Source organism: Blautia sp. AM23-13AC, assembly GCF_003435675.1.
GTDB lineage: Bacteria > Bacillota > Clostridia > Lachnospirales > Lachnospiraceae > Fusicatenibacter > Fusicatenibacter saccharivorans.
In genome coordinates, this window is sequence record NZ_QTUL01000008.1 from 1 (window position 1) to 57671 (window position 57671).

The 57671-nt window shown below is 49.4% G+C and carries 44 protein-coding genes, 1 tRNA gene and 1 riboswitch (1 of these 46 running past the window's edge); of the genes, 5 read left to right on the plus strand and 40 right to left on the minus strand.

What is annotated here, in order from left to right:
- Nucleotides 1-121: 121 nt before the first annotated feature.
- From DW642_RS09985 to DW642_RS10105, 24 genes are all read right to left on the minus strand, one after another.
- Entirely contained in the window at nucleotides 122-2398 is a 2277-nt protein-coding gene (locus DW642_RS09985; RefSeq protein ID WP_117510087.1) for a hypothetical protein, read from the minus strand.
- 212 nt (nucleotides 2399-2610) lie between these two features.
- Nucleotides 2611-4251, minus strand: a complete 1641-nt coding sequence (locus tag DW642_RS09990; RefSeq protein ID WP_158555011.1) for a TIM barrel protein — start codon at nucleotides 4249-4251, stop codon at nucleotides 2611-2613.
- Nucleotides 4252-4457: 206 nt separating this feature from the next.
- Entirely contained in the window at nucleotides 4458-4631 is a 174-nt protein-coding gene (locus tag DW642_RS09995; RefSeq protein ID WP_022461670.1) for a DUF4250 domain-containing protein, read from the minus strand.
- Nucleotides 4628-7234, minus strand: a complete 2607-nt coding sequence (gene clpB / locus DW642_RS10000) for an ATP-dependent chaperone ClpB (RefSeq protein ID WP_117510089.1) — start codon at nucleotides 7232-7234, stop codon at nucleotides 4628-4630. The genes DW642_RS09995 and clpB overlap by 4 nt, the downstream gene beginning before the upstream one ends.
- A gap of 190 nt (nucleotides 7235-7424) precedes the next feature.
- Nucleotides 7425-8507: a hypothetical protein gene (locus tag DW642_RS10005; protein ID WP_117510090.1), complete on the minus strand. Its 1083-nt coding sequence runs from the start codon at nucleotides 8505-8507 to the stop codon at nucleotides 7425-7427.
- 171 nt (nucleotides 8508-8678) lie between these two features.
- Nucleotides 8679-9623 carry a CobW family GTP-binding protein gene (locus DW642_RS10010; protein WP_117510091.1) on the minus strand — a complete coding sequence of 315 codons (945 nt, stop codon included), beginning with the start codon at nucleotides 9621-9623 and terminating at the stop codon, nucleotides 8679-8681.
- Nucleotides 9624-9655: 32 nt separating this feature from the next.
- Nucleotides 9656-10717 (minus strand): NAD(P)-dependent alcohol dehydrogenase, encoded by a 1062-nt coding sequence (locus DW642_RS10015; RefSeq protein ID WP_022461674.1) that lies wholly within the window; start codon nucleotides 10715-10717, stop codon nucleotides 9656-9658.
- Nucleotides 10718-10860: 143 nt separating this feature from the next.
- A complete protein-coding gene (gene deoC, locus DW642_RS10020; RefSeq protein WP_055220244.1) occupies nucleotides 10861-11547 on the minus strand; it encodes a deoxyribose-phosphate aldolase in 687 nt (228 codons plus the stop codon).
- Entirely contained in the window at nucleotides 11544-12263 is a 720-nt protein-coding gene (locus DW642_RS10025) for a GntR family transcriptional regulator (protein WP_055220242.1), read from the minus strand. The genes deoC and DW642_RS10025 overlap by 4 nt, the downstream gene beginning before the upstream one ends.
- A 294-nt stretch (nucleotides 12264-12557) precedes the next feature.
- Nucleotides 12558-13259 (minus strand): hypothetical protein, encoded by a 702-nt coding sequence (locus tag DW642_RS10035; RefSeq protein ID WP_173816457.1) that lies wholly within the window; start codon nucleotides 13257-13259, stop codon nucleotides 12558-12560.
- A gap of 240 nt (nucleotides 13260-13499) precedes the next feature.
- Nucleotides 13500-14855, minus strand: coding sequence for a C40 family peptidase (locus DW642_RS10040; protein ID WP_117510092.1), 1356 nt, complete (start codon nucleotides 14853-14855; stop codon nucleotides 13500-13502).
- A gap of 197 nt (nucleotides 14856-15052) precedes the next feature.
- Nucleotides 15053-16123 carry a BMP family ABC transporter substrate-binding protein gene (locus DW642_RS10045; protein WP_147326117.1) on the minus strand — a complete coding sequence of 357 codons (1071 nt, stop codon included), beginning with the start codon at nucleotides 16121-16123 and terminating at the stop codon, nucleotides 15053-15055.
- A gap of 165 nt (nucleotides 16124-16288) precedes the next feature.
- Complete coding sequence (locus DW642_RS10050) at nucleotides 16289-19030, minus strand: hypothetical protein (protein WP_117510094.1); 2742 nt, start codon at nucleotides 19028-19030, stop codon at nucleotides 16289-16291.
- A gap of 187 nt (nucleotides 19031-19217) precedes the next feature.
- Nucleotides 19218-20903, minus strand: coding sequence for a formate--tetrahydrofolate ligase (locus DW642_RS10055; protein ID WP_117510095.1), 1686 nt, complete (start codon nucleotides 20901-20903; stop codon nucleotides 19218-19220).
- Between the two features lie 228 nt (nucleotides 20904-21131).
- Nucleotides 21132-22898: a sulfatase-like hydrolase/transferase gene (locus DW642_RS10060; RefSeq protein WP_117510096.1), complete on the minus strand. Its 1767-nt coding sequence runs from the start codon at nucleotides 22896-22898 to the stop codon at nucleotides 21132-21134.
- A 231-nt stretch (nucleotides 22899-23129) separates the two neighbouring features.
- The gene (locus tag DW642_RS10065; protein ID WP_022461683.1) at nucleotides 23130-23753 is read right to left on the minus strand and encodes a V-type ATP synthase subunit D; all 624 of its coding nucleotides are present in this window, start codon (nucleotides 23751-23753) and stop codon (nucleotides 23130-23132) included.
- A 20-nt stretch (nucleotides 23754-23773) separates the two neighbouring features.
- Entirely contained in the window at nucleotides 23774-25198 is a 1425-nt protein-coding gene (locus DW642_RS10070; RefSeq protein ID WP_022461684.1) for a V-type ATP synthase subunit B, read from the minus strand.
- Nucleotides 25199-25212: 14 nt separating this feature from the next.
- Nucleotides 25213-26979: a V-type ATP synthase subunit A gene (locus DW642_RS10075; protein WP_022461685.1), complete on the minus strand. Its 1767-nt coding sequence runs from the start codon at nucleotides 26977-26979 to the stop codon at nucleotides 25213-25215.
- Entirely contained in the window at nucleotides 26972-27559 is a 588-nt protein-coding gene (locus DW642_RS10080; RefSeq protein WP_158555012.1) for a V-type ATP synthase subunit E, read from the minus strand. Before DW642_RS10080 ends, DW642_RS10075 begins: the two co-directional genes overlap by 8 nt.
- 22 nt (nucleotides 27560-27581) lie before the next feature.
- Nucleotides 27582-27890: a V-type ATP synthase subunit F gene (locus DW642_RS10085; protein WP_055220228.1), complete on the minus strand. Its 309-nt coding sequence runs from the start codon at nucleotides 27888-27890 to the stop codon at nucleotides 27582-27584.
- 50 nt (nucleotides 27891-27940) lie between these two features.
- Nucleotides 27941-28375 (minus strand): ATP synthase subunit C, encoded by a 435-nt coding sequence (locus DW642_RS10090; RefSeq protein WP_022461688.1) that lies wholly within the window; start codon nucleotides 28373-28375, stop codon nucleotides 27941-27943.
- A gap of 127 nt (nucleotides 28376-28502) precedes the next feature.
- The gene (locus DW642_RS10095; RefSeq protein WP_308054128.1) at nucleotides 28503-30449 is read right to left on the minus strand and encodes a V-type ATP synthase subunit I; all 1947 of its coding nucleotides are present in this window, start codon (nucleotides 30447-30449) and stop codon (nucleotides 28503-28505) included.
- 11 nt (nucleotides 30450-30460) lie between these two features.
- The gene (locus DW642_RS10100) at nucleotides 30461-31501 is read right to left on the minus strand and encodes a V0D/AC39 family V-type ATPase subunit (protein WP_022461690.1); all 1041 of its coding nucleotides are present in this window, start codon (nucleotides 31499-31501) and stop codon (nucleotides 30461-30463) included.
- Nucleotides 31502-31505: 4 nt separating this feature from the next.
- On the minus strand, nucleotides 31506-31817 hold the full coding sequence (locus DW642_RS10105) for a hypothetical protein (RefSeq protein WP_022461691.1): 312 nt from the start codon (nucleotides 31815-31817) through the stop codon (nucleotides 31506-31508).
- A gap of 414 nt (nucleotides 31818-32231) precedes the next feature.
- On the opposite strand from DW642_RS10105, the gene trmB reads away from it, so the two are divergent.
- On the plus strand, nucleotides 32232-32882 hold the full coding sequence (trmB, locus tag DW642_RS10110) for a tRNA (guanosine(46)-N7)-methyltransferase TrmB (RefSeq protein ID WP_117510098.1): 651 nt from the start codon (nucleotides 32232-32234) through the stop codon (nucleotides 32880-32882).
- Nucleotides 32883-33093: 211 nt separating this feature from the next.
- Here trmB and DW642_RS10115 read toward each other — a convergent pair.
- Nucleotides 33094-33166, minus strand: a tRNA-Lys gene (locus DW642_RS10115).
- Between the two features lie 210 nt (nucleotides 33167-33376).
- Nucleotides 33377-33526, minus strand: a complete 150-nt coding sequence (locus tag DW642_RS15865) for a hypothetical protein (protein WP_158555013.1) — start codon at nucleotides 33524-33526, stop codon at nucleotides 33377-33379.
- Nucleotides 33527-33711: 185 nt separating this feature from the next.
- Here DW642_RS15865 and DW642_RS10120 point away from each other — a divergent pair, with 185 nt between their 5' ends.
- Complete coding sequence (locus tag DW642_RS10120) at nucleotides 33712-35079, plus strand: MATE family efflux transporter (RefSeq protein WP_117510099.1); 1368 nt, start codon at nucleotides 33712-33714, stop codon at nucleotides 35077-35079.
- A gap of 97 nt (nucleotides 35080-35176) precedes the next feature.
- On the opposite strand, the gene nrdD is transcribed toward DW642_RS10120, so the two are convergent.
- Both nrdD and dapF read right to left on the minus strand, forming a co-directional pair.
- Nucleotides 35177-37312: an anaerobic ribonucleoside-triphosphate reductase gene (gene nrdD / locus DW642_RS10125; RefSeq protein WP_117510100.1), complete on the minus strand. Its 2136-nt coding sequence runs from the start codon at nucleotides 37310-37312 to the stop codon at nucleotides 35177-35179.
- A gap of 171 nt (nucleotides 37313-37483) precedes the next feature.
- Entirely contained in the window at nucleotides 37484-38332 is an 849-nt protein-coding gene (gene dapF, locus DW642_RS10130) for a diaminopimelate epimerase (RefSeq protein ID WP_117510101.1), read from the minus strand.
- 205 nt (nucleotides 38333-38537) lie between these two features.
- Here dapF and DW642_RS10135 point away from each other — a divergent pair, with 205 nt between their 5' ends.
- Nucleotides 38538-39863, plus strand: coding sequence for a hypothetical protein (locus DW642_RS10135; protein ID WP_117510102.1), 1326 nt, complete (start codon nucleotides 38538-38540; stop codon nucleotides 39861-39863).
- Nucleotides 39864-39922: 59 nt separating this feature from the next.
- On the plus strand, nucleotides 39923-40843 hold the full coding sequence (gene trxB / locus DW642_RS10140; protein WP_117510103.1) for a thioredoxin-disulfide reductase: 921 nt from the start codon (nucleotides 39923-39925) through the stop codon (nucleotides 40841-40843).
- 573 nt (nucleotides 40844-41416) lie between these two features.
- Here the strand turns inward: trxB and DW642_RS10145 are convergent.
- The 4 genes from DW642_RS10145 to DW642_RS10160 form a co-directional block, all read right to left on the minus strand.
- Nucleotides 41417-42514 (minus strand): ABC transporter ATP-binding protein, encoded by a 1098-nt coding sequence (locus DW642_RS10145; RefSeq protein ID WP_117510104.1) that lies wholly within the window; start codon nucleotides 42512-42514, stop codon nucleotides 41417-41419.
- A gap of 6 nt (nucleotides 42515-42520) precedes the next feature.
- Nucleotides 42521-43582, minus strand: coding sequence for a FecCD family ABC transporter permease (locus DW642_RS10150; RefSeq protein ID WP_242991167.1), 1062 nt, complete (start codon nucleotides 43580-43582; stop codon nucleotides 42521-42523).
- Nucleotides 43583-43593: 11 nt separating this feature from the next.
- Nucleotides 43594-44958, minus strand: coding sequence for an ABC transporter substrate-binding protein (locus DW642_RS10155; protein ID WP_242991168.1), 1365 nt, complete (start codon nucleotides 44956-44958; stop codon nucleotides 43594-43596).
- 79 nt (nucleotides 44959-45037) lie between these two features.
- The gene (locus DW642_RS10160) at nucleotides 45038-48826 is read right to left on the minus strand and encodes a hypothetical protein (protein WP_117510105.1); all 3789 of its coding nucleotides are present in this window, start codon (nucleotides 48824-48826) and stop codon (nucleotides 45038-45040) included.
- A 279-nt stretch (nucleotides 48827-49105) separates the two neighbouring features.
- Nucleotides 49106-49309, minus strand: a riboswitch (cobalamin riboswitch).
- A gap of 119 nt (nucleotides 49310-49428) precedes the next feature.
- Here DW642_RS10160 and DW642_RS10165 point away from each other — a divergent pair.
- The gene (locus DW642_RS10165; RefSeq protein WP_158555014.1) at nucleotides 49429-51195 is read left to right on the plus strand and encodes a DUF885 domain-containing protein; all 1767 of its coding nucleotides are present in this window, start codon (nucleotides 49429-49431) and stop codon (nucleotides 51193-51195) included.
- 90 nt (nucleotides 51196-51285) lie between these two features.
- On the opposite strand, the gene DW642_RS10170 is transcribed toward DW642_RS10165, so the two are convergent.
- The 8 genes from DW642_RS10170 to DW642_RS10200 all read right to left on the minus strand — a co-directional run.
- Nucleotides 51286-52755, minus strand: a complete 1470-nt coding sequence (locus tag DW642_RS10170; RefSeq protein WP_022461704.1) for a hypothetical protein — start codon at nucleotides 52753-52755, stop codon at nucleotides 51286-51288.
- Nucleotides 52756-52930: 175 nt separating this feature from the next.
- Entirely contained in the window at nucleotides 52931-53701 is a 771-nt protein-coding gene (locus DW642_RS10175) for a TrmH family RNA methyltransferase (RefSeq protein ID WP_117510107.1), read from the minus strand.
- Between the two features lie 11 nt (nucleotides 53702-53712).
- Nucleotides 53713-54369, minus strand: coding sequence for a potassium channel family protein (locus DW642_RS10180; RefSeq protein ID WP_055228547.1), 657 nt, complete (start codon nucleotides 54367-54369; stop codon nucleotides 53713-53715).
- Nucleotides 54370-54416: 47 nt separating this feature from the next.
- Entirely contained in the window at nucleotides 54417-55802 is a 1386-nt protein-coding gene (locus DW642_RS10185; RefSeq protein ID WP_055228548.1) for a TrkH family potassium uptake protein, read from the minus strand.
- Between the two features lie 8 nt (nucleotides 55803-55810).
- Nucleotides 55811-56350, minus strand: a complete 540-nt coding sequence (locus DW642_RS10190; RefSeq protein WP_117510108.1) for a hypothetical protein — start codon at nucleotides 56348-56350, stop codon at nucleotides 55811-55813.
- Nucleotides 56350-56502, minus strand: a complete 153-nt coding sequence (locus tag DW642_RS15870; RefSeq protein WP_158555015.1) for a hypothetical protein — start codon at nucleotides 56500-56502, stop codon at nucleotides 56350-56352. The genes DW642_RS10190 and DW642_RS15870 overlap by 1 nt, the downstream gene beginning before the upstream one ends.
- A gap of 106 nt (nucleotides 56503-56608) precedes the next feature.
- Nucleotides 56609-56863, minus strand: coding sequence for a helix-turn-helix domain-containing protein (locus DW642_RS10195; RefSeq protein ID WP_117510109.1), 255 nt, complete (start codon nucleotides 56861-56863; stop codon nucleotides 56609-56611).
- Between the two features lie 49 nt (nucleotides 56864-56912).
- On the minus strand, nucleotides 56913-57671 hold the 3' portion of the coding sequence (locus DW642_RS10200; protein ID WP_117510110.1) for an RtcB family protein. Its footprint extends 450 nt past the window's final position; the window shows 759 of its 1209 coding nt (coding positions 451-1209); its start codon lies beyond the right edge, outside the window — the gene reads right to left on this strand; its stop codon occupies nucleotides 56913-56915.

Sequence of the window (57671 nt, forward strand, 5' to 3'; positions counted from 1 at the left end):
TTCTTATTTTTAGAAAAATATAGTTAATTCTGCATATTTTGTATTTTATCTGACTATTTACAATCTATCCGAAACCGTCCAAAAGAAAAGGCGCCTTCCGGCGCCCTTTCCCTTTCAACTCTTATTTCTCACGTTTACGATAAACAACTGCTCCGACCACTGCTGCTGCAGAAACGCCGAGCAGGATCACCCACAGCATCACCTGTGTGCGGTCTCCCGTGTCCGGACTCTTTGTTGCTTTCTTCAGATAGAATACGGTATCCGCCTGGCCCTTGCTTGAAACGATCGAAATCGTATGCTTGCCTTCTGCCAGACTCTTTGTATACTCTGCCTTCAGCGTAACCTGCGTATTCTCTTTTCCAGCCGTCACATAATTCTTCGCATCAATCTCTTTCTGGTCGATGAGAACCTTTTTGAGATCCTTTGCTTCAAAATCTGCGGTGAAGGAAAGCTCCTTGCCCTGCATACCTGACTGATTGACTCCTTTGGTAATCTTCGGAAGATTCTGCGCAGTCATCGGTTTCTGTTTCAGGCCGGCAATCGCTTTTTCCAGCGCTGCCGCATAACCATCCACCGTCTTCTGCTCCGTGATATTCTTTCCGCGTACAATCGCTGCTTTTGCATCATTGACTGCTTTTACGCTCTCGTCCGTGTATTTCTTCAGATCGTTTGGAATCTTCTTCACTGCGGCATCTACTTTGCTGTAGTCCGCATCTTTATACGTAAGGCCGGCAATCGCTGCCTCGATCTTTTTTGCGTAACCGTCTACGCTCTCCTGCTCTGTGACCGGCCGCTCGGTTACGACGCTGTTCTTTGCATCTTCCAGTGCTTTTACAGACGCATCGGTATACAGACGGAGGTCCGCCGGAATCTTTTTGATGGCTTCCTCTACTTTGGAATAATCTGCTTTCCGAACCTGCAGTCCTGCCAGTGCATTTTCAATTGCTGCTGCCCAGCCGTCTACTTCTGCCTGATCCAGAATGGTTTTTCCACTTTCTACGCTGTTGATCGCTGTCTGAAGCGGCTGAATGCTTTCTTCCGTATAAATACTCAGATCATTCGAAACTTTGGCAAGAGCCGCGTCTACGGCGCTGTAGTCCGCCGGTTTCAGGGTCAGTCCGTCAAGAGCTGCTTTCAGGTTCTCTGCAAACTGATCGACTTCCTCCTGCCTGCTGTCATCCAGATCCCATACAATGGCTTCTTTTGCCGCATTCAGTGCTTTTACACTCTTTTCGGTATAAATGGATAAGTCTTTCGGAATCTTTCCCAGGAGTTCTTCCACTCCCTGATAATCTGCCGGAACCGGTTTGCGTACCAGTGCTGCAATTGCATTCTCCAGTGCTTCCGCATAAGCATCAACTGCCTGCTGCTCTTCTATCGTTTTGGTGCGGTCGATGGATGCAATGACTGCATTCAGTGCTTCCACGCTCTCTTCCGTATAGATAGAAAGATCTCCCGGAACTTTGGCAAGTACTGCATCAACTTCTGTGTAATCTGCGCCAAGAAGCGTCAGTGTGTTTACTGCTGTCTGAATGGCTGCCGCATAACCATTTACGGTTTCCTGTTCAGCTGATGGCAGGTTCTCTTTTACCGCATCTTTTGCTTTCTGAACAGCTGCCGCGCTTTCTTCTGTATACCGGCCCATGTCCTCCGGTATCAGCGCCAGCGCTTCTGTTACTTTGGTGTAATCTGCGGCTTTTACAATCACAGTGAATTCCTGTGTGAAGTCAACGCCGGTTTTCTTTCCGTCTTTGATTGTCGCCAGAAGTTTTACGGTTCCGGCATTCGTTACTTTCAGGTTTGTGCCGTCTAAAACAGCACCTGTCATTCCGGCATCCGTGATTTCCCATGTGATCTGTTTCTGATCTGCATTTTCTGGAACTGCTTTGCCCGTCAGTGCGGTGGTTCCCGGGATTTCTTTCGGTATGCCCTGGATTTCTGTTACAGCTGCGTACTCATAGGTTCTTATCTGGATTTCAATGGCATCTTTTGTTTCCGTTTCTGCGATCTTTGTTACAATCCAGCTTCCGTTCCAGCTGTCTGCCTTTTTAAGCAGATAATCTGCCGGAGCCTTTTTGGCCTTTTCCGTAAGATCCTTCAGATTCCAGGAAGCCGCCGCTGCGATCACAGCCTCTTTTTCTGTTTTTATTCTTTCTTTGTCATCTTTCTGATCTTCCTTTTCATCCGGATTTGTTTTTTCTGAAAGTATTCGGATTTCTCTGTTCTCTGCATCATTTTTAATCTCCGTATCTTTGCCGAGAACGTCGCCTGCTTTCAGCGAAAGCTCTCCGAACTTCCACGTTTTGGCTTCCTCTTTTGCAAATGCCATGGTTGGGAACATCGTCACGATCAGAAGCATGGACAGTACAAACGAAAGCATTTTTTTCGTTTTCTTCATAACACAAATCCTCCTTTCCTTTTGATTGTTTTGCAGCCGCCAGGGGCCGCAGTTTCTCTTGTTACTTTCATTATACGTGTGTCAGAAAAAGAGTCAACGGGCCGTAAAAATTCGTAAGAATTCTTGTGCATTTCCGCTAAAATACTTTCAACGTTTTTTCACAATACTTCCATGAATTTTTACGGCCCGTCAGATTTTCTTAAGATATTCCTTTATTTGTGATGAAGCACATATTTCACATACGCAATTCTGCGGCTGTCCGGTGCCCAGGAGTTGACGTTGATACTGCCCTGGCCGCCGAAAAGATCCAGCACTTTTTTCTTATTCTGTCCGTCATAATCCATCATTCCAAGCGATACATACATGTTCGGCAGATGCTCATTCGGTTCCAGCTCACCTTTAGCGAAGGTCAGGTAAATGACGTGTTTTCCATCCGGCGAAACGTGGCCGAACCAGTTGTTGGCATCGAAATCGGTCATCTGGGTGAGACCGCTGCCGTCACGGTTCATCCGCCATACCTGCATCAGACCGCTTCTGGTGCTGTTGAACCAGATGTGCTTTCCGTCCGGTGAATACTCCGGACCGTCGTTGTAGCCTTTGCCGTCCGTCAGGCAGGTTTCCTCGCCGCCGTCTGATGGAATCGTACAGATCTCAATGCGCATAGTCTCCTCCTCCGGCTTTTTGCGGAAGGCACAGTACGCAAGCTCTTTTCCGTCCGGCGACCAGCCGTGCAGATAGCTGAGACCCGGTCCGGTGAGGTCTTTTGGTTCACCGCCTGTCATCGGGAGCACGTAGATGTGGGATTCATACGTTCCATCTGTGAGTTCCGGCGGCATGCAGCTTACCGCCAGCAGCTGGTTGTCCGGTGACGGAATGTGGTCATTGTTGCACTGCACGCAGAAACCGGTATCAACCTGCTCCACATGGTCTTTGTCGATCTCATAGCGGTAGATTTTTCCATCCGCATTATAAAGCAGGGTGTTTCCATCGTTCAGCCAGTTCGGTGCCTCGATGATTCCCGGAAACTCATGCAGCACGGTTTCTTCTCCGGTCTCCACATCCATCGTGCAGAGAATGCTGTCGGTGTTGTCTCTGTCCCCTGTCCATCCGGAGAGCATTTTTCCGGCGCGGCAGGTATCCTCCAGTGTTGCCGCATCCATATCCACAATCTGCAGTGCACCGTTTGCACGGGCGAACTGGAAGCAGGCTTTCAGATCAACCATGCCTTTTCCAAGCGGCGCTTCCTGGCCGGTGATTTTCATATCTTTATAATGAACGGCTTTGACTCGGTCCGCATGCGCCCAGAGGAACTCTTCCGGGTCGACGCCGCCGCAGTACATCCAGCCGACATCTACTTCTGCTCCGACTTTTTCACCGCAGGCTTCCAGGAGATATTCGTACGCTGTTTTTCCATTCACGCGGATACAGATATCTTCTTTTTCGTTGTGAATCAGAAGACCTGCTCCGGCTTTTTCCAGTTCTTCTGCCAGTTCGCGGTATCTTGCAGCGGTTTCGTCCAGAACATCTTTTGTCAGGCGTGCCGGGCTCTTTACGACAAACCAGGAAATGTGGTATTTCTGCGCCAGTTCTGTAAGAATGGCAAGTTCTCTTTCATAGTGGTATTCATCCAGGAAAATGTGGACCGCATGAACCTCAATGTGGTATTTTGCAAGCAACGGCATTGCCTGCTCCAGATCCTCCGGGATCCAGAAACCGTAGTCCCTGGCATCAACACGGAATCCGAGACACGGCTCGATCTGGCGGTAGCCTGCCTCATAGATTTTCTTTAAAAATCCTTCGGGATCCTGTTTCCATTCTTTGGATACCCCATACATCTGTACACCAAAATACATATTGGTTTCCTCCTTCTCCAGATCCGCTGTTTCCCCATTTTCAGCGGATTTTCTTTTCCTCCATTTTACCACATTTCTTCTATTATAAATATGATTTTTCCTGTCAGTTATAAGAAACACGCTTTGCGTAAAAAAGGCGCCCCGTATGTGTTTTTTCCACATACGGAACGCCTTTTTCCGCCATTTTTTTCAGGGCCTGGTTATTCTTATACAAACTGGTTCGTTTTCTCATCGTACTCATAGTCGATGAGCGCCAGTTTTTCCCGCAGATCGGATTCCTCTGTCTGCATGGCCGCGCAGAATTCTGCGAGCGACGGGTAAAAATCTCTTAACTGCGTATTGACATAGCTCAGCAGCATTACGGGATCTTTCGGCATCATTCGTCTACTACCTCCACACCTGGTTTGATCATTGCCTTCAGGCCGCCGTTTTCCACATCCAGAAGGATCGTATCGCCCTCGCTGACCTGACCGCCAAGGATCAGTTTTGCGGTGCTGGTTTCTACCTCTTTCTGTACGAAACGTTTCAATGGACGGGCGCCGTAAACAGGGTCGTAGCCGCCCTCAATGACAAACTGTTTTGCAGCCGGGCTCAGTTCGACGGTAAGCTCCTGGTCTGCCAGACGTTTGTTCAGTCCTTTCAGCAACAGATCTACGATATGACCAATGTTGTCTTTTGTCAATGGTTTGAACATAATTGTTTCATCCAGACGGTTCAGGAACTCCGGACGGAAGTGTGCACGCAGATCCTGCATGACCAGGTTTCTCGCCTCTTCGGAGATGCTGCCGTCATCCTGAATGCCGTCCAGCAGATACTGGGATCCGATATTGGAGGTCATGATCAGGATCGTATTTTTAAAGTCTACGGTACGGCCCTGGGAGTCGGTGATACGGCCGTCATCGAGTACCTGCAGCAGAACGTTGAAGACGTCCGGATGCGCTTTCTCGATCTCATCGAACAGAACAACAGAATATGGTTTTCTGCGCACTGCCTCAGTCAGCTGGCCGCCCTCCTCGTAGCCTACATATCCCGGAGGCGCTCCGATCAGACGGGAGACGGAGTATTTCTCCATGTATTCACTCATATCGATTCGAACCATGTTGTTCTCATCATCAAACAGCTTTTCTGCCAACGTTTTCGCAAGCTCTGTTTTACCGACACCGGTAGGTCCAAGGAACAGGAACGAACCGATCGGTTTTGTCGGATCCTTGATTCCGGCTTTGGAACGGATGATCGCATCCGAAACCTTGGTGACTGCTTCATTCTGGCCGATAACTCTCGTGTGAAGTTCATCTTCCAGGCCGAGGATCTTAGTTCTCTCGCCTTCGGTCAGTTTTGCAACCGGGATTCCGGTCCAGCGGGAGACAATTCTGGCAATCTCTTCATCCGTTACACTCTCGTGTACCAGTGAGAGATCTTCATTTTTAACTTTTTTCTCTTCTGCTTCCAGCATCTGCTGTAATTTCGGGAGTTCACCGTACTGCAGTTCAGCGGCGCGGTTCAGATCGTAATCATTCTTTGCTTTCTGGATCTGGCGGTTCATGTCCTCGATCTGCTCACGCAGTTTGGACAGTTTCTCAACGGAACTCTTTTCATTTTCCCACTGTGCCTTTGCAGAATTGAAGGTATCCTTTAACTCAGCCAGCTCTTTCTGCAGTGTTTCCAGACGCTCGCGGCTCAGATTGTCGGTCTCTTTTTTCAGTGCGGCTTCCTCGATCTGCATCTGCAGAATCTTACGGCGCTGCTCATCCAGCTCGGCCGGCATGGAATCCAGTTCTGTCTTGATCAGAGCGCATGCCTCGTCGACCAGGTCGATTGCTTTATCCGGCAGGAAACGGTCGCTGATGTAACGGTTCGAAAGGGTTGCGGCTGCAACGAGGGCACCGTCGGTGATTTTTACGCCGTGGTAAACTTCGTAGCGCTCTTTTAAGCCACGCAGGATGGAAATCGTATCCTCTACGGTCGGCTCATCAACCTGAACCGGCTGGAAACGGCGCTCCAGGGCGGCATCTTTTTCGATGTACTGGCGGTACTCATCCAGCGTTGTGGCACCGATGCAGTGCAGTTCGCCTCGTGCCAGCATAGGTTTCAGCATGTTTCCGGCATCCATCGCGCCGTCGGTCTTTCCGGCGCCGACGATCAGGTGCAGCTCATCGATAAACAGAATGATTTTTCCGTCGCTCTTTCTGACTTCCTCCAGAACGGCTTTCAGACGCTCCTCGAATTCGCCGCGGTATTTTGCTCCGGCTACCAGGGCTCCCATATCGAGGGAGAAAATGGTTTTATCTTTCAGGCTCTCCGGTACATCGCCGTTGGCGATTCGCTGGGCCAGGCCTTCTACGACTGCGGTTTTACCAACACCAGGCTCACCGATCAGAACCGGATTGTTTTTTGTCTTACGGGACAGGATACGGACAACGTTCCGAATTTCGGTATCACGGCCGATAACCGGGTCCATTTTCTGGTTTCTGGCTTTTTCTACGATATCCTGGCCATATTTTTCCAGGGTGTCGTATGTTGCCTCCGGGTTGTCGGTGGTAACTCTCTGGTTTCCGCGCACGGTGCTTAATGCCTGCAGGAAACGTTCTCTTGTGATGCCGTACTCCTGAAACAGTTTTTTCATGGACGGGCTTGGGTTTTTCAGCATTGCCAGGAAGAGGTGTTCTACGGAAACATACTCGTCTCCCATGGCTTTCGCCTCATCCTCAGCATTTACCAGTGCTTTATTCAGATACTGACCGATATACGGCTGACCGCCGGATACTTTGACGCGGTCGTTCAGTGCCGTCTCGACACGGTTCAGAAAATGTTCTTTGTTGATTTCCATCTTTTCGATCATTTTCAGAATCAGGCTGTCGTCCTGATGCAGGAGATTATACAACAGATGCTCCTGCTCTATTTCCTGGTTGCCGAAATCGTATGCGGTCTTTTCCAGGTCCTGTACAGCCTGCAGCGATTTTTGTGTGAATTTACTGATATTCATAATCGGCTTCCTCCTTATCTATTTGGGTGCTAACATTCGCTCCGAACAAAAAGAGCGTTGATGTGAATTTTCTTTTCTTTCTTTGTTCTAGTTGTACTATAACACTAGTTATTAGCACTGTCAAGAGGTGAGTGCTAATTTTTTTTATTTTTCCCGACGCTCCTTTTCTCCCTCCCCCCCTAAAAGATTTTTATTCATCGCCGTACACAGCAATAAAATGAATCAGTGCCTCTGTTTCGGAACTGGCATACTTTTTGGCAGATGCTTCCAGCGGCTGTGATTGATATGCTTCAAACGAATCGCCCTCGTCGCGTCCAGATATGTAGCGATTATCATTTAGTTTCCACTTCCTCATTTCTTCAAAATAAGCAGTATTCGCCATTTCCGAATTCCAGTCCATTCGCTCCAGCAGATAATACTCCATTCCATGATAACATTCTTCGCAAATTCCCGTAAAAAATTCTTCTGCTGTCTGAGATGTTAAATGCTCTGGAGCATACCATATTTCGTTCTCTTCATTATTATATAATGCAACGCAATTCGATGATCCTGTCTCTTTCACATACAGCGGAATTTCGGGAATTCCAAGTCGTTCTGTTTCAAGCCGTACCATCTTCTGCGCTGCAATTGTTCTTTCTTCCAGTGTTTTTTGCCTCCATTCGCTCTCCTTTAAGCTCAGCAGAAATTCTTTATTTTCCTGAAAAATGTTCTCCTGATTCTGGACGAGATTATAGTCCTTTTTTCGTTCGTAAAGTTCTGCCACTCCGGACGGAGACTCAAGCTTCCAATATATCATCATACAAGTCGGTACCATACTCACGCATACTGAAACAAACAGAAATGCGTTTAAGTCACTTCTTTTTAATCTCCAGAATTTTTTCGGAGAATATTTTCGTTTTTTTCTATGTAAATCTCTTAAAACCGTAACAAGAAATATCCCATCCAGCACTGCAAGAAACAACACAATTTTCAGTGAATATTGGGCAAATAAAAACAGCATCAGTATGCTCGGCGGAAATGTATAGAATAAAACTTCATTTGCAGTTCCATCTGCGCAGTAGCTTCGAATGGGTGAGGCCAGCCACAAAATCAGGCACAGCGCATAGGCAAAAAGCATTGTCCCCGACGAAATATGGACGGAACATTCTGTAATATATACCTCAACCTGTTTCACATACATCACATACAAGATACAGATCGGATATAAAATCGAGCTTTTGCTCAACCAGTATGCCGCTGATTTTCTTTCCCGTCTTCTTTTCTGTTCCTCCATATCAGATCCCCCTGATTTTTCTTTTGTTTTATTTGAAATACTTGTATGTTTATTTTAGCGTAATTTTTCGTTTTTGCCTATCCTTCGTTTTTCAGTTGAATCTTTCTGTAAAAACCAAAATTGCGAAACCCTGTTTTGGCAGGACTCCGCAATCTCTTTTTCCTATTTACTTTATGATACATGACGGGCAGCATATTTCATTTTCTGGTTTCCGGCGCATTTCTTAAAATACTGCCGGATCGCATCTTCGTTCATATCGTTTCCGATAAACACAGCCTGGCCGGCGTTTTTCTGTTCTGTGCCGGTGATGCTGTAGCGGTGATCGGCGACATCAAATTGGAGAAACTGGTCTCCGGCTGCGAACTGTCCTTTTGCACGGATGATATTTCCAAACGCTCCGCGAATGATCTGTTCCAGAAAACACCACAGGGTTTCCGGTGCCTCCATTCGGATATTTTCGAAGGAGAAGGTCTCCGGCATCTTTTCGCCGCTCTGCGTATCCTGTACTTCTTTCTCATATCGGCCGCCCAGCAGCAGGCTCTGGTAATCTTCCCGTGTCATCGTGGATGCATAATCCGTGATGATTTTTGCCTGCGGGTTAATTTCCTGCAGAAATTTCTGGATGCGCTGTTTTTCTTCCGCCTGGCATGCTTCTGTTTTGGAAACAATGATCGTATCCGCGCTTCGGATCTGATCCTGATACAGCTCGGGATATTCCGCCATATAGCGGCGGTAACTGTAAACATCCACAATAGTGACCGGCGAGAGAAGCTGAATTCTCTCGTACTCGATCTGACGCAGATTTTCTATAATCCGGGCGAGACTTCCGACGCCTGTCGGTTCTACGATCAGGTATTCCGGGCCTACCACATTGGCAATGGTCAGCACGGATGCTGCAAAATCCTTTTTCCCGATGCAGCAGATGCACTGCTCTGTCATTTCCCATACATTTTTCTGCGTTCCTTGCCGGTTCTGGCCAAGACGTGCGCCGTCGATTCCTGCGGCTCCATATTCATTTTCCAGTATGGCAAACCGCTGATCGACGTTCCTGGCCAGCCGTTTGATAAATGTTGTTTTTCCCGCGCCCAAAAAGCCGGATACGATCAATATTTTCATACGTTTCCTTTTTCAGTCAAATTTTCAAATCATCAGTCAGCCAATTTAACGACTGGTTTGATTAAATCCTTCGGTTTATCTCTCATGAGGAACAGTGCTTCTTCCAGATGATCCCATCCATCAAACACATGTGTGGACAGCGGGCTGACATCCAGCTTGCCTGCCGAAACAAGAGCTCCCAGTTTTTCCATGCGGAGTCTTCCGCCAGGCATCAGGCCTCCGTTAATCTGTTTGTGACCCATTCCAACGCCCCACTCTACACGCGGAATATCAATGTTGTCACCGGATCCAAGATAGTTTACATTTCCGATCTTTCCGCCCGGTTTCAGGCATTTTACTGCTTCTGCAAAGGTTTCTACACCACCGCCGGCGATGACTACTTTATCAACACCTTTTCCATCTGTCATATCAAGTACCTGCTGGAAAATCGGTCCGTTCTTGTAGCTGACAAAATCCGTTGCGCCGTATTTTTTTGCCGCTTCTACGCAGACCGGTCTCGTTCCGACAGCAATGATTCTCGATGCGCCGCGCATATTCGTTCCGGCTACCGACATCAGACCAACTGGTCCGATTCCGATGACAAGAACTGTATCACCAAACTGTACATCGGCAAGCTCTACGCCGTGGAATCCGGTCGGCACCATATCGGAAAGCATGCACGCGTCGACAACATTGATGTTTTTCGGAAGCAGCGCAAGGTTTCCATCGGCATCATTTACATGAAAGAATTCAGAAAAGACACCATCTTTGAAGTTGGAGAATTTCCAGCCTGCCAGCATTCCGCCGGAGTGCATGGAATAACCAGCCTGTGCTTCCAGAGAATTCCAGTCCGGAGTGATGGCCGGCACAAGAACCCGGTCTCCCGGTTTGAAATCTTTTACGAGCTCTCCGACTTCCACAACCTCTGCACAGCACTCATGGCCCAGAATCATGTTATGACGGTCACCGATGGCCCCTTCCCATAAAGTGTGGACATCTGATGTGCAGATGGCAACTGCCAGTGGACGGCAAATGGCATCCATCGGCCCGCATTTCGGGCGTTCTTTCTCGATCCATCCGGATTCACCGATTTTCAGCATTGCATAACCTTTCATATCTTTTGCTCTCCTTTCAGATTGTTAATGATTTATCGATTCCTATGATTCGAATATATCACTAATAGGTTACTAATTCAACAGAAAAGTCACGGAATATCGTAGAATATTCCGTGACTTTTTTATAGCTTTTGCACAATAGATTACTTATAGATACTTTTTATCAAATTCTGTACCGACCGCATTCCCATACCGAAACGGCTACAGCCGGCTTTCTGCATTTCCTGTATAGTTTCCAGACTGCGGATTCCACCGGCGGCCTTGATCTGAATGCGACCGGCGGCTTCACGGCTCATGATTCGAACCTGCTCCACGGTGGAAGGACAGCCGGGATACCATCCGGTGCTCGTCTTTACATAATCCGCACGGCCTTCCACACACAGATCCACTGCCTGGCAGATTTCCTGCTCCGTCAGCTGCGGTGCCTCGATGATCACCTTAAAAATCGCCGAAGGCACCTGCTCCCGGATGGCCAGAAGTTCTTCTTTTACATAAGAAAATTCGTGGCTTCTGAATGCCGTAAGATTCATCACCATGTCGATTTCCCGGCAGCCAGCCTCCCACAGTTCTTTTGCCTGCCGCTTCTTCTGTCCGGTCGTATCTCCGCCGCCCGGAAAGCTTACCACGCCTCCCGCATGGATTTCTCTGGTGTCCTGCAGCCGTTCTGCCACATGGGCGCTGAACGCCGGCAAGGTAAACACAGCAGCCAGACGATATTTCTTTGCCAGCTCCACCATCGCATCAATTTCATCCATTGTATGAAATGCCTGTACACAGCTGATATCAATCTGCCGCATCAGTTTCTTCTGTTCTTCTGTCTCATCGCTCATTTACTCCGTCCTTTTCCCGAAATCTCCACCTCGTACTTGCTTCCGATGATCCGCACGTGGTCAATGCTCACCGGCCGGTTCTGCCAGTAGGTGACTCTGTGCACCACAAGAAGCGCATCCTTCGGCTCCGTTTTCAGAACCTGGGCTTCCATAAAGGTCGCGGATTTCGCTGAAATTCTGTCTCGTGTCTCATCAATCTGCAAGCCGAATTTCTCCTCCAGAAACTGATACAGCGCTACAAACTGATTCTCATACGCCTCGATGCCAGGGACTTTCGCATATTCGATATAATTTTCCATCAGCGTAACAGGCTCTTCATCCGCAAGCTGCAGCCGCTGAATCCTCGCCACGCTGGTTCCCTCCGGAATTTCCAGTTCATCGGCGAGCTGTTTGTCCGCCGAAATGATGTCGATCATCATATCTGACGTCGTTACCCGATATCCTTTTTTCATCAGGGATTCCGTGACCGATGTGACCTTGTTATAATTCTGAATTGCCTTATGATTCAGCACCCTCGTTCCAGAACCCTGGCGAACCTCAACCAGTCCCTCCTGCACCAGCATCTTTACTGCATTCCGTACCGTAGTACGGCTGACCTGATAGATTTTCTCCAGTTCACACTCCTTCGGCAGAAATCCCCCGACAGGATATGTTCCCTTATTGATCTCGTTTTTCAGTCTGCTGTAAACCTTCACATAAGCCGGTGCATTTTTCATCTTCTTCCCCTCCCGTGAAATATCAATATCCGCTTTTTGATCCTTTTTGCAGTATACCATATTTTGACGGCACAATCGAGTCCCAAAGAAGAGTTCCTGTTTTCTGCTTTGTCACCGACACATACTCTGCCAGACGCACAGAAAAAAGGCAGACGCATGTCATTTCTTTATGACTCACATCTGCTCTGCATGAATCTTCTTTTTTCTGCTGTCTGCGAAATACTTCCATTCTCCAGAAGCAAATCTCTCTTTCTGCGGTGTAAATTTTTGTTACAAATTTTTTATTGTTCTTTTCTATTTTTTCGTATCAAACCGCATCACCGCCATGTGCACCACGTACGGCACCAAGATGACCGGGATTGCCAGGTATGCCAGGATGCTGTACACCTTCTGGATCAGCGTCAGCAGACCAAACTGTGCGATAAGGAAGTCCGCGATGCAGCAGACAAGCGCGGCAAGGATCTGGGTGCGGCTGATTTTGCCTGCGGTTTCTGTTCTGCTGCTTCGTTCAGCGAGACCGGCGTGGATTCGTTTGACCATGGCGGCAACCATGTTGACGGCTGTGGATACGGCACCGAGGATGATCAGTACGGAAATCAGCGGTGTCATGAATTTACTGCCGACGCCCTGCTGAACCATAAATAATGTCGGGACGCTCTGCTGGATCATTTCCGGGTTCTGGTATACGGTCATGATTCCGAGGACGACCATGATCATCAGAAGGGCATTTAATACGGCACCGACTGCCATGCTCTTTCCGGCATCCTGCGGTTTTTCGAAGGATTTGGCATGCTGGACGAAGACTGCGACATTGGCAAGCTGGAAGGTTCCGTAGAGGAATGCGGCGTACAGGGCTTTGCCGAATGGGAGGTCTGCGGTTTTCATGGCGTTTACAGTATCGCCGATCTTTCCGGCTCCGGCGATGATGTTCGGGACGTAGACGATCAGCAGACCGGCAATAATGCAGATGGACAGCACTGACGCTACTTTCCGCACCAGATCCGTTCCGAATACCGAAACGACGAAAATAATTTTCCAGTTTCATAACGATTCTCCCTTCTTCCTAACAAGCAAAAGGGCATACTGACCTTCTGTTGGTCAATACGCCCTTGTATCTCCGATGTGCTTTAGTATATCACAGTTTTAACGCGAATGCACTCAATTTTAAGCAAAACGCAAAAGATCCCGGGATTTTTCTCTCCCGGGATCTGAAAATTCTTACTATGTAATTCTTTTTTAAACCACACGTCTTACCGCAAGAATCGTGGTATACGCTGCGTTGCTGCTGATCTTGATACCGTCGCGCTCATTGCTTGCGTGTACGATTGCACCGCCGCCGATGTAGATGGCTACGTGGCCGCTGTAGCAGATAATATCGCCCGGCTGAGCCTCTGCATAAGATACACCGCGTCCTACACCACGCAGTGCACTGGAGGAATGCGGAAGGTCGTATCCGAAGTGTGCGTAAACGCTCATGATAAAACCAGAGCAGTCAGCTCCGTTGGTAAGGCTTGTGCCGCCCCATACGTATGGATTTCCAATAAACTGGGTTGCATAGGATACGATGGCGCTTCCTGTTGCACTTCCGGTGCTGCTGGAGCTGCTGGAATCATCCGAGCTGCTGGTATCGCTGGACGAAGAATCATCGTAAGAGCTTCCTCCGTTAGACGGTGTTGTTGTCGTGGTGGAGCTTCCTGTGCTGGACGGTGTGTTGTCTGCCGTTGTTGTATTATTTGCAGCACTGCTTGCGGCTGCTTCTGCTGCTGCCTGTCTTGCTGCTTCTGCCTGGCGGGCTGCCTCGGCTGCTTCTGCTGCCTGACGGGCCTCTTCGGCTTTTCTTGCTGCCTCTTCGGCTGCAATCTCCTCCTGGATCTGCTGGATCTTTGCGTTCTGCTCTGCCAGTACTGCGTTGTACTGTGCAGCCATGTCGTTCAGGTCTGCGATCTGGTTTTCGTAGTCATCGGAAACGGCTTTTTTCTGCTCAAGCATTGCCTCAAGGGACTGCTGCTGTGCTTCCTGCTCTGCCTCACTGGCTTCGAGATCTGCTTTTTCATCTGCAAGCTGATTGCTGTAGTCTGTTACCTGCTGTACAAGATCCATGTACTCCTGCAGGCACTCTCTGTCGTATTTGTATAATTTCTGGGTGTACTCAGCCTGGTTGAGAATGCTGCTTAAATCTTTTCCCTCCAGAAGAAGTGCTGCCCAGCCGTTGTCTCCGCCGCTCTCATAGAGGAACTGGATTCGTTTTTTCATCAGCTCGTACTGCTCGTCCTCTTCAGCCTGGGACTGTGCCAGTTTTTCCTGTGTTGTTTCAATTTCTGTCTGTTTCTCTGCAATTTCATTTTTCAGATTTTCCACGGATGCCATGGTTACGACAAGCTGTGCGTCCAGGTCATCAATCTCGCCGGTAATCTGATTCTTTTTGGTTTCCAGATCGTCGATTTCTGCTTTTGCGTTGTCAAGCTGTGCGCTGGTCTCTGCCTGTGCTGCCTGCTGCTGCTGTAACTGCTCCTGTTTCGAGGCGCTTACTGTCATTACCTGAGCTGCACTTACGATCACTGCTAAACTTAAGGCAAGAAATTTTTTTCTCATTCTTTCACTCCCAAATTGATTCGTTGTATGTAGGTTTCTTTGTTTCAGGTTTCCCTGTTTCTTAGAAATTCAATTATTCTGTAACAATTTTGAAATATTTTTCCCAATTCTTTTACATAATATCACAATTCACAAATGGATGCAAGGAAAAATATCCCGACTTTTTGTAAACAATTCGTGAACAGTAACGATACATGTTATTTTACCTTCTGTACACTCACACAACTCAATTTGTATTGATCCGGCGAGGAAAGCGCATCGCCGTCAGGGATTGAAAAGTCCTCTGCGGAGAATTTCGCACAGAGTGCCCGGTACTGATCCTCTGTAAAGTACGGCACCGCATCCTGATTCCATTCCAGACTGATTTCCTGATCGGTCACGCCGCGCGTTACAATTTTCCCGCCTTCAAAATCCTTTTGTTTCATTTCTTTTAACGCATTGTAAACTGCAGTTCCATAATCCAGACGTACTTTCAACACGGCATTGGCGTACTCCTCCACGCCGCCGTTTGCGATCAGTGCTCCGCCTGCCGCAGATGCTGCTGCGCCAAGTACATTCTGATACGATGCACCGTCCGAGAAGAGAATCTGTCCGCCCTCACCATACCAGCTTTTGATTTTTTCCAAATACGACGGTGATACGCTGCTGCTTTTCCGATACGTATAATCCAGCGTGATGCTGTTTTCTCCAAGTCCCAGATCCGCAGCGGCCGCCTCTGCACCGAGTGCATAACCTGTCCCGTACTTTGTTCCGTTCTCTTCGTTTTTCTGTCCGATATAGCCCAGGTGCGTGTAGCCGGCCTGTACTGCCGCATATCCTGCCAGGTAGCCGGCCTCTGATACATCAATTTCCAGGCTTTCTGTATTTCCGCGGAGACGGCTGCGGCCGCTCTCACTGACCGGTTCTGCCTCCAGCAGCAGAAAACGGACATCCTTCCAGTCGCGCTGTGCATCGTAAACGGCGCGGCTCATGCTCGTTCCGACACAGACGATAACGGATGCTCCCTTCTGCGCCGCCTCTTTGATGGTGTTTTCATAGTCCTCTGTTGTCCGTCCTGCCGGAACACTTGCTTCATATTTCAGACCGCTCTCGTCTCCATACTGCGCAAGACCGTTCCATGCTGACTGATACACGGCATCGGAAGCTACCTCACTGCCGTCGGTTACCAGCACCAGATCCACTGGTTCCGTCTTTTCTTTTCCGCAGCCGCCCAGCAGCAGCAACGACACTACGCCAAGACAGAGCGCCCATTTCCAGCTCTTTCGCATGTTTACTCCCCTTGTATTTTTATTTTCCAGATTTTTTCTTTTGTATTTCTGATCTGCGTCTTTCACGCACCTTCTAGTATAGACAATTCCAGCGCAAAAAGAAAGAGAGAATACACGAACTACAAAGTTTTTTTGTATTCTCTCTTATTTTTTATAGAAGATATTTTACTGGAACAGATCGTTCAGGATTTCTGCCGGTTTCTTCCTGCGGTAGCCTTCACTGTCACTTAAGATACTGCTGCTCCAGGTGAAATGATTCACACCGGTCAGATAGGACCGGTCAAGAACTTTTACACCATACCGCTCATACGCAACCGGATAATACATTTTCATGTATTCATTTGCCAGCTCAATAGCTTCACTGTTAATGCTTCCTGTTGAAGAAACGGTTCCGCCAAGCTGAATATACGGCGGTGTCGCATGAATGACAACCACGCTGCCGTCCGAGCACTGGCCAATGACAATCCAGACATGACCGCTCTTGCTGACCACATCACCCGGCGTAAATTTCTGGGATGTATCGCCTGTCACGCAGGTTCCCCAGCCTTTTCTTGCAAAGTAGGCCGGCATTCCAGTGGAGGTTGTCGTTGCATACTCTTTCGTCACCTGATGTGCGGTCCATCCGACATAGCCGGAACAGTCAAGACCTTTTCCGTACTCATACAGATGATCGGAATAGTTGTAGGTGGAATTCTGTGTATTGAAGAATTGTTTCCACTGCGCATTGACGCCGTAACTCTCTGCCTCTGCGTCTGTGTGGCCGCCTCCCCAGATATACAGGGTGTTTCCAAGCGGAAGCAGTGCATTTTTCAGAAAGTTCCGTACGGTGCGGACACCGATCTGCGCGGACGGTTCAAATCCGTCCGGACTCTGTACCAGCTTGCCGTCCTCATCGAACACATACGTTTTTCCGTCGATCACCTGTTTTCCGGTTATCATGCCGCCCCAGTTTCGGAAATAGTATGTATTTCCGCCAATCGACTGCCAGCCGATTGCCATTTTCGAGTCAGATCCAAGGTAATAGAGGTTATTATCATAGGTAATAAACGCATTCTTGTACATGCCGCCCCAGCTTCTCGGATAATAATAGTTATAATCCCAGTATACCCAGCCGCTTGTCGCCATAACGCCGTTTTTGTCTACATAATAATAGTTTCCGTCGTACTGAAACAGCTCGTCATCTCTTCTGGTTCCATTGGCGTTGATCCAGTAATGCGTTCCGTCCAGAAGCAGCCAGCCCGTATGGCTTGTGCCGTCCTCATCGAAATAATACGTTTTTCCGCCGTTCTGCACCCAGCCGGTGGCAAATGTTCCATCTGAATTGGCATAGTATGTTTTACCGCCGATGGTAAATGTCTGATCATGGTACAGACCGCCCCAGCTCTGGAATGCGTATTTTGTTCCGCCGATGGTATGAATTCCGGTGTACATGCCGCCCCAGCTTCGGAAATAGTAGCGGTTTTTGTCGTAGGTGATCCATTCAGACGATGCCATCGTACCGTCTTCTTTCATCCAGTACCAGTTGTTGTCATATTTCACCCAGCCGGTCTGAAGCGACGTATCCTTGTTGATCCAGTAATACGTTCCGTTGGTCAGATACCAGCCCTCTTTTGTAATCTGCTCGCCGTCTTCCAGAAAATAGTATTTCTTTCCATTGATATCGCAGACACCTGTATAGAAGGTTCCGTCATCCTTTGCCCAGTATTTCTTTCCCTGCCAAGTAAAAGATTCGTTATGGTAAACGCCGCCCCAGCTGTGGAAATAATATCTTGTTCCGTCAACCTCTTTCATTCCGGTGTACATCACACCGTCACCGTCGAAATAGTATCGGTTGTTGTCATACGTGATCCATTCAGATGCAGCACGTGTGCCGTCCGCTTTCAGCCAGTACCATTTGCCTTCCAGCTTCAGCCAGCCGGTCTGAACAGAACCATCCTGATTGATCCAGTAAGTCTGATCTCCCAGCTGAACCCAGCCGGTCTGGCTGGCATGATAGATCGATCCGTCATTCTGCGCTATGTAGGTTTTTCCTTTTACGGTAAAGAAGGTGTTTCGATATACACCACCCCAGCTCCGGAAATAATACTCGTTTCCTCCGATGCTCTGGAAACCGTTTTTATAAATGCCGCCCCAGCTCTGGAAGTAATACAGATTGTTGTTGATTTCTTTCCAGCCGGATGCCATCATGACACCATTATCATCAAACCAGTACCAGTTATCATCGTACAGCAGCCAGCCGGTCTGCAGGACGCCGTCTTCTCTTACCCAATAATATGATGTGCCTTTTTTCAGCCAGCCTTTTTGTGTGATCTGCGCTCCCGTAGTATCATCAAATGCGCAGAGATCACCATGTCCATTCATTGTTCTGACTATTCCACGGGCAACGATACCATTTTCCTGTACATAGTACATTTTTCCACTGATGCTGAGATACACATTTCTCTGAATGCCGCCCCAGCTCTGGAAATAATAAAGGTTTCCATCTACTTCCTGAAAACCATTTTTATAGATTGCTCCGTCTCCCTTGGCATAATAAAAATTATTATCGTATGTGAACCAGCTGTTTTCTGCCATGCGGCCGTTCCGGTCCGGATCCAGCCAGTACCAGTTTCCATTCCGGTAAAGCCATCCTGTTTTCAGCTGTCCGTTCTCATAAAAATACCAGCCGTCGCCTGCCCTAACCCAGCCATTCTGACTGGCCCGCACAGCAGCACTGCTGTCCTGTGAAGCCTGTGTCTGCGTTTCACTCTGTATCCCGCTCTGCTGATCCTCTGTCTCCACAGACTGGTCCATCACCGTGCTGCTCCCCACAGCACTCGCGGAAACAGTCGTCGGATGTACGCTGAGCATCAGCACCATAAAAAGTGTACCGCCCAGAAGACTTCTCAATTTTTTCTTCGATGTCATTGGCAAGTAACTCCCTTACTATATTATATCTGCTTTTCTCTCCATGTTATCATTAGAAATTATATTATCTTTTGTAATATTTTGCAATAAAAACGTAAAAAAAGAGACATTCACGAAGGAATGTCTCTTTTTTTCTGTGTTTTATTTCACGCTTTATTCTGTCTTTTCAAGACAATATCCTGTGTTATTAGAACAATCCTGTAATCTTTCCAGTAGCGTCTACATCGATACGCTCTGCTGCCGGAACTTTCGGCAGACCTGGCATGGTCATGATGTCACCGGTCAGGGCTACGATGAAGCCTGCACCAGCGGAGATTTTCAGGTTACGTACGGTAACTTCGAATCCGGTCGGTGCGCCGAGTTTGGTCTGATCATCGGTCAGGCTGTACTGGGTTTTTGCCATACAGATCGGGCAGTTGCCAAATCCGAGAGCCTCTAACTGTTTTGCCTGTTTCTGTGCATTTGCGGTCAGGACAACTCTGCTTCCGCCGTAGATCTTCTGAACGATGGCGTTCAGTTTCTCTTCGATGGAGCCTTCCAGATCGTATGCATAGGTGAAATCGTTCGGCTGCTCGCAAAGACGGACAACTTCTTCTGCCAGGGCTACGCCGCCCTCGCCGCCTTTTGCCCATACCTCGGACAGAACAACGTTGACACCGAGCTCTTTGCATTTCTCCTCAACCAGCTTCAGCTCTGCTTCGGTATCGGTCGGGAATGCGTTGATGGCAACGACACATGGCAGTTTGTATACGTTTGTGATGTTGCTTACGTGTTTCAGAAGGTTCGGCATACCTTTCTCCAGAGCTTCCAGGTTCTCGCCGTTCAGTTCTGCTTTCGGAACGCCGCCGTTGTATTTCAGGGCACGAACAGTTGCTACGACTACAACTGCGTTCGGTTTCAGGCCTGCCATACGGCATTTGATGTCGAGGAATTTCTCAGCGCCAAGGTCAGCACCGAAGCCTGCCTCTGTGATAGTGTAATCTGCTAATTTCAGGCACATTTTGGTTGCTGTTACAGAGTTGCAGCCGTGTGCGATGTTTGCGAATGGTCCGCCGTGAACGATAGCCGGAGTTCCTTCCAGTGTCTGTACCAGGTTTGGTTTCAGAGCATCCTTTAAGAGTGCTGCCATAGCGCCCTGTGCATGCAGATCTCCTGCTGTTACCGGTTTCTGCTCTGCTACTTTTCCGTAGGTATATCCGATGATGATTCTGGAAAGTCTTTCTTTCAGATCTGAAATGTCGCTTGCCAGACACAGAACTGCCATGATCTCAGATGCTACGGTGATATCGTAGCCGTCTTCTCTCGGCATTCCGTTTGTTTTTCCGCCAAGGCCGTCTACAACACTTCGAAGCTGACGGTCATTCATATCTACGCATCGTTTCCAGGTGATCTTTCTCGGATCGATATTCAGAGCGTTGCCCTGGAAAATGTGGTTGTCGATCATAGCTGCCAGCAGGTTGTTTGCTGCACCGATTGCATGGAAGTCACCGGTGAAGTGAAGGTTGATATCTTCCATTGGAACAACCTGTGCGTATCCGCCGCCTGCTGCTCCGCCTTTTACACCGAAGACCGGTCCAAGAGATGGCTCGCGAAGTGCAACCATTGCTTTTTTACCGATTCTGGAAAGTCCGTCTACCAGACCTACAGAAGTTGTTGTTTTTCCTTCTCCTGCCGGTGTCGGGTTGATGGCTGTAACGAGGATCAGTTTTCCATCCTCCGCATTGGTGTCTTTTAACAGGTTGTAATCAATTTTTGCTTTGTACTTTCCGTACTGCTCCAGATATTTGTCATCAATACCTGCTTTTTCTGCGATCGCTGTGATCGGCTGCATGGTACATTCCTGTGCAATTTCAATGTCTGATTTGTAACCCATTGTTTTAAAATCCCCTTTCTTTTTTCCGCTTTGTCCGCCGATTGATAGCCATATTTTACCATGTTTTGTAAGATGATTCAATTGATAATTATTTATTTCACAATCTTTATACGTTTTGTACCAAAAAATGCAGAAAATTCCGCCAAAAGGCGGAGCGGCACAATTCTGCATTAAAAAGAGAAGGATTCCCGGCTTTTTGCTGCCGAAAATCCTTCTCTTTTTTATTTTTTAAGAATACTGCGACTCATCCACCTCAAACGGTTCGTCGCACGGTCCTTCGAGGAGGCGGTAGCTGCCCTGTGTGGAGAAGTAATACCATTTTCCGTCGATCAGTTTCCATCCTTTTACGGCGTAGCCGTTTGCGTCAATGTAATATCTCTGCTCGGTGTCGTTTGCATAGCGGTGCGGGTTCAGGGAAACCCATTCGCTTTTGGCCCATCGGTCTTCGTCTTCGATATAGAACTTCCAGCCCTCATCGGTTTTGGTCCAAATGGAGGTTACCTGCTCTTCCATTTTTTCGAAGAATTTGGATTTCTGGGAGAGATCATCATTGAGCTGGTCGAAGGTCAGCTTCTCTGCAAGCGTCTGTTCACCTGAAAACAGGTTCGTTCCAAGACCGAGGCGGTCACCCTCAATGGTAGCTCCGAGACTTGCGATGGTGGTCGGGAACATGTCCATGGTGGTGAAACTTCTGTTTTTCTCCTGCTGCGGCTGGATCGGAGAGTTGATGATCACGTTGTATACGGTTCTGGTGTAGTCCGGATCAATGTTCTCACAGAAATCGGAATCCATCGTCAGATGGTCGCCAGAAATTACGATCGTTGTGTTCTCGTAGAAATCCTGCTGCTGAATCCAGGAAACGAACTCGGTGACCTGCTTGCTGGAGCAGTGCAGAACCATTCCGTACTGGTTGTCACCGTCGTTTTCTTCATCGCAGAGCTCACACGGATATCCATCCTCAAAATGGGTGTCTGCGGTCAGCATGGTGAAGTTGAACGGCTCTCCCTCTGCTGCGATTTCGGTCAGACGGTCTTTGGCAAAGGAAAAGAGTTTTTCATCCTCATAGCCCCACCATTCGTAATATCCTTCCGGGATCAGGCCTTTTTCCATAGCCCAGCTGTAATCGTCTACTTCGTAGTCGCCGTGCTCTTTAAAGTACTCTTCCCGGCCGCCGAACTGTCCGATTGAACCGATGAAGAAATACTGCTTGTAGCCTTCATCCGCCAGGACATCACCCAGGGTATTGATTTCCGGGAAGAAGCTGGCCTGATATGCCATCTCATTTCGCTGGATTCCGATGCTGAGAGGCAGACCGGAGGTCTGTGCGAAAATTCCGGCAATGGTCCAGGTTGCGTTTACGGTAGGCTGGCCGCCGCCGAGCAGCTCCGAATTGGAAAAACTGATGTTGTCTGCGGCAAGCTGGGTCAGCTCCGGGATATAGTTTTTATCGAATGCTCCGCCGGAAGCTTTGTCTGCGTAGGTGCTCTCCATGGATTCCAGATAGAGATAGATCAGATTTCGTTTCTGTTCCGGGAACGTGATATTCACGCGGTCCGGATCTACGTAGTTGTCTTCTACCACGGTATTGTACGTGCTCTGATTTTTCAGATATTCTTTTACGTCCAGTGCTGCCCACACGTCATTGATGGAATAGACGATGCTGGCGGCTCCTGCCGCGATACAGATCATCCCGAACGCCACATGGGCTTTGCGTTTTTCCCGAAGAAAAATGCTGACCAGAATCAGAAGGATGAGTGCTGCCGCTGCGATCAGCGCACTTGAGCAGACATAACTCATCAGAAGATCATGGCTGGTTCCGGCAATCGGGGCCTTTAACTGGTAAACAAGCTCTTCCATGCTCAGATTCGGCCATGTTTTCCGCATCCAGCGCTCGGACGTAAACAGCAGCACGCCAAGCGTTCCGATCAACACTGCAAACACAGCCAGCAGAATGCGCCCTGCTTTTTTCGTTTTTTTCTGTTTCTTGTGTTTCATCTTCCTACCTCCAAAAAGCATTACAGCTTACAAAATCTTAACTTTTCTTTACAATCGCCTTACGTATTATAGCAAAGACCGTTTTAAAAAGATAGAAAATTTTTATAAAATTTTTGCACAAAAAGTGCAGCCAAAAACATATTTTTTGCATGACACATAAAAACCCGCCCGGCACCGCAAATCTCTTCGCGGCCCAAGCGGGTTTTTCATCTCTATTCCGGGAAAGCCTTATCAGCTTGCCTTGTTCTTTCTCTGTTTGATGACCTTCAGTCGTGTGAACTCCTCGCGCTCCTTCTCCTCCAGTGCGTCCGCGATATCCTTGGACAGCTGGGTGTAATGCGGAATCGTGATGTTCTTCAGCGCGTTGGCACGCTTCTGTGTTTTCTTGATTGCCGCAGCAAGGCGGTACGCCGAGTTCTCTATCATGGAAAGGTTTAAGGTCAGGTCTTTTACTTTTTCAAAGGCCTGTCTTGCCTGATCCAGGGACTCCTTCGTGCTGTAGTAAGCATAAGTCGGGGCCTGTCCGGACGGATCAGCCTCTACCAGCGGAATTTCCACGCCCATGATACTCCTTGTCTTGATCCGGATAGATTCCTCCACCGGAACGGTATAGGACACGGTCTGTACGTTGGTGATACCGATCTCCATGTTCGCAATCTGCAGCGCCGCATATGCTTCGCGGAACGTCACATCAATCTGACGCTGAATATCCTTTGCCTCATCGATCAGGCCCATGAGCTCGCGGATCAGAATATTCCGCTTCTTGTCCATCAGCTCGTAACCCATGTGGGCAAGTTTCAGAGAGTTCTTTGCAAGAATCAGGTTTCCCTTGGTAGGAAAGGTATTCGGGTCCATTCCGATCTCACTCCTCTCGCTTACTCATTCATGGCATCGGCTTCTGCCTTTGCTTTTGCTACTGCATCAATGGTGGTCGGATGATAATACTGATCCAGAACCTTGGTGTTGACACGGTCGAGCTCTTCTCTCGGAAGCAGTCCAAGAAGCTCCCATGCCTTGTTCAGCGTATCTTCCATGGAACGGTTTTCATCCATTCCCTGGCCGATGAATTCATGCTCGAATTCATTACCGAATACCAGGTACTGTTTATCGATCGGAGAAAGCTCATCCTCACCGATAACGGATGCCAGGGAACGCGCATCTCCTACCTTTGCATAGCAGGAGAACAGCTGGTTCGCTACGTCCTGATGATCGGCTCTTGTGTAGCCCTCACCGATACCATCCTTCATCAGACGGGAAAGACTCGGCAGTACGCTGATTGGCGGGTAAATAGACTGGCCGTGAAGCTGACGGTCCAGTACGATCTGACCCTCGGTGATGTAACCGGTCAGGTCAGGGATCGGGTGCGTGATATCATCGTTTGGCATGGTCAGGATCGGAATCTGTGTTACGGATCCCTCTACACCCTGTACGATTCCGGCGCGCTCATACAGCGTAGCCAGCTCACTGTACAGGTATCCAGGATAACCTTTACGGGAAGGAATCTCTCCACGGGAGGAGGAAACCTCACGCATAGCCTCGCAGAAGGATGTGATATCGGTCAGGATAACCAGGATATGCATGCCTTTCTCGAATGCAAGGTACTCGGCAGCTGTCAGCGCTACCTTCGGAGTGATCAGACGCTCTACAACCGGGTCGTTTGCCAGGTTCAGGAACATAACAACGTGGTCAGATACACCGCTTTCCTCAAAGGTCCGGCGGAAGAACTCTGCTACGTCGTATTTAACACCCATAGCGGCAAATACGATTGCAAACTTCTCATCAGAATCTCCAAGGGATGCCTGCTGTACGATCTGTGCTGCCAGCTGGTCGTGCGGAAGTCCGTTTCCGGAGAAGATTGGCAGCTTCTGGCCACGAATCAGGGTAGTCAGACCGTCGATTGCAGAAATACCGGTATGGATATAGTTTCTTGGGTATTTACGGGTAACCGGGTTCAGCGGCAGGCCGTTGACGTTTCTTCTTACCTCTGCGTCAATTGGTCCCATGCGGTCGATCGGTTTTCCGATACCGTCGAAGGTACGTCCAAGGATTTCTTCGGAAAGTCCGATCTCCATCGGATGTCCGGTCAGACGGGTATGGGTATTGGTAAGAGACATGCTCGAAGTTCCCTCAAATACCTGAATAACGGCTTTGTCTTCGTATACAGCAACGATACGTCCCAGTTTTTTCTCATTGCCGTCTACGGTAAATTCTACGATTTCCTCGTAGGAAGCATTTTTTACACCTTCCAGAACAACCAGAGGGCCATTGACCTCACTAAGGCCTAAATATTCAATTGCCATGATGAATTCCCTCCTTAACCATTCTTCTCGAGTACCTTATCGTAGAAGGTGTCGATATCTTTTTTGTATGTGTCAAACAGATCCAGACGGTCATTCGGTACATCGTATTTAATAGAAACGACGCGGTCGAAGATCTTGTCCTCTTTCAGTACGGACATTGGCATGCCCATCGTCACGAGCGCTTTGGATTTCTTGTACAGATAAAGAATAACTTCCATCATCTTGTACTGTTTTTCCAGAGATACGCAGGTGTCATCCGGATGGAATGCGTTCTGCTGCAGGAAGCCCAGTCGAATAACTCTGGCGATTTCCAGGGTCAGCTTCTGGTCATCCGGAAGAACATCGCTACCGATCAGTTTTACAATTTCCATCAGGGAGCTCTCGGAGTTCAGGATTCCCATTAACTGGTTCCGCATATCTACAAAGTTTTTGTTTACGTGATCTTTGTACCACGGCGACAGATCCTGCAGGTATTCACTGTAGCTGGTCAGCCAGTGGATCGCCGGGAAATGACGGGCGTAAGCCAGAGATTTGTCCAGTCCCCAGAAGCAGCGGACGAAACGTTTGGTGTTCATGGTAACAGGCTCGGAGAAGTCACCACCCTGCGGAGATACGGCTCCGATGATGGATACGCTTCCCTCTGCGCCGCAAAGGGTCTGCATCATGCCGGCACGCTCATAGAAAGCGGACAGACGGGATGCCAGGTATGCCGGGAAACCTTCCTCGGCAGGCATTTCCTCCAGACGGCCGGACAGCTCACGGAGTGCCTCTGCCCAACGGGATGTAGAGTCTGCCATGATTGCTACATCATAGCCCATATCGCGGTAATACTCAGCCAGTGTCAGTCCGGAATACAGAGATGCCTCACGGGCTGCAACAGGCATGTTGGATGTGTTGGCGATCAGGGTGGTACGATCCATCAGCGGGTTGCCGCTCTTCGGGTCGATCAGTTCCTGGAACTCCTCCAGAACCTGTGTCATCTCGTTTCCACGCTCTCCACATCCGATATAGATGATGATATCGGCATCAGACCATTTTGCGATCTGGTGCTGGGTCATGGTTTTTCCGGTACCGAATCCGCCAGGGATGGCTGCTGTGCCGCCTTTTGCGATCGGGAACATCGTATCCAGGATACGCTGTCCTGTGATCAGCGGAACGGATGCCGGATATCTTTTCAGGGTTGGACGCGGTACACGGATCGGCCATTTCTGTGCCAGTGTGATCTCTTTTTCGGTGCCGTCTTCCAGTTTCAGTTTTACAATCGGGTCAAGGATGGTATACTTTCCGTCTTTGGCAGCCCAGATAACCGTGCCGTTGACATCCGGCGGAACCATCGATTTGTGAACGATGGAACGGGTTTCCTGTGTTTCTGCAATGATTGCGCCGCCCATCAGCTCTTCGCCTTCCGAAACAGTTACATGGACATCCCATTTTTTCTCTGTATCCAGAGAATCTACGGTAAGGCCGCGGCTGATGTATTTACCGGACTGCTTTGCAATCTCGGACAGCGGACGCTCAATACCGTCAAAAATGTTGTTCAGGATTCCAGGTCCCAATGTAACAGAGAGGGCATCTCCGGATGCGGTAACTGTTTCGCCTGGTTTCAGTCCTGTGGTTTCCTCGAAAACCTGTACTGTAGTGGTATCCTTTGTCAGGGCAATAACCTCGCCGACCAGACGTTCTTTACCAACGTAAACCATCTCGGACATTTTAAATCCGGTGTTTCCTTTCAGATATACGACCGGACCGTTGATTCCATAGATAACTCCGGTTTTATTCATGCTCTACACCTCCGTGAAAGATGAAATTCTCCCGCTCTTCGTTCAGAAGGGTCTCGAAGGAATTATCGATCAGAATATTTTTCTCCGGAATGACCGCGCGCACGCCGCCAAGGAACGGCATGGCCGAAATGGTAAGGGTTACGGAGAGTTTCTGCTCCAGGGAAGCCTTATGAGCTTCGTCTGACGGATCCAGATATAAGGTCAGTTTGTCATTTCCGGCAAACGTAACGGCTTCACGGATTTTGCGCTCCAGATACTCCTCATAGGATGGATCCTTTTTATAAGCGGTAAGTTTTTCACGAACTTCTTTAAACAGTTTTTCTTTTAATTCCAGATTTTTACGGGACAGCTTCCGTCTGATATGAAGCTGATCCGCTGACAGTGTCTTATTGACATCACGTTTTGCTTTCTCGGTCTCGGCAGCAATTTCTTCTTCTGCCTGACGTCTTGCAGTTGCTTTATGCTCCTCGAAGATCTTATCCAGAGCTTTCTGGTGATCGCCGATCACACGTTCTGCTTCACGGTTTGCACTGTCCAGGGAATGATTATAAAAATTCTGAAGTTTCTCCTCAGTAGTCAATTGTGTCACCTCCAGGGCATTCTTACAGTTTTAATCCAATAGATTCATTTACAAAGGAAGTGATAAAGTCCGGCGCTCTTCCGGTACCGTGACGGTCCGGAATTTCAATGAGCAGCGGAAGCTTATGGTTGAGGCGGACATCCTCCAGAATGTCCGGGAATTCCTTCCCGAACTTTTCTGTAAGGAGAATAATTCCGATCTCTTTGTCTGCCAGTGTTTTCTGCAGTGTATCATAAAGCTCCTCGCGCTCATGAACGACAACGCCTTCCACTCCGGCCAGGCGCATGCCCGTCTGAGTGTCTACGTTATCACTGATCAAGAACATTTTCATTTATGATTCCTCCAACTTAAGGTGAAGATCAATACCTTCCGGTTTTGGAATCAAAGTTTACCAAGAATCATGAAGGAGATGATCAGACCATACAGAGCGATACCTTCGGCCATAGCTACGAAGATCATGGATTTACCAAAGATGCTGCCGTCTTCGCTGATTGCTCCAAGAGCTGCGCTTGCGGAAGATGCAACGGCGATACCGGAACCAATACCGGAAAGACCTGTAACAAGAGCTGCACCGATGTAACCAAGACCGGTTGCAAGACCAGCGCCTGCTTCTGTTGCAGCAGATGCAGTTGTTGCGCCTGCGAAGGAAACAACGGTTGCGATCAGCAGAAGGCCGAAGAAGCCGCTTACATTGGCTGCCAGAGATTTTTTGTAACGATTTTTGTTGTGCTCACCTTTGAAGTAATAAGTCATAGGAACAACGATGGTTAATACCATTGCGATTGCAGTAAGTACCTGTACAAATGCTGAGTTCATAATAGTTTTCCTCCTGAAGTTAATTCATTAAATTTACTCTTTGCTGCGATCCGGAGCCATTTTCACTTTTTCCCGATACAGCTTCCCGCCATATTCACTTCCATTTCGCATGGCTCTGAATCCTCTTTTATTTCTCGCCTTTTTTCAAAAACGGAACAAACGGTTTTCCGTCTCCTTCATAGAACCGGCTGAACATCTCGTAATACTCCAGACGCAGTACCTGGATCGCTACCAGCAGTGCCTCAAGGCAGGCAACGAAGACATTTCCGAGAACAATAACCGGCCAGCTGATGCTGCCGCCGCCTGTTGCTCCGCCGAGCATCAGGACAACCTCCATCATAGCCGCATGGCTGACTGCATATGCGCCGACACGGACAAAGGAAATTGTGTTGGAGAAGTAGCTCAAAAGCACATCGAAGAGTTCGAAGAATGCCTGTACAAAGAACATTCCCTTTCCAGTCTCCGGAAATGCATTGCCCTTCTTCTCTACCATACGCTCCAGTGGCTCTTTTAAGAAGATCGCAAGAAGCGGAATACCGAACATGACTACCATCACGCCGACAGCCGGAGCTTTATGGCCGCTGAACAGGAGAACGAGTGTAACGGCAAGGGCTCCGTAGAAAATGAAGCCTGCCAGGGAGTTCTGGCTGAACAGAAGCTCGCCGAGCTTATGGTTTCTTGCTGCATTAATCATATGCAGAACCATTCCTGTCAGAATCATGAACATACCAAATGCAACCGCTGCGACAAATACGGTGTTCATCGAACCGATGAACGGAAGCGTTGTCATCGCTTCCTTCGGATGCAGCCAGAGGGCCGGTATGACATTCTCAAATCCGAAGAAGCTGCCGAACAAGAATCCGAAGATCACAGAGAATACCGCGCAGGTACTCATGATCGCTGCCAGATCCATCTTCTTGTAGTGGTACAGCAGTGCGCCGCCAATCAGCAGACACAATCCCTGTCCTACATCGGCAAACATGATTCCGAAAATAAAGGCATAGGTGAGTCCTACGATAATCGTAGGGTCAATTTCATTGTAATTTGGCAGTCCGTACATCTTCACGTACATCTCAAACGGACGGAAGATTTTCGGGTTTTTCAGCTTTGTCGGCGGCTGACGCAGAACGTTGTTTGCATCATCCTCGATGAAGCAGAAGAGATTTGTGTCGTTTTCGATGTCCTTCTGGAAGGAAGCGGCATCTTTTTCCGACATCCAGCCGCACAGAATATAGAAGGTTTCCTTCTTGGATTTTGTGCAGGCTGCCAGGCGACGGACATCAAAGTTGCCGGAGAGCTGCTCTAACTGCTCTTTTGCTGCAACCAGATCCTCTGCGGAATCCGAAAGGCATTTTGCCAGTTTCCGTGAGCACTCGCTGAGTGCATCGTCTGTCTTTTTGATTTCTGCCTGAAGTGCTGCGTAAGCATCCTCCGGCGTTCCGCTGTACTCGTCCGGAACGTAGATTCTTTCGAAGTGCAGGGATGAGAATACGGCGTCCACTTTCGTGACCTGATCTCTCGGGCAGAAGTAAATGCCCCATACATACTGCTCATCGGAATGGCAGCGGTAGAATACCGTATCGCTGTTCTCATAGCAGTAGCTCTCAAACTTGTTGTAATACTCTTTTGTGATCTTTCCGAATCTGAATTTGATAAAGTGGAAATCCAGAATGGAGGAAAGATTGCAGTGCAGATCCTGGAACGGCTCGATTTTCTGTGCTTTTTCCATCAAGTCTTTCTTTTTTGCTTCCAGTTCTGTACGCTCCTGGTTCAACTGGCCAAGGGTGTGATCCAAACCATGGACACAGTTGATGGCATCTTCCAGGGAAAGTCTTTTCGTGGTGGTACGCTTGTCTTCCGGCAGAAGTGCTGTAAAATCTTCCGCCTGTTTTAAGGTCTCTTTGTATGGGTTGATCTGGATATACGGTGTGATATTCTGCATCGTAGACAGCTCCGTCAGCGCGTTTTCCAGATGTATCTCATATTTTGAGAGATAAGTGTTGACCACACGGTCAATGTCGGCTTTCGGCCCGGTGATGCTCAAAAATTTCATCTTGACAATCAATGAGTACACCTCCCCGTGTATTAAGTTTTTGCGATATGCTGCATTGCCTCGTCAGCGCTGATACGGTAACGTACGCACTCGAGTGCAATAATAAGCCGGTTTACCTCGTGCTCTTTGTGATAGAGGTATGAGTATATGGTGGCAACGGAATAAGGATCCTGTCTGGATTCACTGGAAAGTATGTGCTTCATAATGGCTGCATACATGGATTCCAGCGTATCGACTTTGAAGGAATCATACCGTTTCGCATAATAGGTTTGTTCCAGCAGCTGGGAAAATGCACTCATATTCTCGGCTTCTACCAGTGCCTTTACCACATCCTTTTTCAGCCGGTGATGAACCGGAATCAGCAGGGCGTAGATTTGTGCGCTGGTCATGTGATAATAGCGTTTGGAACGGTAGATCCACTGAAGGTTCAGCATGTCAAACTTGCTTCCCCATGCAGCGGTCAGCTCTTCCAGATCCCGCTTTGTCACTACTTTTGATCTGTCTTTCCACATCTGTGCAAAGTAATACAGATCCAGGGTCATCTCATAGTCGAACAGGGTCGGACGCTCGATATCCGCGAGCTGCGACAGCGGGGCATAATATTCTGTCCCTTTCAGGTTCGCAATCAGTTCTTCGATCGTCCTGGAGGACGCCAGAAGATTGATGTCCAGCTGGGAATGCTTGTTAAAGAACTCGTCGAATATGGACAGGTTCAATACCACATCACGGTGATCAAATACCGTGTTCAGGCATTCTTTGATAACGGACACTTCGTATCGTTTAAAGTAGAGCGCAAGGAACTTTCTCTGCTCCACATTTGCAAAACGGTACAGCTTGGAAAAATCCCGGTATACCGTCAGGCGCAGCATTTTCTCGATCTGACCTCGGTGAAGGTCAGCTTCGTTGTAGCCCTCAAACAGATCCTCATAGCCTTTATGCTGCTTGAGGTAAGAAACTGCCTGCGGTACACTCTCCAGTTCCACGATTTCCCGAAAATTCTGGTCGTTTAAAAGATGGCTCTGCATGGCTCTTATCTTTGTGGTAAGGCCGCTGTAGGATAATAGACCGCTCATCGTTTCACTTCCTTATAATGTTTTCGTAAATCTGCGTGGACAGTGTTCCGTGATTCTGTTCGTAATAAGCGTCCAGTGAAGATAGAAGTTCGGCGGCAGAGTCCCGCTGCTTTTTCTGATCCGCATCTGTAGTAGAATGAAGTTTTGTTGTGATCTCTTCAATCCGCTTTGCCGTTTCCGCTTCCAGATCTGCATCGAATTTTGCAATCCGCTCTTCCTGCTGCTCGTCCTGGAGCTTCTTCTGATTCTCGGCAGCCTGCATAATCTTAGTAGCAGCCGTTTCGATCTCTGCAAGTTTGTTAATTACAGATTCCATAGCATCGCTTTCCCTCCTTATTTATTTAAAAGACAACAAAGACGAGGAAAACTCCCCGCATCTTTGCTGTTAGTATTCTACACCTTTTTTTCCAAAGTTGACATATTGAAATCGTAAAAAAAAGTGGGATTTCGATCGACTTTTTGATTAAAAATAGACAATGGGTCATATTTTTTCTTCCAATCTCAATAGCCAAAAGATGGTCCCTCATATGATTTCGATATGGATCCAATCCGATTGTCATATTGCTGATAAGAAATGCTATGTGCAGGTTGATATTGTATATAGTATTTTGAAAACTTCGAAAATTTGAAAACGGGATTTTTCTGTTTTGCTTTTTCGGGAGCTATGATATACTGGATATGATTGGCTTTTATTCTAATATTTATCACTTAAGAAAGGAATTTTACGCATATGCGCCTTAGAAATATCAGAGGATCAAAAGATGTGATTGCTTCCTGTCCGTTCGTTGTGCAGGAGCCGGAGAGCTGCCGGGGACGGTGGGCTGAAATTTTTGGAAATGAAAATCCGATTCATATTGAGGTCGGTATGGGAAAGGGCCGCTTTTTGATGGATATGGCGGTTCTGCATCCGGAAATCAACTACGTCGGCATTGAAATGTACGACAGCGTGCTGCTCCGCGCAGTACAGAAACGGGAAAAACTGGAGACGGAAATCAAAAACCTGTTTTTCATCCGCATGGATGCACGCCAGCTTCCGGAAGTGTTTGCTGAGGGCGAGGTAAACCGCATTTACCTCAACTTCTCCGATCCGTGGCCGAAGGACCGCCATGCGAAGCGGAGACTGACGTCACATGAGTTTCTTGCACGGTACGAGAAGATTTTAAAGAAGGACGGAACACTGGAATTCAAAACCGATAATAAAGATCTGTTTGACTTCTCTCTTGAAGAGATGAAAAATGCAGAGGGATGGGAACTCACTGCATTCACATACGATCTGCACCACGATGTGGTTCTCTCAGAGGGAAATGTAATGACGGAATATGAGGAGAAGTTTTCCTCAATTGGAAACCCGATCTGTAAGATGGAGGCACGGTTTCTGTAGCGGAATGCTTTCGCAAATGATTTGATTCCCATCCAAAATACAAACCGGCAGCAGAACGGTCTCTTGAAAAGTAAGACCGCTCCGCTGCCGGTTTTTCTCTGTTTCTATCGCAATGTAAAAAAGTTGATACACAGACTTTTGGTATTTTGCTTGTAAAACAAGAAAAACACCGTCCCCGCAGCTCTCAGGTCTGCAAAAACAGTGCTTTCGATGCGCCTTCAGGGACTCGAACCCTGGACAAATAGATTAAGAGTCTACTGCTCTACCAACTGAGCTAAAGGCGCTTACTTTTGTTTTTCTGTGTTTCATTGGATGATCCACTCGCTGAACACAAATAAGATTATAAAGGATTCTGCCGAAAAAAGCAACCTTTTTTTCACTGTTTCTTTACTTTTGTTAAAAACAGCGAAAACAGGTCTTATAATTCTATTAAATTTCACAATTTTTTCGTATATTTCCGTTTGTTTCGATGACGGCTCCAATGGCAGCCGAACCTACTTCCGTTTCTTATCTTTCTTTTTCAAAAGCTTCTCCAGCTCCTGCATGGATTTCTGGATTTTATAAAGACAGCCGCTGCCGGCATATTTATTCTGATAGCAGAAATCCTGGAGTTTCTGCTGAAGGAAACATGATTTTCTGATCAAACTTCTTCTCCGCTTTCCGGCGTACCGGACACGGGCACCGGAAAAGTTCTTTTTCTTCTATATTATACAGGGAATGTCAACATTGACCAGAAAATAGCTTGTTTTAGCCATTGTTTTCCCATTTTCTTTCCGTTATAATACAGCAGAATACCATCTAATATCACTTACTATTTTGGGGGAATTTTATGAAAACACGAATGAATTTCAAGGATGAGTTTTACCAGAAATTAAAGCTCCTCGTCCTCCCGATTGCGATTCAGAACTTTATGCTGGCTCTCGTCAGCGCGACGGACGCAATCATGCTGGGATGGATTGACCAGACCTCGCTGTCGGCGGTTTCGCTGGCCGGACAGGTGCAGTTTGTTTTGAGCCTTTTTATCTCAGGCATCGCGGCGGGCGCCGGTATTATGGCAGCGCAGTACTGGGGGAAACAGGATGCCGCTTCGATCGAAAAAGTGATTCCGATCGCACTTCGCACCAACCTGCTGTTCTCCGGCCTGTTTACCATCCTTGCCGGTTTCTGTCCCGAAATGCTGATGCGCATCTTTACAAATGATGCGGCCCTGGTTGCAAGCGGAAGCCAGTATTTACGCGCTGTTGCACTCTCCTACGTACTCTGCGGTATTTCGCAGGTCTATCTGATCCTGCTGAAAAACACCGGTCATGCAGCAGTCAGCTCCCGCATCAGTTCCACTGCGGTTGTACTGAACATCATTTTAAATGCCATCCTCATCTACGGTCTTTGCGGTGCTCCGGCACTTGGGATCCGCGGAGCAGCTTATGCAACGGTAGCTGCCCGCGTTGTGGAACTGATCTGGGCTTATCTCGAGACAAAGAAACCGGAGCGTGTACGGATTCTCTGGAACCGCCTCTTCTCTTCCGCAGGGAAAATACTTTCAGAAGACTTCTGGCGCTACACGCTTCCCGTGCTTGCGGCCTCCCTCGTCTGGGGAATTGCCTACGTTCTGTACTCCGTTATCATGGGCCACATGGGAAGCGATGCTGTTGCAGCAAACTCGATTACCTCGATTGCAAAGAGCCTCCTCTCCTGCCTGATCCGCGGTGTGAGCGGCGGTGCCGGTGTTCTGATCGGAAACCTGCTCGGTGCAGATGAACTCGAGAAAGCACGCGAATACGGCGGCCGCCTGACGCATCTTGCAATTGCCATCGGCGTTGTGACCGGCGGTCTTCTGATGTTGATCTCTCCTGCAATCGTCCACTTCGCTCCGCTTACCGATACCGCGGCAGAATATCTGCAGTACATGCTTCTCTTCTGCGGTCTGAACTTGATGGCACAGTCGGTCAACACCACCGTTCTCGACGGCATCTTCTGTGCCGGCGGCGATGCAAAATTCGATATGCAGGGAAATATCGGCGCGATGTGGTGCTTTTCCGTACCGCTTGGCTTCCTCGCCGCGTTCTGGCTGAAGCTGCCGGTCATGGTTGTCTACTGTATCGTAAACCTCGATGAGATCGTGAAACTGCCTGCGGTTTATCTTCATTATAAAAAATACGTCTGGGTACGCAACATCACCCGCGATATCGAAGAATAATTACCGAACTATAAAATCCCCTGCGGAAAATCCAAACCGAATGGATTTCCCGCAGGGGATTTCGTTCTTTTATCGTATTACAAATATCGCAATGATTTTACATGGATTTTCTTTCTGCAATTTCTGCCATCTTCGCCTCGTTCAGACGGGTGTCGCCATGGACACGGCTGTAGGAAAGATAGCCGTTCATACGGTCGATCTTTGTCAGGTTCTTGGAACCGCAGACCGGGCAGACATCCATGTCGAGTTCCTGGTGGCCGCAGTCATCGCAGTAAGCCAGGGACAGGTTGACGCCCTCGTAGTAGCCAAGCTCCATCGCACGCTCGATCAGTGTCTTGATCGCGCCTTTGTTGTAGCCGACCGGATAGCGCACGTACTGGATTTTTCCGCCGTTGCAGAGCTCCCAGAAACGTCCCTCGAGATCCTGTTTCTGGATCGGGGTAATGTCCTCGGTTACGTGGCAGTGGAAACTGTTGCTCACATACGGGCGGTCCGAAACGTTGCGGACGATGCCGTACTGTTTGCGGAACTGCTCTATCTGCAGGCCGCACAGGGATTCTGCCGGTGTGCCGTAGATCGCATAGAGGATGCCGTCCTCTTTCTTAAACTCGGCAACCTTGTCGTTGATATATTTCAGCGTGTCGAGTGCGAACTGTCCGTCCTCAACAAGAGATTTTCCGTTGTACAGCTCCTGCAGCTCGTTCAGCGCCGTGATACCGAACGATGCGGTCATCGGCTTTAACAGCGGGCGGATCTTGTCGGACGGTTTTAAGTGGCCGCCGTAGAAACCTCCCTCACAGTAAGCCAGCGGGTTCGTAGATGCACGCATCTCGCCGAGGTAATCGTAGGTCCGTTTGTGCAGATCGCGGATCATCTCGAGGTAGAAGTCGAGCACTTCGTGGAAATCGCGGTTCTCGGAACGGGATTTTGCCAGGATCATCGGAAGATGAAGGGAAACGGCTCCGATGTTGAAACGTCCGACAAAGACCGGTTTGTCGTTCTCATCTGCCGGCTCCATGCCTCCGCGCTCGTACCACGGGCTAAGGAAAGCACGGCATCCCATCGGGCTGATGACTCTCTTGTATTTCTTGTACATCTCGGCGATGTAGCCCTCGCCGCTCATCGACAGCCAGTCCGGATACATGGTTTTAGAGGAACAGTCAAGTCCTGCCTCAAAGACATCTTCTGCGATGCCGCCCTCTCCGTGAATTGCCTTGTCATATAAGAAGACGATTTTCGGGAAGAGCACCGGCTTTTTGTGGCCTTTCCTGCCCTGTCCGTTTTTGTGGACCTCGAGAAGGGAGATGGAAATCATCTTCTCGAACATGCTCGTTCCAAGGCCGAGGGTCACGGTAACGAACGGATAATCACCGCGGGAAGATCCAACAGTGTTCAGTTTATACTCAATTCCCTGCCATCCCTGATCGCACTCTCTTCTTACTTTGTCGATCGCATACTCGATGGCTTTCTCCTGTGCACCCTCCCAGGATGCGTCGGTATATTTCAGGAACTCTTTTACGTAGTAATCGTAGCTCTTCTGTGCGTACGGAGCAAGGATCTTGTCCACCTCCGGCACGGTAAAGCCGCCGTACTGCTGTGCAGCGGTGCTGAGGACGATATCGCCCATGACATCAAATGCGGTGTCGAGTGTCTTCGGCTCGTTGTACCAGACATTTCCCATCTCGAAACCGCCTTTTAAAACGTTTCCGACATCGAACAGACAGCAGTTCATGGTATCGAGACGTGCGGACTGGTCGTGGATGTAGATGTAACCGTCCTTACAGGCCTGCAGCTCGTTGCGGTTCATGAAGAACTTGCGGTACAGCTCTTTGTTCAGCTCGTTGAAAATCAGGCTTCGCTTCGTTGCAACGAGGGCGCTGTCGGTGTTGGCATTGCTCTTGTCGCCGATGTAGCGGATGGACTGGCTCTTCGTGTAGACCTCGTCCATCATATGGATAAAATCAGTTTTGTAATTGCGGTAATCGCGGTAGCTTTTTGCCACAGCCGGGTTTACTTTTTCGAGTGCTCCCTCCACGATATTGTGCATATCGCTGATCGGAATTTCGGTCTTTCCAAGGGAATATACGTGCTCGGTTGCGAACTTACAGATAAAGTCAATCTCCTGCTGTGAGAAGGTATACAGGATTCTCTGTGCGGATTTATTTACGGCACGGACGATCTTCTGCGCGTCGAATTCTTCTTTGGTGCCGTCCTTTTTGATAATATAAACCATTGTGGTGTCCTCCAAATCAAACACTATATCTTGTGTGTCCCCCACCCTTTTCTTGTAGCGGGCACCACATATTGTAGCATGTTTCTTTTGAAAAGAAAAGGCATTTCCTGTAAGTTTTTATTTTCAGAATATTGCATACTGCTCTTTCGTGCAGACAGAAATCTGCATTTTTCAAATTCGTTCTGCAAGCGTTCCTTCAAAAACGGTCTCGGCCGGGCCGGTCAGAAGGACCTTATTTTTCGTCCGGTCCCATGTAACGAAAAGCCTGCCGCCGCGCAGTTCTACGGCAGTTTCTCCCTCCGAAACACAGCCGGAAAGCATCGCCGCGACGGCTGCCGCACACGCTCCCGTTCCGCAGGACAGCGTTTCACCGCTCCCACGTTCCCAGACTCTCATTTTTATTGTGTGTTGATCTAAAGTCTGGATAAACTCTGTATTGATACGGTCCGGGAAGCAGGAAAGGTGTTCAAAAGCGGAACCGGTCTTTGCAATGGATATTTTTTCCACATCTTCCACCGGAATCACCGCATGCGGATTTCCCATCGAAAGGCAGGTCATCGTATAATTTTCCCCGCACACGGTAATTTTATGCTCCAGCACATATTCCCCCAGAGAAACAACGGGGATCTGTGCGGCGCGGAATTCCGGCGTTCCCATCTCCACTGTCACCTGACAGATCTCATTTGGATTCTCCCCCGTCTGCAGATGAATCACACGGTTTCCGCTGCCGGTTTCGATAGTCAGCGTCGTTTTTCTCGTCAGCCCATGCTCGTACACGTATTTTCCCACACAGCGGATGCCGTTGCCGCACATCGCGCCCTTCGAGCCGTCGGCGTTGTACATTTCCATCGAAAAATCTGCTGTTTTGGATGCCCCGATCAGAATCAGCCCGTCCGCGCCGATGCCGAAATGGCGGTCACTTACCGCTTTTGCCAGCCGTCCCGGACTCTCCACCCGCTCCTCCATGGCATTTACATAGATATAATCATTTCCGCAGCCCTGCATTTTTGTAAAACGCATACACAGCCTCCTCCCAGACTTCTGCCCTTTCCAGTTCCTTACTAAATATGTATTCCGTACCGCGCTTTTGAAAAACCATTTTTCTCAAATCCGCTTCAGACATTGGAAAACGAAGCGGAATGTGATAGAATAGGGGGAACTGATATCGTTACTTACATGAAGTAACTCTCAAATATTTTTAACCATTTATTATGAGGAGGTTTTGATGAAAAAATACCGTTGGGTTTTAACAGCAGTATTTGCCGCTTTCCTCGTGGGAACGAGCGGCTGCGGAAAGAAAACAGAAACGATTCCGATCACAACCATCAGTCAGAGTACCGACGATGACGACCCCAAAGACAATCTGGCGGCCTCCGGCGATTCCGATGAGATTCCGGAATACGATGTGGATCTCTCGAAGAACCTGAACAGTTTTCAGCTTGCCATCTGGGGCGATACATACGAAATTCCGGAATCCTACGCGGATTTTACAGCGCTTGGCTGGGTCTACAGCGGCGACGACACAAAGGAAATCCAGCCGGAATCCTTCTCAGAGGGCGAAAGCTTTGAAAAGGACGGAAACCAGATTACCGTCGATATTGCCAATCCGGACACCACGGCAAAGCCAGTGGCGGAATGCCTGATCGGAGGCATTCACATCGATACCTCGACCGCTGAGGGCCAGAATATCTATGTCGGCCTGCCGAACGGCGTCACCCTGCAGCAGTCGCTGATGGAGGATGTGGAAAGCATCTACGGTGCGCCAAAGGACCGTTATGAGGCCGATACCTCTGTGCAGTTCACGTATGAGTACGGGCTGTACCAGACGATCACGCTCGGCTTCGATAACGAAACGGGAATTCTGTATTCCCTCGATATGCAGAACTTTACGACCACGGCTGATGCAGAAGCGCTCGATGGTGTCAGCGATGCCACAACACCGGAAGTGGAGGCCTACCAGGCACCGGAAGCCGACAGCAGTAAAATCAACGACTGGACCGTCCGCTTTGACGATGTACTCTATCATCTTCCCGTTCCGGTCAGTGAACTTCTGGACCACGACTGGACCGTCAATACGAAAGAGTCCGATACGGCCGTTTTAAACGGAAAATACGGCTACGTCACGCTGGAAAAGGGCAGTCAGAAACTTTACTGCACCGTACATAATTACGGCGCGGAGGCGACGACAGTGCGCAACTGTTTCGTTACTTCGCTGTACGGCGATCTCGATACGACAAAGATTCCGATTTCAATCACAAACGGCATCACGCTCGGCACTTCCGAGAGCGATTTTCTGGCGAAGGCAGGGGATGCCAAATCAGAAAAAACGGAAAAAGAGGATAGTAACCTGACACTCTACACATTCTATAGTGATGACGAAAAGCTGGACTACACTGAAATCGGCATCGACAACGATCTGAAGCTGGTACGCAGCATCAAGGTGGTTCACAACCAGCCGGAAGCGCCGGAAGAAGAAGCCAAAAAAACTTCCGCGGAAGATTCATCTTCCGTTTCCGACAGTCAGGAACCGTCCGAAACACCGGCTCCGTAACGATACTTTCAGAAAAATGGCTGCATGGCAGCTTACTACAGACGAAAACGAGGATTTTTATGGAAAACTTATACGACGTTATCATCATCGGCTCCGGCCCGGCGGGTCTTTCTGCCGCGATTTATGCGAAACGCGCAAAGCTCTCCTCTCTTACGATTGAGGCAAACTTTGCAAGCGGCGGCCAGGTGCTGAATACCTATGAAGTAGACAACTATCCCGGCCTTCCGGGCATCAGCGGCATGGATCTCGGAAGCACGCTGCGCGCACACGCTGAAAAAATGGGCGCGGAATTTTCCCGCGAGCGTGTGAAGGAGCTTGTTCTTGACGAAGAGATCAAGATTGTCCGCACGAGAAAAAATGAGTATCATGCCAAAACGGTCATTCTTGCAACCGGTGCGGAGCACCGCGCGTTAAATGTACCTGGTGAAAAGGAGCTCTCCGGCATGGGCGTCTCTTACTGTGCAACGTGTGACGGCGCATTTTTCAAAGACAAAACCGTTGCCGTTATCGGCGGCGGCGATGTCGCCGTGGAGGATGCGATTTTCCTTGCCAGAACGTGCAAAAAGGTTTACGTGATCCACCGCCGCGATGAACTGCGGGCAGCCGGTGTTCTCCAGGATGCACTGCTGGCACTGCCGAATGTGGAAATGGTGTGGGATACGGTTGTGGATTCCATCGAAGGAAACGAGATGGTGTCCGGCGTGAAGGTAACGAACAAAAAGGCAGGGGAAGCCGGTGTGATCACGGTAGACGGCGTGTTTATTGCCGTCGGCATCGTTCCGGTCTCCGCACTGATCGCAGGCATCGTAGAAACCGATGAGGCTGGCTACATCAAAGCCGGCGAAGACGGTGTGACGAGCGTGCCGGGCGTGTTCGCCGCAGGCGATGTCCGCACGAAGCAGCTCCGTCAGATCATCACTGCAGCCGCCGACGGCGCGAACTGTGTGACTTCGGTAGAGAAATATCTGATCAGCCACTGATGGCTTCTTTCGAATAGAATACGGCAAAAGCAGGCATTCTTCGTATTGTACGGAGAACTGCCTGCTTTTTTCTGTTTTTCCGTAGTTTCTGAAATCTGAAAAACCTTTCATGTCAGTCGTGTAAAACTTTAAAACCTCTTTTTGTCGAAATTGCACAAAGAAACCGGGTTTTTTCCACACGGGCCAATTTTATAAACATCTCGTCCACAAGTTATCCACATGGTTAACCACCGAAAACATGCCTAAAAACAAGTTATACACCGAGTTATCCACATTATCCACGAAAAACGGTGTGGAAAGCATGTGTTTAAATCTTGCGAAATCAGAACGCGTGTTTTGGTCATAACAGAGAAAACCGTTATTTCGCCAAAAGATTTTATAAAGCACTTGACTTTTTAAGTGTCAATCTCTGTTGGTTTTTGACTTGAATTGTGTGAATTTTTCGTACAATTTAATATTACATTTTTCGTGTTCTTTTGCTGTTTTTACAATGGCTGCAAAAAGAAAATCTCCTGTTCGGAAAACGATTGTTTCGTTCCCAGACAGGAGATTTTGATTGGATTTTTCTTTGTTTTACTCTGCCAGCTTTCCAAGCCGCTTTGCTTCTGCCCTCAGCTCTTCGATCCGGCGGTTGCACATGCCCACCGGGACGCCGGTGTCGATGACACGTTCACAGCTCTTCATCAGCTCGCAGGCGCGGGCAAATGCCTCGTCGCTGATCTCCTGGAACGGTGCTTCGGTTACCGTCTCCATCGCCAGAATGCGGGCGAGCTGGTAATCGATATCGTTCGTATACAGGACGCCTGCCGCAAACGGGACATTTTCCTTCTGCAGTTTCCGGAACACCGGGATTCCCGTTCCGCCGCCTGCGAGGACAAAGACGCGCGGTGTTCCCTCCGGCCGCGGCAGCTCGATGCTTCCGAAGCACGGGTCAAACGAACCATTGTCAATCTCGTACAGTTCGCGGATGATATCCTCGCGGAAAATTGTCTCCGGTGCGCCGAAATGGGAAATAGCATCGCCCTTGACGCAGATGATCTTATCTGAAATTTTCTGTGCCAGATCGATCTCATGCAGCGACATGATGACGGTGATGCCCTTCTCCTTTGCCATGCGGCGCAGAATCGCGAGCAGTTCCAGCTTGTGGCGGATATCGAGGAAAGAAGTCGGCTCGTCGAGGATGATGACCTCCGGCTCCTGACAAATCGCACGCGCAAGAAGCACTCTCTGGCGCTGGCCGTCGCTGATGGCGTTGAAATCGCGGCCGCCGAGCTCTTCGGCATGAACGGCGCGCATCGCCTTCTCGACCTTCTCCTCATCCTCGCGGGTCAGCATGCCGAGCCGTCCGGTGTACGGATAGCGGCCCGTTGCCACGATATCGTGGCAGGTCATCAGCTCCGGCTTCATGCGCTCCGTCAGCACAACGGCCATCTTCGTGGACAACTCGCGGAACGAAAGCTCATGCAGGTTTTTCCCGTCAAACTCCACATTTCCGCCGACCAGCTTTAACTGGCGGGTGATGCTTTTCAGAATCGTTGATTTACCGGAACCGTTCGGTCCGATCAGCGTAACGATCTCGCCTTTTTCGATGCCGATGCAGATATCTTTGATCAGCGGCTTCTTATCATAGCCGACCGTCAGGTGGTCCAGATGAAAATAATATTCACTCATATTCTCTTACCCCCTTTTCCGGCGCAGCATCATGAAAATGACGACCGGCGCACCAAAGATCGATGTGACCGTACTGATGGACAGCTCCAGCGGTGCAAACGCCATACGCGCGATCAGGTCGCACATCATACAGAAGACGGCTCCGCCGAGGAACGTTCCCGGGATTACGACGAGCGGACGCGATGTGCCGAGGCTCTGTTTGACGAGGAACGGGACGGCAATGCCGACAAACGAAATCGGACCGGCAAATGCGGTGACGCATGCGGAGAGAATACTCGAAAGCAGAATCAGCGCGATGCGGAATACTTTGATGTTGACCCCCATGCTCTGCGCATACGCCTCACCGAGCTGGTATGCACCGATCGGTTTTGCCATCAGGAACGTAATGACAAAGGTGATGCCGATCACAGCCGCAGAGATCGCTACGTTGCTCCAGCTCATGCCGGAGAAGCTTCCCTGTGACCAGCCGTGGAGGTTGACGATATCGGAATCCTCCGCGAAGGTGACAACAAAATCCGTGACCGCCGAGCAGATGTAACCGATCATAATACCGCCGACGAGAAGTCCTGCCATATTTTTGATCCGCCGGGACATCAGCAGAATGAAGCCGACGGAGAGAAGGGATCCTAAGAATGCTGCAACAATCATCGTGTAAGATGTGATATTGCGCGCCCGCTCCAGATAAAAGATCATGGTCAGCGCCACGACCATTTTGGCTCCCGAGGAAATTCCAAGAACAAACGGACCGGCAATCGGGTTTTCAAAGAAAGTCTGTAAAAGGAAGCCCGACAGGGACAGAGCACCGCCTAGGATTGCCGCCATCAGAATACGCGGAAGGCGGATTTTCCAGATAATATTGTACGCTTTCCCCTCTCCGGTCCGCCGCAGCAGAATCCGGAAAATTTCCGGAATCGAAATATTTACGTTTCCGGAATTGATATTCAGCACGGTGATGGCGGCGAACGCCAGAATCAGCACCAGGAACACAGCGGCATACCGCGAACGGCGCCGGAAGTTTTCCATATGGAAACTGTTCTCTTTTCCTGTCATATTTTTTTTCTCTGACATACGTTCCTCCATCAGGATAATTTTCTTAAGAATACCATCTGATCCGGATCGCCGCCCGTTACCAGAAGGTTAATGTCGTTGGTAAACTGTGCAATTTTATCGGTTGCCTGATACATCGATTTCTCGGTTGTCCAGACGTTGCCCTCTTTGACTGCTTTGTAATCGGCAAACATGGAATCCTTTGCCAGCAGGTCGTCCAGGGTTTTGACGGTGGAATCGATGCTTGCGTTGTAGATCAGGTAGTCCGCATCTTCGGCCGTATCGTAGAACTGCTCCATCGTGATCGGCACGGATGTTTTTCCGCTGTCGTCCTGGAGATCACGGAAGGCGTTGCGCGCACCGCCAAGCTCGATCATGTTGGAAATATAGTCCTCCGGGTTCCGCACAACGGCAGCTCCGCTCGTATTAATATAGAAGAAAGCGACCGTTTTTTCGGTATTCTGGAAATCCTTCAGATTTTCCACAACACTTGCCTGATTTGCAAAGAAGTTGGCTGCCTCCTCCTCTTTGTCCAGCATGGCACCGTAGAGTTTGATCCATTCGGTTCTGCCAAGAGGCTGGGATTCGTAGCTGGAACGGTCGATGAAGACCGGAATATCGAGCATCTCGATCATCTCCTGTACCTTCGGGGAATGGAGGATCATCGTGGATTCAATGGCCAGATCACAGTTCTCACTGACCAGAAGTTCGTAATCCGGCTCACTGTATTTTCCGGCGAAGATCATCGTTCCGGCATTCATCGCGTCAACGGCATCCTGTACGTACCAGTTGTCTGCGGTTTCACCGGAGAGACGAATCGTATCGAGGGAGTCGATGGCATCGAACAGCGCCATCGGAGAGGTTGCTGCCATGTAGATGCGTTCCAGCGGCTGATGGATTACAATTACGTCGGAATCGAGGTCATCCGGCGCCTCTTTTCCGTCCGGGACGAGCAGATACTGCGCGCCGTCTTTGACATCGATCAGTTTATAGCCGTCTGTGCAGTAGTATACGTTAAAGCACTCCGCGTAATTCAGGACCATCTTGCTCTCGATGGTGATTCCGGTGATGTCCGGTGCGTCGCTGACATCGTCTGTCGTTGCGAAACCATCCGCGGATGCGGTATCACTCCCGGAGGTGCTGCTCGCAGCAGTGGTTTCGGAGGTACTTTCACTTTCAGCCGTACTTTCCGAGACGGATGTGCTCTCCGTCTGGCTTTCGGAAACGTCTGCTGTGGATGCTGTGGATGTGCTGCTCTCAGAAACTGCCGAAGTGCCCGACGCGGACGATGTGCTGCTTCCCGTTGATGCGGTGCTGCCGCAGGCCGTCAGTGACATCGCTGCTGCAAGAAAAAGTGCGGCCCATTTTTTCAGCTTTCTTTCGTTTTTTCCTGTCATTTGATATTCCTTTCTTAAAGAAAAAGCCGCTGCCATACGGCAGCAGCCCTTTCTCATTTTTTGCTGCAAATTATTGTACTTATTTATTCTCTTCTGCCTTTACCATCTGCTGGAACAGCTCGTTTGCCTGATCCTCGCATCCGAAGATCACGCCGTAGACTTTCAGCCACTCTGCTTTCGCAAGATCGGTCTTCTCATCTGCGGAACGGTCAACCAGCATCGGAATGGTCAGGGTTGCCAGACGCTCTGCGGTGTCGGACAGACGCTCATTTTCCTCTTTCAGAAGTTCTTCCTGAGTCTTGTCTTCGTCTGCTTTCTCATCCGTTGTCTTATCGTCTTTATCGTCCTTCTGATCCTCAGATTTGGTATCTGCGGTCTCGTCGGCTGCATCAGCATCTTCCTCATCTTTTGCATTTCCCGGAAGGAACTCAGACGGAAGAATTGCAAAGTCGATTTCGTCTTTTACCAGAGCTTTGTAGTCCAGATCATCGAATGCTCCGTCGAAGGAGATTTTTTTGTCTTCCATTGCTTTTGCAATGTTTTCGATCTGGCAGTCTTTCTGCTCCATGCCGACTGCTTTGATGCTCTCTGCTGCGTCTAACTGCTCGTCGAGAAGTTTCAGGGCATCCTCAGATGCTACGTATGTTTTCTCAACCGGAAGCTGGATCACAATCATATCTTTGTCCAGTCCTGCCGGAATCTCAACATCTTTCGGAACGATCAGATATTTGACAACATTGCCTTCGTACAGCTCTTTTGTCTTTTCGGTCAGATCTTTCGCTTTCTCAGTGCTGGTTTTTTTGGAATCGGATGCTGCTGCCGCTTCTTCCTCGTCGGTTGCTGCTGCGGTATTCTCTGCTGCTGCGGTATCGGTATCTTCTGCTTTCTTGTCGTCCTCGGTCCGTTTCTCCGGATCACGCTCGGTATCTTTTGTCATATCGATCTCCAGCAGGGTGATGCCTTCGTCGTAATGATACATCTTGAAGTACTCTGCGTAAGCAAGTTTTGTCTCTGCTTTGTATTCCAGTCCCATGATCTCTGGAGCGGTGGTATCCAGCTTGGAGTTATCGGTGCTGATCGTGGAGGTTGTTCCGTCTGCTTTTACAAATCCTGTGCTGAAAGAAGTGCTGCCGCCCTTCTTTGCTGCTGCCAGGGAGATGAAGATGTTGTAGGAAATCTCATGGGCAACGGACATTCTGGTGGTCATACCGATGATGGTATTGTTCTTGTTCAGCTCAACCGGAATGGTGAAGATGCTGCTTCCGCCGCTGACATTTGCCATGTATTTATTTCCGTTTGCTTTTACATATCCGTAGTACGGACTGCTGAATGCGATCGTTGCATAAGCCTGTCCGTTCGTTACAGTAATCTTGCTGCAGGAGATGGTTACCTTTCCGGATCCGCCGGAGAAGGAGAATCCGTCTGGTGTGTAAACGCCGTCTGCCAGTGTGGTTGCACTGTCTACTTTGGATGTGCCGCCGCTTAAGTCAGACTCATATTTGGATTCCTGCTCCGGTTTGGTATCGGCCGGTTTCTGGGTCGGTGCCGGAGTCGGGGTGCTGGTCGGTTTTACAACCGGTGTCTCAGATGGAGATACGGTTGGGGTCTTGGTCGGAACGATGGTTGGTTTCGGAGTATCGCCCTTGTTGTCATCCGACGGAAGGTCTCCGGTCTTTTTCAGGCTGGAAGATGCAATCGTGATGGCTCTGTCGTACCATTTGCCGCTCTTTACTGCATGAGCTGCTACAGCAAATTCCTGATCAAGTGCCTCTACCGGGATTTCAAACTGCATTCCGGTTTTGGTTTCACCGTCTAAGGTGTAGTCCACTTTTCCGGTGGAAGCGATCCATGCGCCGCTCTCTGCTGCCGCATCTTTTCCGGTTCCCATATACAGATAATCATAGCCGCTTCCGCTTAAGGTGATAACTGCTGTCATTTTTCCGTTTTTCGCGGTCAGTTTTACGCCGACTACCTTGAACATTGCTGCATTAGTTGTTGCCTCTGCACTGTAAATACCATCTGCTACTTTATTGGTCTCATCTGCCGGAAGATCTGCGGTCTTTTTCAGACTGGAAGATGCAATAGTAATGGTTCTTGCATACCATTTATCCCGTTTTGCAGAATGGGAAGAAACAACAAGTGCCTGATCGAGTGCTGCTACCGGAATATCATACTGCATTCCTGTTTTCGTCTCGCCGTCTGCTGTTGTGTAATCAACGGTGCCGACGCCTGCAATCCATGCACTCTTGTCTGTGGCAGCTGCCTCTTCCGGTGTTCCCATGTACAGATAATCGTAGGCAACACCACTTAACGTGATGCGTGCTTTCATGTCGCCGTCTTTTACGGTCAGCTCTACGCCGACTACTTTGAACATAGCTGCGCCGGTCTCCGCGGTTCCGCTGTAGATACCGTTTTCTACTTTCGCCGGTTCCGGAGTTGGAGTTGCGGTTGGAACCGGAGTCTCACTCGGAGTCGGGGTTGCAGTCGGGACCGGAGTCTCGGTCGGCTCCGGTATCGGAGTTACTTCCGGTGTTTTGCTTCCCGGAACTGCAAGATAAAGCTGCTGTTTGGTGTACCAGGTTCCGTCTTTCTTTCCAAGAACGATCGGAACGGTTGTGCCGGCTTTGTCCGCATCTACTTCAAATGTAAAGGAATAACCGCCGTTTGCTTCCTGCATTCCCTGGATAGCCGGTGTTTTTGCAAGGTCATCGTTCTTTCCAAGATACAGTTTATCAAATGATACGTTGTTTGTTTTCAGTGTAAGAACGAGTTTATCGCCCTTGTTGATCATTGTTGCCTCGGAGATGACGAACATTTTGAATACGCTGCCGTCCTCTTTGGTAACCGGTGCTTCTACACTGGCTGGCTTATTCGAGGAATCCTCACCTGGATTTTCGCTTGGAGTCTCGGTTGGTTCCGGTGTTACCGTCGGGATTGCATCGGTGCTGTGGATCGTAACGGTTTTATCAGCCCATGTTTTTTTCTTGGCTGAGCGAACGGCAACATCCATCTGTTTGTCAAGCTCTTCCACCGGAATTTCAAAACGATATCCGGTCTTTTCTGCACCGGTCTTCGTATCCGTATAGGTTTCGCTTCCTGTCGGAGCAATCCAGCTCTTTTCATCTGCTGCGGCAGCTTCTGCTGCTGTTCCCGTATACAGGTAATCATAGCCGGTTCCACTCAGCAGAATGGATGCTTTCAGTTTTCCATCTTTTACGATGAGTCTGGAAGAAATCACACGGAACATGCTTCCGGTTGCTTCTGCAGAAGTCTCATACTCACCATCTGCCGGTTTTGCTGCTTCCGCTGCTTTTGTTTCTTTCTCCTCGGCTGTATTGGATGCCTCATTTTTGGTTGTTTCTTTTACTTCCGTTTTCGGCTGTTCTGCCGCCGGACTGGTATTCTCTTTTACAGCATCTTTGGTTTCTTCTTTTGCCGGTGTTTCTTTTTCAGCATCTTGGGAAGTCTCATCTGCTGCTTCCGGCTCTTTTTCTGTGGTATCGGCAGTCTCTTCACCGTCTTTTGCAGTGTCCTCTGCAGTATCTTCCGAAGCATCCTCATCTGCGGATGGTGTCTCGGTCTCGTCAGATCCTGCCGCTGTCTGATCCTCTGCAGGCGCGGCCGGTGTTTCCGTCGGCTCTTCTGCCGGAGTCTCTGCAGTGCTTTCACTGCTCTCGGTTTCTGCCGGTGTTGTTTCCGGTTCTGCCGTCTCTGCTGTTTCTTCGCTCTGCGGCGCTTCCTCTGCGGCTGCGCTGCTTTCTGTCTGTGCTGCTTTTTCCTGCGTATCTGCTAATACGCTGGCAGTCGGGCTCATGATCATGGACGCCGACAGCAGCAGTGCCAGAAATTTGCTTGAATTTCCTTTCATAACTTCTCCTTTTCTTCGGATCTCCTTCGCGCATCTGCTCCGGATTCCGTCTGACTTTTTCAGGCAGCTGGGCGGTGCCTGTCCCCGTCAATGATGTCTCCCTGCAAGTAATCTTGTTTTTGAGGACACATTTTTTCTGCGAAAAGACAAACAGACATCTGCTTTTTCTGCAAAAGAGTTTCTCCACCGGAGCTCTTTTTCGGACGCATGGCGACAAAAAAGCAGATGTCCGATTTTACTTCGTACATCTTTCCATGAATATATGCTTTCATCGGAAGCGATTCACTAACCTTTCCAGCAGGTTTCCTGACTCGCAGATCTTCACGGCAGCCGCGCCTTCTCATGCGTTTCGCACAATGGCATTTCTGCAGCTAACACTCCCTGCTTACAGTGACCGGATCGCTCAGGATTTCCACCTGATTCTCTTTTACCTTCGCGGATTCTTTTTCAAATCCGTTCTGCACTGAAAAGTCCCTTATTTCATTCGTTACTGATTATAGCAAAGCCGTTTTGGAAAGTCAAATGAAAGGCCACGGAAAAAGCGCATAAAATCAGCATTTTTTACATACTTTATGATAACTGTCCGCACCGGAGCCTATTCTATGAAACCAGCTTCTCTGCACCGCCGCATCCTGTTCCCTCTGCTTCTGTGCGGCGGACTTCTTTTCGCCCTGCTGTTCTGGTATTTTTCCCCGTTCTTTTCCCCTGGTGAGAACCGCCGGTTTTCCGCGTATGTGGAGGAACGGTTCCACTCCGAGGTAACCTCTTCTGCCATCACGCTCCACTATACCCTCGCTGATCCGGCTTCCCGCGGAATTGCCCCCGGCACCGCCTCGTTCGGCACGGTTTCCATCCCTGACCGCACCTCGTATGATGCCCTGCTGCAGAGTGTGGAAACAACGCTCACATCCTTTCATCGCAACCGCCTCTCCGCGGAAAATCAGATCACGCTCGATCTTCTGCTCTACGAGCTGGACTGCGAGAAAATGCCGGGCAGCACCAGCCTTCTTGCGGAACCGCTCGGTCCGTCGCTCGGGATTCAGGCACAGCTTCCCATTCTGCTCGCAGAATACCCGTTCCGCACACAGCAGGATATCGCCGATTACCTCCATCTTCTGCAGGATCTCCCGCGCTATTTCTCCGACCTCATCGCACTCGAGCAGGAAAAATCCCGGCAGGGCGTGTTTCAGAATGACCTTGCGGTCGATGGCATTATCCGCCAGTGCAGTGCTTTTCTCGCCGACGCGGATACACCGGAAATCCATCTGCTCCACACCGTTTTTCAAAATAAACTGCAGGCGTCTTCACTGTTTTCTGAGGCGGAAAGGAATCTCTGTCTGCAGACGCATGAAAAACTCCTTACCTCCTGTGTTTTTCCCGCCTACCGCTCTCTTTCCGATGCGCTTTCTTCACTCCGCGGCAAAGGAACACAGAACGCCGGTGGTCTTTCACGGCAGGAAGGCGGACTTTCCTACTATGCGTATCTTCTCCGCAGCCGCGTCGGTGTTGATGCTTCACCGGAGGAGCTGACCCGCCTTTTAACACAGCAGCTTGCGGACCAGTGTGCCGAAATGCAGATCATTCTCGATCAGAATCCGTCGCTCTCCCTCTCCGAGCAGGCGCTCGTGCTGCCGTTCTCCACGCCGGAGGAAATGCTTGCCGATCTGCAGAATGCCGTTTCTGAAGATTTTCCCGTTCTTTCGGGTATCGCATACGAAGTAAAGACCGTGGATGACTCCCTCAAGGATTTTTTAAGCCCCGCCTTTTATCTCACACCGCCCGCCGATATCAATTCACCCAACTCCATTTACCTGAATCCCGCGGATGAGATGACCGGCATCGAACTGTATTCCACACTTGCCCACGAGGGCTTTCCCGGCCATCTGTACCAGACCGTCTCGTTCTCGCGCTCCGACCCGCTTCTGATCCGCCATCTCTACGCGCCGTCGGGTTATGTGGAAGGATGGGCAACCTACGTTGAATCATATGCCTGCCGCTACGCCGCACGTAATCTCGATGCAAACACGCAGGCACTCTGCCGTCTCTGGTATCTGAACCGCTCGGTGCATCTTACCCTCTGCTCGCTGCTGGATCTCGGAATCCACAGCCAGGGATGGCTCCTCTCGGATGCGTCAGCCTTTCTGGCGCAGTTCGGCATCACGGATGCGTCGGCCGCTGCCTCTTTATATCAGTATATTCTCGAGACACCGGCGAACTATCTGAAATACTGTGTCGGATCGCTCTCGTTTTCGCAGCTCCTCTCGGAAGTGCGGGAACAGGAAGGTGACTCATTCTCATTGATCGGTTTCCATGAAAAACTGCTCCGTCTCGGGCCTCTGCCGTTTCCGCTCGTAGAAAAATATCTGTAAACGGTTCGCCCTGCTGAAAAAAAGATCCCACAGACTTTCTTCTATAAATAATAGAAAGTTCTGTGAGATCTTTTTCATTTTCAAAATTCTTTAACCTAAATTGTAAAGAGATGGATCTGTCGGCCGCTGCGGATCAATAACAGAGGCAGAATCAAACAGATCGCTTGTTCTGTCCTCGCCGCCTCCGTAGAGGTTCTGGTACAGACGGTATCCATCCAGGTTTCTTCGTCCCATACGCAGGTAATTGTCTCTTACCTGAACAAAATACTGGGAGGAATCTACGTTGCAGTAGATGTTGAAGCCCTGGCTCTTTAAGTAAGCAAACTTCTCATTGTCCATCGTGTAATCGTGCCAGTCGGAAAGATCCTGTCCATGTGCAAAGATGATGATATCGCTTCCGCCGATGAGCGGTGCAACATACGTCAGCCATTTCTCGGTATCCGCCTGGATCGTCTCGATCGGTTTGTCGCCGACACGGATATGGCCCCAGGTATGGCTTGCGAATGTCCAGCCGTCTGCTTTGATCGCATCGGCTACTTTTTTCGCCTCCTCGCACTCTTTATCCCAGTCGAAATCCGGGTGTGCATCAAGCCATGCTACCTGATCATCCGTCAGATCTTCTCTCGTCTTGTAATCACCGTCGGTGCGGTATCCGAGGATTCCATCGTAGCCGGTCAGTGCTACGGTTCCGCGCGCATTGTGGTATACGGCATCCGGATGCGCTTCGATAAACTGATCCATCAGCGGGATACAGTCGTAAGCACCGGTCACAACAGTTCCGTCATCCTGAATATATTCGCAGGTCGGTTTTCCGTCGTCGCCGACTACCATCTTACTGGCAATACCGCGTCCGTCGTAAGAGTGGTAATAGGAAAGGTCATCCAGAGAAAGAACGAATGCTTTCTTGCCCTCCGGCAGGTAAATGTCCCCTTCCTCGTAATGAACGGTTCCGTCATCATCTACGGTCTTTTTCACGAGATCGTTGATCGAAACCATGACATATCCTCTGTCGTACATCTGCTGGGTAATCGCGTTGAACTCATCCACGGTGGTCATCCACTGGCAGAAGCCTGCGGTCTGTGCGTTGTCCTGATAGAACGCTTTCTGCGGATCGACTACAAGAGAATGATAGAAAATGTGGGTTACTTCGTTGACGTTGACGCGCACACAGGCATCTCTCGTGCTGGTGTACTCTGCTACTTTTGTGATGATATCCGCGTCGGTCGCTGCGCCCTCTACGCTCTGGAGCTTTTCAATGGCTCCATCGTAATCGTATGTCTGCGCAAGTGCATCGGCTTCCGCCATAATCTGTGCTTTCGTTGTCGGCGCTTCAGCACTTCCCGTGCTGTCCGACGATACGGAACCGTCCACCTCTGCTGTTTTCTGATCCTCTTTTTCCTGTGCTTTCTGCTGGATTTTTTCTGTTCCTCCGGCCAAAGCCCATATTCCAATGCCGAAGATGACAAGCAGAACACATAGAATTCCTGTTTTGATCATCAGCGCACGCTTCCGCTTTCTTCTTCGGAGCTCCTTTTTACTGATGTTTTTTTTCTCACTCATTTTTCCTTCCTCCCAAAACAGCTTTTGCTTTTCTGGCAAATATTACAGTTTTACCGGACTGACAGAAATTCAGCCCGGACTCTGCTCTTTCTATTTTAGCTCAAAATACCGGTTCTGTCGAGTAGGTTTCCGGCAGGTTAAGAGAAATGTAAGAAAACCGGTAACGCTCTTTCTTTTATGCGCGCTGGCCGTGTGCCTCATACATGAGAACGGCGGATGCAATCGCTGCGTTTAACGACTCCACTTTTCCTTCCATCGGAATACGGATCAGGCACTCGGCGGCCTCTGCCATTGCATCAGTCAGGCCGTTTCCCTCATTTCCGATCAGGAATGCCGTTCCTTTTGTGTAATCCTCCTCGCGGTAGGAATGCACGCCGTGCAGATGTGCCGCGTACGTACAGATCTTCCGCGCTTTTAAGCCTTTTACAAATTCGACCGCATCGTCGACGATCAGAAACGGCATACGGTAGATCGAGCCCATCGTCGAGCGGATCGTTTTCGGATTGAAGATATCCGCGGTACCGCGGCTCATGATGATGCCGGTGACTCCTGCGCCCTCTGCGGTGCGGATGATTGTTCCGACATTTCCAGGGTCCTGCAGATCCTCAAGTACCATCAGAAGCGGTGTCTTTCCGTTGTCCATCACCTCCTCTTCGGTGTAATGCGGCATGCGGATCACACTTAAAACACCCTGCGGCGTCTTCGTGTCGCACATGGACTGGAACACGCGGTCGTCCACTACTTCGTATTCTGTCCCGTCGGACGGCATTTCATGCATTTTGCTGCCGCTCTCAGACACATATACTTTTTTCAGCCATTCCCGCGGCGCTTCCTGGAACATTTTCCAGCCCTCCGCCACGAAAACGTCCTGCTCCCGGCGTTCTTTTGCTTTTTTGTTCAGCGCAATAATGTTTTTTACCTGTGCATTGCTGCTGCTTGTAATCATGAATGGTCCCCTCATTTCCTGTTTTTCATCAATTTGGCAAGTTCTTTGTTTTCGCCGATCAGAATCAGCACTTCCTCTGCGCGGAGCAGCGTCTTCGGATTGACCGTGACACGGATGTCTTCCCCGTCCTTGACGGCGATTACGTTGATACTGTATTTCTTCCGCAGATCCAGCTCCTCGAGGTTATGCCCCGTCCACTCTTCCGGCACGGGAAGCTCTACCATGGAGAACGAATCCGACAGCATGAAGAAGTCCTGGAAGCCACCGGAAATCAGGCTTTTTCCGAGGCGGATGCCCGTCTCACTCTCCGCCATCACGACGCGGTCCGCGCCGACTTTTTTCAAAATATTGGCATGCATCTGGCTCATGCCCTTTGCGATGACGAGCGGCACGCCCGCCTCTTTTGCCTGCAGGGTGGCGAGGATGCTCGACTCCATATTTTCAGAGATGCCGACGATCACGACATCCATGTTGCTGATGCCAAGCGATGCAAAAACACGGCTGTCGGTGATGTCCGCGCGCGCCGCATAGGTAACAAGATCGGCAATTTCCTGTACCGGCTCAGCGTCTTTATCAACGGCAAGCACTTCTTTTCCTGCCTGCGCAAGTGTCGTTGCTACAGAAAAACCAAACTTTCCAAGTCCAATGACTGCATACTGTTTACTCATTTCTTTTCCTCGTTTTCTGAAATCTGTCCTGTTTTTTATTTTCCCAACTATCCAATCAGAATCCGCTGCTCCGGTCTCTGAATATCGACATCTTTTCTTCCTGTTCTGCGGCGCAGTGCGACAGCCAGCGTCACCGGCCCGATTCTTCCCATAAACATAACCAGAATAACAATCACCTTTCCCATAAAAGGAAGCGTCGGCGTCAGGGAACGGGTGAGGCCCACCGTTGCAACCGCAGAAATAATTTCATACGTACAATCCAGCAGCGGGCTTCCGGTTACGGAAATCAGCAGCACGGTGGCAGTAAAGACTGTCGTCAGTACAAAAAAGAAAATGACGACAGCGGTACGGATATTTTCTTCCATCACTTTCCGCCCCCAGGCCACCGTATCTGAGTCTCCGCGAATATAGGAGGCAACCAGCACAACCAGAATGGCAACCGTTGTCGTCTTAACACCACCTGCCGTTCCCATCGGGGAGCCACCGATGAACATGAGAACCATACTTACCATTGCAGAGCTGTCCGAGAAATCAGCCTGCGGGATCGTCTCAAAACCTGCCGTTCTTGTCGTCACGGACTGAAAAAAAGCCGCCATGACCTTCTGCGCCGGTTTCAGGCTGCCAAGTGATGGCGCGTGATTCCAGTCCAGTGCAAGAATCAGCAGTGCTCCACCGAACACCAGAATCATGGTTGTCGTTAAAACCAGTTTCGTATGAAGCGTGAATCCTCGCACAAAATTTTTACGGGGCCGTTTTCCCTTCACAAGCTCCTGCACCCGCTCCATAACTTCCCACCAGACGGGAAAACCAAGACCGCTCAAAAGAATCAGTCCCATCGTCGTAAAGTTTATCAGCGGGTTCGTTACAAACGGAGCAAAAGAGGCTTCGCCAACGAGATCGATTCCCGCATTACAGAAAGCGGAAACGGCGTGAAAAATACTGTAGCCGATTCCCTTCCAGAAGCCATACTCCGGCACAAACCAGAAGCTATACAGAACCGCCCCCGCAATCTCTACGGTTGCTGTTCCAATCAGAAGCCGGCGCACGATGCCCACACTGCCCTTTAAAACCGGCAGATTATAGGTATCCTGAATTAATTTCCGGCTCTGCAGACTGATTTTCCGGCGCAGGATCAGAAACACCATCGTCAGGCACGCCATGATGCCAAGACCTCCGAACTGAATCAACCCGAGGATCACAATTTTTCCAAAGGTACTCCATGTCGTCGCCGTCGGAACGGTGACAAGGCCCGTCACGCAGACAGATGTCGTTGCGGTAAACAGGGCGTCGAGCCAGTAAACGCTTTTTCCGTCCGCCGCAGAAACCGGCAGGCAAAGAAGAATCGTTCCCAGCAGGATTACCGCCGCAAATCCCAGCATCATAATCCGCTCCGCCGGTGTGTGCCATTTATTTTTGCTTTGTTTTTCGGCCATCGCTCCTCCTATTCTGCCGCTTCATTTTCTGCTTCACTGCTGTAGTAGAGCTTTCCGGTCTCACTGTCCGTCACGGTAATATCCGCAAAATATTCCCCGCAGGAACCCTCACACTGGTAATAGACGTCAAACGAAACCGTCATGTCATCTTCTCCTTCCAGGTATTCCGCGTGAACCTGATTTTTCGCGGCCCCCGTCGTTCTGCTCCACACTTTATCATCCGCAAGAAGCTCCTTTTTGATCTTCACAGGAAATTCACTGGATGCAATTTCGTGCTGATTGGACTCGTTTTTGATCCGGTAATAGAGATTCATGTACAGCCCGTCATCTTCCTCATGGAAAAACCAGCCATAGATATCATCCTCCGCAACAATCGTCGGCTGGATCAGCTCAGCGTTTGTTTTGGTCGTGAATGCATTCATCTCATGCGTAAACTCATTCTGCATCCGGCGATGCTTCATCAGCCAGCTGCCTTCCTTCACACCGGCCGCAGCCACGACAAGAACGACAGCGCCGATGCAAAGGCCAATGATTTTCTTTTTTGTCATTATTTAATTTCCCCTTTTCTTTTTGAAATACAAAAATAAGATACCCCTAAGAACATACTTATGAGTATCTTATCAGTTTGCACATATAAAGTCAACGGAGCCAACCCGATCCAGCCTGCTGTTTCTGCCTCACCGAGTGCTTCTGCTACCATAAGCCGGCTGCTGCGGCTTGTAGAAAAGCTACGGAATCTGTGCTTTTTATTCTACATGAAATTGAGGGAAGATTGTGTTAAAGTTGCGTAAAATACGTTCTCAGGTTTATGCACTCGCAAGCACAAGCTCTCTTGTCTCCACAATCACGATCTCATCGATCGACACATTCAATACCGCTGCCAGCACGACCAGGTTGTCGATTGCCGGCATGGCGGTGCCGTGCTGCCACTTGTAGATTGCCTGCGGGGTGGTGAAACCGAAAATTTCCTGCAGGTCACGGACGGTAAGGCCTGCCTGCTGCCGCAGTCTTGTAATGTTTCTTCCTGTTGCTTCCATATCAATTGACGGAATTGCCATCATTTTTTTCTTCCTCCTTCTTGCGGAGGAATTTTACTGGTTTCCTCCGCCTCTATTCTGATGCTTTGAAATTGTAGACGGGACGCAGCACCTCCACGACATCGACCGATGCACGGACTATATCGAGAATGTCATCCAGCGATTTGTACGCCATCGGCGCCTCGTCCAGGGTATGTTCGTTGACAGAAGTCGTATAGATTCCCTCCATGCTCTTCCGGTATTCCTCCAGTGCCAGGGTTTCCTTCGCTTTTTTGCGCGACATCAGCCGTCCGGCTCCGTGCGGGGCAGAATCGTTCCACTCCGGATTTCCTTTTCCGACGGCGAGAATACTGCCGTCGCGCATATTGATCGGAATCAGCACTCGTTCTCCTTTGTGCGCTGCGATTGCGCCTTTTCGGAGTATCATCTCGTTTGTGTCGATATAGTTATGAATCGTGTGGAACGCATCGGTGCCGGTAAGGCCGGTTCGTTCCAGCAGGATTTCCGCCATTTTTTCCCGGTTCCGGCGTGCAAACTGCTGGCAGATCTCCACGTCGTGCAGATAGGCTTCCAGATATTTTCCGGTCAGATAGCAGAGATCCTCCGGCATCTGCGCTTCGTCCGGTTTCCACTGCAGCTGTTTTAACGCCTCCTGGATTTCCTTTCTGCGGCCCTGCTCTTTGTAGGTGCGTATGAGCTCCTCGCGTTTTTCCAGGTACTCGTCATAACCGCGGTCCAGCCGCACTGCCAGATTCTGGTAATACTCTGCCACCTGTTTTCCGAGATTCCGCGAGCCGGAATGGATGACGAGATATTTTGTGCCGTCGGCGGC

Excerpts from the sequence above, each read along its gene's own strand:
- DW642_RS10060 (WP_117510096.1), bottom strand. The coding sequence starts at position 22,898 with ATGAAACACAAGAAACAGAAAAAAACGAAAAAAGCAGGGCGCATTCTG.
- DW642_RS09995 (WP_022461670.1), bottom strand. The coding sequence starts at position 4,631 with ATGATGCCGAAAGATCCCGTAATGCTGCTGAGCTATGTCAATACGCAG.
- DW642_RS09985 (WP_117510087.1), bottom strand. The coding sequence starts at position 2,398 with ATGAAGAAAACGAAAAAAATGCTTTCGTTTGTACTGTCCATGCTTCTG.
- DW642_RS10175 (WP_117510107.1), bottom strand. The coding sequence starts at position 53,701 with ATGATTACAAGCAGCAGCAATGCACAGGTAAAAAACATTATTGCGCTG.
- nrdD (WP_117510100.1), bottom strand. The coding sequence starts at position 37,312 with ATGGTTTATATTATCAAAAAGGACGGCACCAAAGAAGAATTCGACGCG.
- DW642_RS10195 (WP_117510109.1), bottom strand. The coding sequence starts at position 56,863 with ATGATGGCAATTCCGTCAATTGATATGGAAGCAACAGGAAGAAACATT.
- DW642_RS10025 (WP_055220242.1), bottom strand. The coding sequence starts at position 12,263 with ATGAAAAATGCACCGGCTTATGTGAAGGTTTACAGCAGACTGAAAAAC.
- DW642_RS10085 (WP_055220228.1), bottom strand. The coding sequence starts at position 27,890 with ATGAAAATGTTCTTGATCAGTGATAACGTAGACACTCAGACGGGCATG.
- trxB (WP_117510103.1), top strand. The coding sequence starts at position 39,923 with ATGGAAAACTTATACGACGTTATCATCATCGGCTCCGGCCCGGCGGGT.
- DW642_RS10185 (WP_055228548.1), bottom strand. The coding sequence starts at position 55,802 with ATGGCCGAAAAACAAAGCAAAAATAAATGGCACACACCGGCGGAGCGG.
- DW642_RS10145 (WP_117510104.1), bottom strand. The coding sequence starts at position 42,514 with ATGAGTGAATATTATTTTCATCTGGACCACCTGACGGTCGGCTATGAT.
- DW642_RS10050 (WP_117510094.1), bottom strand. The coding sequence starts at position 19,030 with ATGACATCGAAGAAAAAATTGAGAAGTCTTCTGGGCGGTACACTTTTT.
- DW642_RS10150 (WP_242991167.1), bottom strand. The coding sequence starts at position 43,582 with ATGTCAGAGAAAAAAAATATGACAGGAAAAGAGAACAGTTTCCATATG.
- clpB (WP_117510089.1), bottom strand. The coding sequence starts at position 7,234 with ATGAATATCAGTAAATTCACACAAAAATCGCTGCAGGCTGTACAGGAC.
- trmB (WP_117510098.1), top strand. The coding sequence starts at position 32,232 with ATGCGCCTTAGAAATATCAGAGGATCAAAAGATGTGATTGCTTCCTGT.
- DW642_RS10040 (WP_117510092.1), bottom strand. The coding sequence starts at position 14,855 with ATGAGAAAAAAATTTCTTGCCTTAAGTTTAGCAGTGATCGTAAGTGCA.
- DW642_RS10135 (WP_117510102.1), top strand. The coding sequence starts at position 38,538 with ATGAAAAAATACCGTTGGGTTTTAACAGCAGTATTTGCCGCTTTCCTC.
- DW642_RS10190 (WP_117510108.1), bottom strand. The coding sequence starts at position 56,350 with ATGACAAAAAAGAAAATCATTGGCCTTTGCATCGGCGCTGTCGTTCTT.
- DW642_RS10105 (WP_022461691.1), bottom strand. The coding sequence starts at position 31,817 with ATGGAATCTGTAATTAACAAACTTGCAGAGATCGAAACGGCTGCTACT.
- DW642_RS10100 (WP_022461690.1), bottom strand. The coding sequence starts at position 31,501 with ATGAGCGGTCTATTATCCTACAGCGGCCTTACCACAAAGATAAGAGCC.
- DW642_RS10055 (WP_117510095.1), bottom strand. The coding sequence starts at position 20,903 with ATGGGTTACAAATCAGACATTGAAATTGCACAGGAATGTACCATGCAG.
- DW642_RS10090 (WP_022461688.1), bottom strand. The coding sequence starts at position 28,375 with ATGAACTCAGCATTTGTACAGGTACTTACTGCAATCGCAATGGTATTA.
- DW642_RS09990 (WP_158555011.1), bottom strand. The coding sequence starts at position 4,251 with ATGTATTTTGGTGTACAGATGTATGGGGTATCCAAAGAATGGAAACAG.
- DW642_RS10165 (WP_158555014.1), top strand. The coding sequence starts at position 49,429 with ATGAAACCAGCTTCTCTGCACCGCCGCATCCTGTTCCCTCTGCTTCTG.
- DW642_RS10005 (WP_117510090.1), bottom strand. The coding sequence starts at position 8,507 with ATGGAGGAACAGAAAAGAAGACGGGAAAGAAAATCAGCGGCATACTGG.
- DW642_RS10170 (WP_022461704.1), bottom strand. The coding sequence starts at position 52,755 with ATGAGTGAGAAAAAAAACATCAGTAAAAAGGAGCTCCGAAGAAGAAAG.
- DW642_RS10065 (WP_022461683.1), bottom strand. The coding sequence starts at position 23,753 with ATGGACCCGAATACCTTTCCTACCAAGGGAAACCTGATTCTTGCAAAG.
- DW642_RS10075 (WP_022461685.1), bottom strand. The coding sequence starts at position 26,979 with ATGAATAAAACCGGAGTTATCTATGGAATCAACGGTCCGGTCGTATAT.
- dapF (WP_117510101.1), bottom strand. The coding sequence starts at position 38,332 with ATGCGTTTTACAAAAATGCAGGGCTGCGGAAATGATTATATCTATGTA.
- DW642_RS10015 (WP_022461674.1), bottom strand. The coding sequence starts at position 10,717 with ATGAAAGGTTATGCAATGCTGAAAATCGGTGAATCCGGATGGATCGAG.
- DW642_RS10010 (WP_117510091.1), bottom strand. The coding sequence starts at position 9,623 with ATGAAAATATTGATCGTATCCGGCTTTTTGGGCGCGGGAAAAACAACA.
- DW642_RS10155 (WP_242991168.1), bottom strand. The coding sequence starts at position 44,958 with ATGACAGGAAAAAACGAAAGAAAGCTGAAAAAATGGGCCGCACTTTTT.
- DW642_RS15870 (WP_158555015.1), bottom strand. The coding sequence starts at position 56,502 with ATGGTAGCAGAAGCACTCGGTGAGGCAGAAACAGCAGGCTGGATCGGG.
- DW642_RS10180 (WP_055228547.1), bottom strand. The coding sequence starts at position 54,369 with ATGAGTAAACAGTATGCAGTCATTGGACTTGGAAAGTTTGGTTTTTCT.
- DW642_RS10045 (WP_147326117.1), bottom strand. The coding sequence starts at position 16,123 with ATGCGAAAGAGCTGGAAATGGGCGCTCTGTCTTGGCGTAGTGTCGTTG.
- DW642_RS10120 (WP_117510099.1), top strand. The coding sequence starts at position 33,712 with ATGAAAACACGAATGAATTTCAAGGATGAGTTTTACCAGAAATTAAAG.
- DW642_RS10160 (WP_117510105.1), bottom strand. The coding sequence starts at position 48,826 with ATGAAAGGAAATTCAAGCAAATTTCTGGCACTGCTGCTGTCGGCGTCC.
- deoC (WP_055220244.1), bottom strand. The coding sequence starts at position 11,547 with ATGAGCGATGAGACAGAAGAACAGAAGAAACTGATGCGGCAGATTGAT.
- DW642_RS10070 (WP_022461684.1), bottom strand. The coding sequence starts at position 25,198 with ATGGCAATTGAATATTTAGGCCTTAGTGAGGTCAATGGCCCTCTGGTT.